Annotated in this window: 51 protein-coding genes and 1 tRNA gene (1 of these 52 running past the window's edge); 29 read left to right on the top strand and 23 right to left on the bottom strand. The window is 31.5% G+C overall.

All coding sequences use genetic code 11. The features are described from left to right. The 3 genes from BMY33_RS10930 to BMY33_RS10920 form a co-directional block, all read left to right on the top strand. Positions 1–95: the end of a hypothetical protein gene (locus BMY33_RS10930; RefSeq protein ID WP_091408273.1), read on the top strand. 136 nt of this gene lie to the left of the window's left edge; the window shows 95 of its 231 coding nt (coding positions 137–231); its start codon lies off the left edge, out of view; the stop codon is at positions 93–95. Between the two features lie 363 nt (positions 96–458). After that, positions 459–1,664: a hypothetical protein gene (locus BMY33_RS10925; protein ID WP_091408271.1), complete on the top strand. Its 1,206-nt coding sequence runs from the start codon at positions 459–461 to the stop codon at positions 1,662–1,664. Between the two features lie 169 nt (positions 1,665–1,833). Continuing rightward, positions 1,834–2,013 (top strand): hypothetical protein, encoded by a 180-nt coding sequence (locus BMY33_RS10920; protein ID WP_091408270.1) that lies wholly within the window; start codon positions 1,834–1,836, stop codon positions 2,011–2,013. 63 nt (positions 2,014–2,076) lie between these two features. Here the strand turns inward: BMY33_RS10920 and BMY33_RS10915 are convergent, their stop codons facing one another. Continuing rightward, positions 2,077–4,284 (bottom strand): RecQ family ATP-dependent DNA helicase, encoded by a 2,208-nt coding sequence (locus BMY33_RS10915; protein WP_170837060.1) that lies wholly within the window; start codon positions 4,282–4,284, stop codon positions 2,077–2,079. Between the two features lie 231 nt (positions 4,285–4,515). Here BMY33_RS10915 and BMY33_RS10910 point away from each other — a divergent pair, with 231 nt between their 5' ends. Genes BMY33_RS10910 through lptB form a run of 4 tightly spaced genes read left to right on the top strand, consistent with a single transcriptional unit; the run spans position 4,516 to position 7,489 of the window. Further along, positions 4,516–5,481, top strand: coding sequence for a KpsF/GutQ family sugar-phosphate isomerase (locus BMY33_RS10910; protein WP_091408268.1), 966 nt, complete (start codon positions 4,516–4,518; stop codon positions 5,479–5,481). Next, the gene (tatC, locus tag BMY33_RS10905; protein WP_091408267.1) at positions 5,481–6,323 is read left to right on the top strand and encodes a twin-arginine translocase subunit TatC; all 843 of its coding nucleotides are present in this window, start codon (positions 5,481–5,483) and stop codon (positions 6,321–6,323) included. Before BMY33_RS10910 ends, tatC begins: the two co-directional genes overlap by 1 nt. Then, positions 6,320–6,691 carry a carboxymuconolactone decarboxylase family protein gene (locus BMY33_RS10900; RefSeq protein WP_091408265.1) on the top strand — a complete coding sequence of 124 codons (372 nt, stop codon included), beginning with the start codon at positions 6,320–6,322 and terminating at the stop codon, positions 6,689–6,691. Before tatC ends, BMY33_RS10900 begins: the two co-directional genes overlap by 4 nt. A gap of 57 nt (positions 6,692–6,748) precedes the next feature. Next, complete coding sequence (gene lptB / locus BMY33_RS10895) at positions 6,749–7,489, top strand: LPS export ABC transporter ATP-binding protein (RefSeq protein WP_091408263.1); 741 nt, start codon at positions 6,749–6,751, stop codon at positions 7,487–7,489. 19 nt (positions 7,490–7,508) lie between these two features. Here lptB and BMY33_RS10890 read toward each other — a convergent pair whose 3' ends face one another. From BMY33_RS10890 to BMY33_RS10875, 4 genes are read right to left on the bottom strand one after another with little or no spacing between them, the layout of a single operon-like run. Further along, positions 7,509–8,405 (bottom strand): CapA family protein, encoded by an 897-nt coding sequence (locus BMY33_RS10890; RefSeq protein ID WP_170837059.1) that lies wholly within the window; start codon positions 8,403–8,405, stop codon positions 7,509–7,511. A gap of 59 nt (positions 8,406–8,464) precedes the next feature. Then, complete coding sequence (locus tag BMY33_RS10885) at positions 8,465–10,936, bottom strand: DUF3160 domain-containing protein (RefSeq protein ID WP_091408260.1); 2,472 nt, start codon at positions 10,934–10,936, stop codon at positions 8,465–8,467. Positions 10,937–10,948: 12 nt separating this feature from the next. Further along, on the bottom strand, positions 10,949–11,497 hold the full coding sequence (locus BMY33_RS10880; protein ID WP_211482390.1) for a hypothetical protein: 549 nt from the start codon (positions 11,495–11,497) through the stop codon (positions 10,949–10,951). Between the two features lie 8 nt (positions 11,498–11,505). Then, a complete protein-coding gene (locus BMY33_RS10875; protein ID WP_091408258.1) occupies positions 11,506–12,285 on the bottom strand; it encodes a CDP-alcohol phosphatidyltransferase family protein in 780 nt (259 codons plus the stop codon). Positions 12,286–12,412: 127 nt separating this feature from the next. Here BMY33_RS10875 and BMY33_RS10870 point away from each other — a divergent pair, with 127 nt between their 5' ends. Together BMY33_RS10870 and lnt are read left to right on the top strand one after the other, a co-directional pair. Beyond that, on the top strand, positions 12,413–13,501 hold the full coding sequence (locus BMY33_RS10870) for a putative type IX sorting system protein PorV2 (protein ID WP_091409444.1): 1,089 nt from the start codon (positions 12,413–12,415) through the stop codon (positions 13,499–13,501). Positions 13,502–13,600: 99 nt separating this feature from the next. Then, positions 13,601–15,187, top strand: coding sequence for an apolipoprotein N-acyltransferase (gene lnt / locus BMY33_RS10865; RefSeq protein ID WP_091408256.1), 1,587 nt, complete (start codon positions 13,601–13,603; stop codon positions 15,185–15,187). Between the two features lie 61 nt (positions 15,188–15,248). Here lnt and BMY33_RS10860 read toward each other — a convergent pair whose 3' ends face one another. Further along, on the bottom strand, positions 15,249–16,700 hold the full coding sequence (locus BMY33_RS10860) for a C-type lectin-like domain-containing protein (protein WP_139195637.1): 1,452 nt from the start codon (positions 16,698–16,700) through the stop codon (positions 15,249–15,251). 152 nt (positions 16,701–16,852) lie between these two features. Between BMY33_RS10860 and BMY33_RS10855 the strand changes: the two genes are divergently transcribed. From BMY33_RS10855 to BMY33_RS10835, 5 genes are all read left to right on the top strand, one after another. Further along, on the top strand, positions 16,853–18,718 hold the full coding sequence (locus tag BMY33_RS10855) for an ABC-F family ATP-binding cassette domain-containing protein (protein WP_091408253.1): 1,866 nt from the start codon (positions 16,853–16,855) through the stop codon (positions 18,716–18,718). 68 nt (positions 18,719–18,786) lie between these two features. Next, a complete protein-coding gene (locus BMY33_RS23690) occupies positions 18,787–19,326 on the top strand; it encodes a hypothetical protein (protein ID WP_211482389.1) in 540 nt (179 codons plus the stop codon). A 65-nt stretch (positions 19,327–19,391) separates the two neighbouring features. Further along, entirely contained in the window at positions 19,392–20,078 is a 687-nt protein-coding gene (locus BMY33_RS10845; protein ID WP_091408249.1) for an ABC transporter ATP-binding protein, read from the top strand. Positions 20,079–20,330: 252 nt separating this feature from the next. Further along, positions 20,331–20,600, top strand: coding sequence for a hypothetical protein (locus tag BMY33_RS10840; RefSeq protein ID WP_091408248.1), 270 nt, complete (start codon positions 20,331–20,333; stop codon positions 20,598–20,600). A 90-nt stretch (positions 20,601–20,690) separates the two neighbouring features. Next, complete coding sequence (locus tag BMY33_RS10835; RefSeq protein ID WP_091408246.1) at positions 20,691–22,148, top strand: sodium:solute symporter; 1,458 nt, start codon at positions 20,691–20,693, stop codon at positions 22,146–22,148. Here the strand turns inward: BMY33_RS10835 and BMY33_RS10830 are convergent. Continuing rightward, positions 22,125–22,490 carry a CoA-binding protein gene (locus BMY33_RS10830; protein ID WP_091408245.1) on the bottom strand — a complete coding sequence of 122 codons (366 nt, stop codon included), beginning with the start codon at positions 22,488–22,490 and terminating at the stop codon, positions 22,125–22,127. The two genes, BMY33_RS10835 and BMY33_RS10830, sit on opposite strands and share 24 nt — an antisense overlap. Before the next feature lie 423 nt (positions 22,491–22,913). On the opposite strand from BMY33_RS10830, the gene BMY33_RS10825 reads away from it, so the two are divergent. Then, positions 22,914–25,340: a TonB-dependent receptor gene (locus BMY33_RS10825; protein WP_091408243.1), complete on the top strand. Its 2,427-nt coding sequence runs from the start codon at positions 22,914–22,916 to the stop codon at positions 25,338–25,340. Between the two features lie 264 nt (positions 25,341–25,604). Here BMY33_RS10825 and BMY33_RS10820 read toward each other — a convergent pair whose 3' ends face one another. From BMY33_RS10820 to BMY33_RS10805, 4 genes are all read right to left on the bottom strand, one after another. Next, positions 25,605–26,615 carry a 3-oxoacyl-ACP synthase III family protein gene (locus BMY33_RS10820; RefSeq protein ID WP_091408242.1) on the bottom strand — a complete coding sequence of 337 codons (1,011 nt, stop codon included), beginning with the start codon at positions 26,613–26,615 and terminating at the stop codon, positions 25,605–25,607. A 221-nt stretch (positions 26,616–26,836) separates the two neighbouring features. Further along, positions 26,837–27,118 (bottom strand): T9SS type A sorting domain-containing protein, encoded by a 282-nt coding sequence (locus BMY33_RS10815; RefSeq protein ID WP_091408240.1) that lies wholly within the window; start codon positions 27,116–27,118, stop codon positions 26,837–26,839. 1,334 nt (positions 27,119–28,452) lie between these two features. Next, positions 28,453–29,760 carry an ABC1 kinase family protein gene (locus BMY33_RS10810; RefSeq protein ID WP_091408239.1) on the bottom strand — a complete coding sequence of 436 codons (1,308 nt, stop codon included), beginning with the start codon at positions 29,758–29,760 and terminating at the stop codon, positions 28,453–28,455. A gap of 34 nt (positions 29,761–29,794) precedes the next feature. After that, complete coding sequence (locus BMY33_RS10805) at positions 29,795–30,460, bottom strand: TetR family transcriptional regulator C-terminal domain-containing protein (protein ID WP_091408237.1); 666 nt, start codon at positions 30,458–30,460, stop codon at positions 29,795–29,797. A 257-nt stretch (positions 30,461–30,717) separates the two neighbouring features. On the opposite strand from BMY33_RS10805, the gene htpG reads away from it, so the two are divergent. The 3 genes from htpG (at position 30,718) to BMY33_RS10790 (ending at position 37,143) form a co-directional block, all read left to right on the top strand. After that, a complete protein-coding gene (gene htpG / locus BMY33_RS10800; RefSeq protein ID WP_091408235.1) occupies positions 30,718–32,604 on the top strand; it encodes a molecular chaperone HtpG in 1,887 nt (628 codons plus the stop codon). A gap of 183 nt (positions 32,605–32,787) precedes the next feature. After that, positions 32,788–33,768: a response regulator transcription factor gene (locus BMY33_RS23910; RefSeq protein ID WP_091408234.1), complete on the top strand. Its 981-nt coding sequence runs from the start codon at positions 32,788–32,790 to the stop codon at positions 33,766–33,768. A 99-nt stretch (positions 33,769–33,867) separates the two neighbouring features. Then, positions 33,868–37,143, top strand: a complete 3,276-nt coding sequence (locus tag BMY33_RS10790; RefSeq protein ID WP_091408232.1) for a protein O-mannosyl-transferase family — start codon at positions 33,868–33,870, stop codon at positions 37,141–37,143. A 67-nt stretch (positions 37,144–37,210) separates the two neighbouring features. Here BMY33_RS10790 and BMY33_RS10785 read toward each other — a convergent pair whose 3' ends face one another. Further along, on the bottom strand, positions 37,211–39,499 hold the full coding sequence (locus BMY33_RS10785; protein ID WP_244543019.1) for a S9 family peptidase: 2,289 nt from the start codon (positions 39,497–39,499) through the stop codon (positions 37,211–37,213). Positions 39,500–39,733: 234 nt separating this feature from the next. On the opposite strand from BMY33_RS10785, the gene BMY33_RS10780 reads away from it, so the two are divergent. Continuing rightward, entirely contained in the window at positions 39,734–40,582 is an 849-nt protein-coding gene (locus tag BMY33_RS10780) for a DUF6503 family protein (RefSeq protein ID WP_091408229.1), read from the top strand. A 76-nt stretch (positions 40,583–40,658) separates the two neighbouring features. On the opposite strand, the gene BMY33_RS23455 is transcribed toward BMY33_RS10780, so the two are convergent. Then, positions 40,659–41,879: a M12 family metallopeptidase gene (locus BMY33_RS23455; RefSeq protein WP_170837058.1), complete on the bottom strand. Its 1,221-nt coding sequence runs from the start codon at positions 41,877–41,879 to the stop codon at positions 40,659–40,661. A gap of 291 nt (positions 41,880–42,170) precedes the next feature. On the opposite strand from BMY33_RS23455, the gene BMY33_RS10770 reads away from it, so the two are divergent. Genes BMY33_RS10770 through BMY33_RS10760 form a run of 3 tightly spaced genes read left to right on the top strand, consistent with a single transcriptional unit; the run spans position 42,171 to position 43,594 of the window. Beyond that, positions 42,171–42,632 (top strand): hypothetical protein, encoded by a 462-nt coding sequence (locus BMY33_RS10770; RefSeq protein WP_211482388.1) that lies wholly within the window; start codon positions 42,171–42,173, stop codon positions 42,630–42,632. Next, positions 42,632–42,979 (top strand): DoxX family protein, encoded by a 348-nt coding sequence (locus tag BMY33_RS10765; RefSeq protein ID WP_091408227.1) that lies wholly within the window; start codon positions 42,632–42,634, stop codon positions 42,977–42,979. The genes BMY33_RS10770 and BMY33_RS10765 overlap by 1 nt, the downstream gene beginning before the upstream one ends. A gap of 12 nt (positions 42,980–42,991) precedes the next feature. Beyond that, positions 42,992–43,594: an alpha-ketoglutarate-dependent dioxygenase AlkB family protein gene (locus BMY33_RS10760; RefSeq protein WP_244543006.1), complete on the top strand. Its 603-nt coding sequence runs from the start codon at positions 42,992–42,994 to the stop codon at positions 43,592–43,594. 31 nt (positions 43,595–43,625) lie between these two features. On the opposite strand, the gene BMY33_RS10755 is transcribed toward BMY33_RS10760, so the two are convergent. After that, positions 43,626–44,039 (bottom strand): hypothetical protein, encoded by a 414-nt coding sequence (locus BMY33_RS10755; protein ID WP_091408226.1) that lies wholly within the window; start codon positions 44,037–44,039, stop codon positions 43,626–43,628. A gap of 208 nt (positions 44,040–44,247) precedes the next feature. On the opposite strand from BMY33_RS10755, the gene BMY33_RS10750 reads away from it, so the two are divergent. Further along, on the top strand, positions 44,248–45,108 hold the full coding sequence (locus BMY33_RS10750) for a helix-turn-helix domain-containing protein (RefSeq protein WP_139195635.1): 861 nt from the start codon (positions 44,248–44,250) through the stop codon (positions 45,106–45,108). 15 nt (positions 45,109–45,123) lie between these two features. On the opposite strand, the gene BMY33_RS10745 is transcribed toward BMY33_RS10750, so the two are convergent. Beyond that, positions 45,124–45,906 carry a S1/P1 nuclease gene (locus tag BMY33_RS10745; protein ID WP_091408223.1) on the bottom strand — a complete coding sequence of 261 codons (783 nt, stop codon included), beginning with the start codon at positions 45,904–45,906 and terminating at the stop codon, positions 45,124–45,126. Positions 45,907–46,061: 155 nt separating this feature from the next. Here BMY33_RS10745 and BMY33_RS10740 point away from each other — a divergent pair, with 155 nt between their 5' ends. From BMY33_RS10740 to BMY33_RS10715, 6 genes are all read left to right on the top strand, one after another. Then, positions 46,062–46,997, top strand: coding sequence for an alpha/beta hydrolase (locus BMY33_RS10740; protein WP_091408221.1), 936 nt, complete (start codon positions 46,062–46,064; stop codon positions 46,995–46,997). A 36-nt stretch (positions 46,998–47,033) separates the two neighbouring features. Beyond that, entirely contained in the window at positions 47,034–47,840 is an 807-nt protein-coding gene (locus tag BMY33_RS10735; RefSeq protein WP_091408219.1) for a Cof-type HAD-IIB family hydrolase, read from the top strand. Positions 47,841–47,845: 5 nt separating this feature from the next. Further along, positions 47,846–49,741, top strand: coding sequence for a M61 family metallopeptidase (locus BMY33_RS10730; protein ID WP_091408217.1), 1,896 nt, complete (start codon positions 47,846–47,848; stop codon positions 49,739–49,741). Positions 49,742–49,818: 77 nt separating this feature from the next. Then, entirely contained in the window at positions 49,819–51,123 is a 1,305-nt protein-coding gene (locus tag BMY33_RS10725; protein ID WP_091408215.1) for a DUF819 family protein, read from the top strand. A 60-nt stretch (positions 51,124–51,183) separates the two neighbouring features. Beyond that, entirely contained in the window at positions 51,184–51,918 is a 735-nt protein-coding gene (locus tag BMY33_RS10720; RefSeq protein ID WP_091408214.1) for a DUF4369 domain-containing protein, read from the top strand. Positions 51,919–52,044: 126 nt separating this feature from the next. Continuing rightward, positions 52,045–52,290: a hypothetical protein gene (locus tag BMY33_RS10715; protein ID WP_091408212.1), complete on the top strand. Its 246-nt coding sequence runs from the start codon at positions 52,045–52,047 to the stop codon at positions 52,288–52,290. 111 nt (positions 52,291–52,401) lie between these two features. Here BMY33_RS10715 and BMY33_RS10710 read toward each other — a convergent pair. From BMY33_RS10710 to BMY33_RS10675, 8 genes are all read right to left on the bottom strand, one after another. Then, positions 52,402–52,475: transfer RNA gene (locus BMY33_RS10710), tRNA-Thr, on the bottom strand. A gap of 57 nt (positions 52,476–52,532) precedes the next feature. Continuing rightward, complete coding sequence (locus BMY33_RS10705) at positions 52,533–52,799, bottom strand: hypothetical protein (protein WP_091408211.1); 267 nt, start codon at positions 52,797–52,799, stop codon at positions 52,533–52,535. Positions 52,800–52,858: 59 nt separating this feature from the next. Further along, a complete protein-coding gene (locus tag BMY33_RS10700) occupies positions 52,859–53,836 on the bottom strand; it encodes a type I phosphomannose isomerase catalytic subunit (protein ID WP_091408209.1) in 978 nt (325 codons plus the stop codon). Beyond that, on the bottom strand, positions 53,829–54,290 hold the full coding sequence (locus BMY33_RS10695) for a peroxiredoxin (RefSeq protein WP_091408207.1): 462 nt from the start codon (positions 54,288–54,290) through the stop codon (positions 53,829–53,831). Before BMY33_RS10695 ends, BMY33_RS10700 begins: the two co-directional genes overlap by 8 nt. Positions 54,291–54,298: 8 nt before the next feature. Then, on the bottom strand, positions 54,299–54,709 hold the full coding sequence (locus BMY33_RS10690; protein WP_091408206.1) for a 6-pyruvoyl trahydropterin synthase family protein: 411 nt from the start codon (positions 54,707–54,709) through the stop codon (positions 54,299–54,301). Then, a complete protein-coding gene (gene idi, locus BMY33_RS10685) occupies positions 54,706–55,224 on the bottom strand; it encodes an isopentenyl-diphosphate Delta-isomerase (RefSeq protein WP_091409436.1) in 519 nt (172 codons plus the stop codon). The genes BMY33_RS10690 and idi overlap by 4 nt, the downstream gene beginning before the upstream one ends. A gap of 169 nt (positions 55,225–55,393) precedes the next feature. Then, positions 55,394–57,352: an OmpA family protein gene (locus tag BMY33_RS10680; protein ID WP_091408204.1), complete on the bottom strand. Its 1,959-nt coding sequence runs from the start codon at positions 57,350–57,352 to the stop codon at positions 55,394–55,396. Positions 57,353–57,432: 80 nt separating this feature from the next. Next, a partial coding sequence (locus BMY33_RS10675) for a type IX secretion system membrane protein PorP/SprF (RefSeq protein ID WP_139195634.1) occupies positions 57,433–57,671 on the bottom strand: 239 nt, incomplete at its 5' end.

Here is a 57,671-nt window from a genome sequence, read left to right as displayed (position 1 = left end):
ATGATGGACTTATATCAGAGGGATGTGCTATCCTAACCATTGATTGCGGACCTACCGAAGTTAACTGTCATTCGATTCATATTAATTGTGAATAACAGTTAACAAAAAGAAAGAATAGCATTTTCAACGTTATTCTTTCTTTTTGTTAGAATGCAGAGAACATAAAGTTTTATTAACAGTAAAAAACTTTATAAAAATAATCAAGCATTACAAATACACAAAAACTTATCTACAGATAGAAGCTATCTGGGTTCATAACCTTTCTTCATAAATTATTTATCTAATTTTGAAAACGATTGGGATGAGTATATGATAATTAGATAACCATAATGAAGTAGTAAACATTATGATATTTTTTAAACGCAATCTTCCTTTTTAAGGATAAATCAAAAGTAAACGATCTGATTTTTAACAAAAAAGCTATATTTGCTCCTTCACACACTCAGATCGTCATATACATGAAATCTTTACTTTATTTTGCAGTAGGCCTATTTTGTATAGCCACTTGCAGCGCACAAAGCCTTTATGAAGCTGGTTATTTTATCGATAACGATGGAAACCGAAAAGAATGCTTAATCAAAAAACTGTCCTGGAAAAGTAATCCAACAGAATTCGAATGGAAACGAACCATCTCCTCTAGCCCTAAAACTGAAACTATTGAAAACGTTAAAGAGTTTGCAGTAGGAGAAGATTATAGGTTTAAAAGGTATATCCTACAATTTGATCTTAATGGAGATACCGTTGGCAAATCAACCAAATCAAAAGACCCAAATCTTAGGTATCAAAAAATATTTCTAAGAACTATTTTAAAAAGTAAAACTACTTTATATCAATATTCAGAAAATGGTGTAAATCGTTTCTTTTATACGGATCCTAATACAGTATATCCCGAATTGCTATTATACAAGGTGTTTTATACTCCTGATGAAAGTAAAAAACCAGGAAAGAAAATTATCCCACAGCAAAACAACACTTACCAACAACAATTACAGGATAAAGTGAATTGCGATAATCAAGATGTATCTAAACTGACATATACGCAAAGAGACTTAAAAAGATACTTCAAAAAATATAACGAATGCAAGGGCTATGAAATAGAATATAGTATTCGAAAAAAAATCAATCAAACCAGAATAGGTATTGTTGCTGCTGTAGATGTAAGTGGTTTTACTCATAATTCTATTATAGGGGGTGCTGGGAATGTAAGTTACGATGATGTTTTTGTACCTAGATACGGGATATTCATAGAAACTTTTATACCTTTCTCTAAAGTCGATTTAAGTTTCTTTCTAGAATCCACCTATAAAGCTTTTACTATGGACGGTAGGGATTTTGCAATTTCTAACAGCGAATTCGAATTAGATTATAAAAGTATCAATGTAGCTGTAGGACCAAGATTTCATATTTACCTAAGTTCTAAGTTTGAATTATTTCTAGAAGGAGGTCTTACCGTTGATTTTAATGTTGGTACAGAATCTAATGTTTTTGCAGATAATGAAATAGAAAACACCACTACTGATTATTTTTATGGTGGAGGTCTGGGATCAGGTCGTTTTAAAATTGGTTTTAGACAATATACAGCTAAAAACATATCAAAGAGTACTTCCATACCGGATTCTGAATTAACTACATCTAGTTTGTATATATCGATGAATCTATTTTAAATCTTAAAATTATAATAGTTCCAATAAAAAAACTGAATTTTCCCTGTTTATTTAACATCTCTTTAAGCAACAATTATATTATTAATCGTTCTTAATATATTAAATAGACATATACCTTGAGTGTCTATAAATGTTCAGGGCATTATAAATTATTCTTAAAACTAATAACATGTTAAAGAACATTTTAAAAGAAAACGGAGTTCAGGAAATTAAAAAAAATCAACAAAAATCCATTAACGGTGGTAACGGAAATCCTGCTTGTGCTCAAGCAATTTCTATCGATGGAACTCAATGCCTATGCTTAGGTTGGTATCCTCAAAATGGGGTATGCGTAAACGGAAATCAATAAAAAATACTCCAAAAAAAAGAGGATGTAAAAACATCCTCTTTTTTTATTTCTATAACACCTATTTTAATTAGCTACATCACTAATAAACTTAATACGATACAATCGTAATTCTTCATCATCATAATCACCATCAAACTCTTCAATTGCTGTATCTATTTTATCGTTTTCAGCTTCTATAAAATATTCATGAATTTCTTCTTGTTGATCTTCATCTAATATTTCATCTATCCAATATGTAATATTAAGTTTAGTACCACTATACACAATAGCTTCCATTTCTTTAATAAACTCTCGCATATCCATACCTTTCGCTGCAGCAATATCATCCAACGGAAGTTTTCTATCTACATTCTGAATAATATATAATTTAAGCCCACTATTAGCTCCTGTGCTCTTAACCACAAAATCATCTGGACGCATAATATCATTTTCTTCAACATATTTATATATTAATGCTACAAACTCTTTTCCATATTTTTTGGCTTTACCTTCTCCAACTCCGTGCACATTACCCAACTCCTCAATATTAACCGGATATTTAAGAGCCATATCTTCTAGAGATGGATCCTGAAACACCACAAATGGCGGAACTCCCAATTTCTTAGCAACGCTTTTTCTTAGATCTTTTAGCATACCAACTAATCGATCATCTGTACCACCTGCTTTTCCTCCAGATTTAGCAGCGGTAATAATAGAATCATCCTTAGCCTGATTATACACGTGATCTTCGGTCATCATAAAGCTTACGGGTGACTCAATAAACTCTCTTCCTTCTGGAGTTATTCTGATGACACCGTATGTTTCTATATCTTTCTTTAAATATCCAGAAACAAGTACTTGTCGTATCAACGCCATCCAGTATTTATCCTCTCTAGATTTACCAGTACCGAAAAACGGTTGCTCATGAGTTTTATGAGATATAATAAGTGCATTACTCTTTCCGATCAATGTATTTACTAAGTCTTTGGACTTATAGATCTCTCCTGTTCTGTTTACAACCTTTAATAAGAGTTGCACTTCTTCTTGAGCTTCATGTTTCTTTTTTGGATTACGAACATTATCATCCATATCCGCACCATCACCCGTTACATCATCGAACTCTTCTCCAAAATAATGAAGTATAAATTTACGTCTAGATATTGAAGTTTCTGCAAAAGCTACTACTTCTTGTAATAAAGCATGTCCTATCTCCTGCTCTGCAACAGGCTTACCGCTCATAAATTTTTCTAACTTCTCAATATCCTTGTAAGCGTAATACGCCAAACAGTGTCCTTCTCCACCATCTCTACCTGCACGACCTGTTTCTTGGTAATAACTTTCTATACTTTTAGGAATATCGTGATGAATTACAAAACGTACATCCGGTTTATCGATACCCATTCCAAAAGCAATTGTAGCAACTACTACATCAGCATCTTCCATTAAGAACATATCTTGATGCTTTGCTCTGGTTTTAGCATCTAGACCTGCATGATAAGGAACAGCTTTTACACCATTTACCTCTAAGGTCTGAGCAAGTTCTTCTACTCGTTTTCTACTTAAGCAATAAACAATTCCGCTTTTACCACTATTTTGTTTTACAAAACGAATAATATCAGCATCTACATTTTTTGTCTTCGGGCGTATTTCATAAAACAAATTAGGACGATTAAAAGACGCCTTAAATGTATTAGCTCCACTCATCGCCAAATTCTTAAGAATATCTTCTTGGACTTTTGGCGTTGCAGTAGCTGTTAATCCTATTATAGGAATATCTTCTCCTATTCGTTTTATAATATTTCTGAGATTTCTATACTCTGGCCTAAAATCATGTCCCCATTCACTTATACAATGGGCTTCATCTACTGCCAGAAAAGAAATTTTTTGTTCTTTTAAAAAATCTACATATTCTTCTTTTGTCAAGGACTCTGGCGCTACATAAAGTAATTTAGTTACTCCACTAACAATATCGCCTTTAACTCTTTTGACCTCGGATTTGTTAAGGGAAGAATTTAAAACATGCGCTATTCCTTCTTCAGAAGAAATACTTCGAATAGCATCTACTTGATTTTTCATTAGTGCGATTAGCGGAGAAACTACAATAGCTGTTCCTTCACACATTAAGGCAGGAAGCTGGTAGCAAAGGGATTTTCCACCACCTGTAGGCATAATAACGAAAGTATTTTGTTTACCTAAAATACTTTCTATAACCTTCTCCTGCAATCCTCTAAATTGACTAAAACCAAAGTACTTTTTTAAAGCTCCTTGTAAGTCGGTTTCGTTCAAACTCATTAAATCGTTTAACTTTTATATACCAATTAAATTAAAATCGCTATCACTAAAACCTTTTTCCCCAGTAAAGATTTAGTGGATTGTTCTTTTTTTTAAAAGTCACCAAAGATAAGCAAAACTAAAAATAGTAAGCTTTTTTCTGGCACTATTTAAAATTCATAAGGTATTACATACCTTTGCATAATTAAAGATAATAAAATCTTTATTTATAACACGCAAATTTTATAAATTTTGAACACCCTCGATACGATTATTTCTTTTGCCCAAAAAACAATTAGTGAAGAAGCCAAAGCAATTGCAAATCTGGAACAGCTTATAGATCAAGAATTTGCAGAAGCGGTGAATACGATTCATAATTCTAACGGTCGTGTAATTATTACAGGAATCGGTAAAAGTGCTATTATAGCTTCAAAAATAGTAGCAACTATGAATTCCACTGGTACTCCAGCAGTATTTATGCACGCAGCAGATGCAATTCATGGTGATTTGGGTAATATTCTCGAAGATGATGTAGTAATTTGTATTTCAAAAAGCGGAAACACCCCTGAAATTAAAGTGCTGGTACCCTTAATTAAAAACTTTAACAATACTTTAATTGGTATTACCTCTAATAAAGAATCATTTTTAGGGCAAGAAGCTGATTTTGTTTTAAATGCTTTTGTGGAAAAAGAAGCGTGCCCAAACAATTTGGCACCCACGACAAGTACTACAGCTCAACTAGTAATTGGTGATGCTGTAGCAGTATCCCTACTAAACCTAAAAGGGTTTTCTAGTAGAGATTTTGCTAAATATCATCCTGGTGGAGCATTAGGAAAGAAATTATATCTTCGTGTACATGATATTATATCTAAAAACGAAAAACCTCAAGTAAGTCCAGATTCTGATATTAGCACCGTGATTGTAGAAATGACCGAAAAAAGATTAGGAGCTACAGCTGTTACTGATAATGATAAAATTATTGGAATTATTACCGATGGAGATTTACGAAGAATGCTAACTACTAATACTTCTTTCACGGGATTAACGGCTAAAGATATTATGTCTCCTAATCCGAAACGTATTGATGCTGGTGCAATGGCGATAGATGCATTAGATAGACTTGAAGAGTATGGAATCTCACAGTTATTAGCAGAAGAAAAAGGGAATTACGCTGGTCTTTTACATATTCATGATCTAATGAGAGAAGGTATTTTATAATGGCAAAAAAACAAACGAAAAATCCACAATCCATGTCGTTTCTTGATCACCTTGAAGAGTTACGATGGCACTTAATACGAGCAACATTAGCGATAGTTTTAGTAGCTATTTTTGCCTTTGTTTTTATAAAAAGTATTTTTACCAACATCATCTTTGCCTTAAGAGATCCGAATTTTATTTCTTACCGAGTTTTATGCGGTATTTCGGAAACCTTTGGTATGGAGAAAGGTTGTCTTGAAGAAATGCCTTTTAATTTTATAAGTACCGAAATGGCTGGACAATTCAGTGCCGCTATATGGACATCTATTACTACTGGATTTGTAGTAGCTTTCCCTTATATATTGCATGAATTTTGGAAATTTATCTCACCTGCACTTTATGAAAAGGAGCGTAAGCATTCTAGAGGTTTCATTATCGTATCCTCAATTTTGTTTTTTATTGGTGTCCTTTTCGGGTATTACATTATTGCTCCGCTTTCTGTAAATTTCTTAGCCACTTTCTCTGTTGCTGAAGTTGTAGAAAATCAAATTAAAATAGGATCTTATATATCATTAGTCCGAGCTTCTGTAATTGCTTCTGGATTCATTTTTGAATTACCTATAATTATATATTTCTTAAGTAAAGTAGGATTAGTTACACCAGAATTTATGAGACGTAATCGAAAATACGCATTGGTTATTGTTCTCATATTAGCAGCTGTAATCACTCCTCCAGACATCTCTACCCAGGTGATCGTTGCAATACCAATACTGATATTATACGAAATAAGTATTTTCATCTCCAAAATGGTTGTCAGAAGAGAAAACAAAAAAAATAAAAAGTTAACAACACAAACTAGATGAGTAATATAGTTGAAGAATTTAATGAATATAGAGAGCGAATGAACTCTCGTATTCTAGAGGATAATAATAAAATTATCAAAAGAATTTTTAACCTAGACACTAATGCTTTTATGAAAGGTGCATTGGATGTAAAAACTAAAGAGCTACTAGGTCTTGTAGCTTCGGCAGTTTTAAGATGTGATGATTGTGTGCGATACCATTTAGAAACATGTCACAAAGAAGGTTTAACTAAGGAAGAAGTGGCAGAAACTTTAAGTATCGCTACTTTAATTGGTGGAACTATCGTAATTCCTCATCTTCGTAGAGCGTATGAATATTGGGATGCATTAGATGCAAACACATCTGAAATTTCAGGTTTAAAAGAATAACGTAAATTTACCAGCTCATTTTAGCAACACTTAAAATCTAAAGAAGTCATTCTGATTATGAAGTTAAAAGCGGACAATTTAATTAAGTCATACAAAGGCCGAAAAGTAGTAAAAGGAATTTCTCTGGAAGTAAATCAAGGAGAAATTGTAGGATTATTGGGGCCTAATGGTGCTGGTAAAACCACTTCTTTTTATATGATCGTTGGTTTAGTAAAACCTAATGGTGGAAAAATCTCTTTGGATAGCGCTGACATTACTAAATTCCCAATGTACAAACGTGCACAGAATGGTATTGGCTACTTGGCTCAAGAAGCTTCTGTTTTTAGAAAATTAAGCATAGAAGATAATATATTAAGTGTTTTACAATTGACGAAACTTTCTAAAAAAGAGCAACTTCATAAAATGGAATCTCTTATAGAGGAATTTGGTTTAGGTCATATTAGAAAAAATCGAGGGGATCTTCTCAGCGGTGGTGAGAGAAGACGTACTGAAATAGCTAGAGCATTAGCTACCGATCCTAATTTTATTCTATTGGATGAACCTTTTGCCGGAGTAGATCCTGTGGCAGTAGAAGATATCCAACGAATTGTAGCACAATTAAAAAACAAAAACATCGGTATTCTTATAACCGATCATAACGTACAAGAAACACTTGCGATTACCGACAGAACTTATTTAATGTTCGAAGGAAGTATTCTTAAAGCAGGGATTCCAGAAGAATTAGCAGAAGATGAAATGGTACGTAAGGTTTATCTTGGTCAGAATTTTGAACTTAGAAAAAAGAAATTAGATTTTTAAATCCAATCTTATTTTAACGTTACAAAATCTTTGGTGTACATTTTTCAATCGTAAATTCTGAGTGATCAAAAACAACATCTGTTTTATTAACTTTTAATTTTACCAATAACCCTTTAGAGTTTATAGGTTTATTTTGATCAAAAATAAAATTACCTATGCTATAATAAATCGGTTTTTGTTTATATAATTCAACTGTCTGAATTGTATGAGGATGATGCCCTATAATACCATCAGCTCCAGAATCAATTAACTGATATGCTTGTTGCTTTTGATATGTTAGTGGAACCATAGTATGTTCTGCTCCCCAATGTAACTGAATTATAACAACCGAATTAGGTTCTTCGATCTTCAATTTCTTGATTTTATCAGAAATAGTCTCAAAAGAATCTTCGCATACACAAGGTTTGTTTTCTAAAAAAGTCCAATTCTCAGATGGAACCTGAAGCGAAGAGAACACATAAATATTCCTAGGAGCAGTAGCAATTAATTGTGGCTGACAAGCTTTTTCTGTATTCACACCATATCCCAAAGAAATCAAACCACTATTTACTATATTCTTATTCGTATCTACAAGACCATTTCTGCCTTGATCCATCGAATGATTATTAGCCATATTAAGATGGGTAATCCCTTGATCTTTTAAGGACATTAACCAAGATGGCTCTGCTCTAAAAATAAATTTTTTATTGATTGGTTCTTTTATTGCTGTAGCAGGGCATTCTAAGTTCGCTATAACTATATCACTACTTTCAAAAACTGAGTTTATCGATGAATGAAACAAGCTATTCATTCCCAGATGCTCAATACGATTTCGAACACCTCTATCTAATAACAAATCGCCAACAAAAACAACGCTAGTTTCATTAGTTCTGCTACCAAAAGTATCACATGAAAATACAACCAATAACACTGTCATTATTGGAAAAAACAATATTCTCAATTTGGTTCGAAATAAAAAAAAACATCTTAACACTTTTAGCATCCCGAACTATAAAATATTTTTTCATTGGTTTCGGGAACAGGTATCGGCACAATAATATCTTTCATCCAAGTCGGTATTCCTGTTGCTTCATTATTTTCTATCATTTCCTGCCATTCCTCATCTGTTAATCGATTCCCCATTGGCAAATGAAATTCATGATACCCAAACACTGCTCCTTTAGTTATATATAAATAACCTTCAATTTCTACAACTGCATATATATCATTAACATTACCCGTTGCTACGTGTAAAATACCTTTATCAGGATTGTTTTCACCGTTAGCAGTATAAATATCGGCCACCACAGCTACCGATTTATCAGCTCCTTTTACGTTATGCCATCCATCCAAATATTGATCCTTTTGTTTTACTAAATCTAATGTTAGCCATTCGAATGTACTTCCAATTATTTCTATCTGACCATATTCTTGTACAGACAACTTCTTACCAGCTAGTTCTTTTTCACTAGCCGATAATAAAAATTCTGCATTTTCTCTTAACCCTGTTGTAATTCTAGAAATATTAGAATTCAATAGTTTATTTCTTTCTAAAACAGATTTTGTAAGATCTATTAATTCGATTACAGTATTCCAATAACCAATATTAGGTTCTACATAACCAACTGTATATGGACTTGGCACCTCTTCTCCGGATCCACACTCAGCTGCCATCGGTTGTTCTGCATAAAGAATAGAATCATGTTTAAGTTCTGCCCAAGATGCTAATGATGCATTTAAGTTTTTCTTGTCCCATTCTTTCGTCTGCATAAAATATGGATAACTATCATTCGGTTTCTGCAACTCCAATAAACTTTGTATCCATTTGGTATACAGAGTCTCATCCCAATTCAGGCCATTCATTTCTTCCTGCATACCGGAAAGCAATGTGGGATATTCACTCCATTTCTCTCCCTCCTTCAGTTCATTCAATAATAAATTCTCTGCAGATGCACTTCCAAAAGCAGCCATTACATCCAAACCTTGTGGATAAGGTCGTTTAGAAACTTTACTTTTTAGGTCTACTAAATTCTGAAGAACATCATTATCTGATAAATATCGTTGTGGAATAAAATTGATTTTAATTTTACAACTTCCACCACCTGATCTTATTTTATCTTTGATATCTGCCATTTTTTTCACTTCCTCCTTCATTCTTTCAATAGCAGTTGTATTCTGTAAAAGCTCCTCTATCGATAATTCTTCCTTATCAATCAAACCTACCAAATCTAAAAAGGAAACGTTATCTGGTTGCCCTATTATAAAATTAATAGGCTCCATAATTGCCTTATACTTCTGTAATGTCTCTTTTCTAAAATTCGGACTATTTCCTAAAACAGAGGCGTTAACCAAAGCTCTTTTAAACTGTAAATCATTATTAAGACAGAAAGGTGCAGATTGTAACCACATCATTGCACTAAAATATCGTTTTAATGTTTCCGTACGTGTATAATGACCTCTTGGTTTAAATAAACTATATGGAAAATTAACTTCTTGAAACTCTAAAAACTTAGAAGTACTATCTTCAGCACTCTTAATAGACAAGAGTTCAGTTTTATAATGTTGTTCATAACCTGATGGGACTTCTATTTTTTTATCAGTTAAAACTGTATAAGCTATTGCATAATAAGTATGATTAAATTTTGCTATCTCTTTAACAGATTCATCAGAAGCCGAATTTACTATCTCTTCCATATCCTTTATCATGGACTCACATATTTGAGATAGTATTGGGATAAATTGTTCTTCTTCTATCTGCCTAAGTATATAACCAAAATACATATGAAACAATTGCATATACATATCGGTTGTTACAAAATTTGGGAATTCAGCATAATCATTTTGCTCATAGAGATGAAATAACTGAATATTATTATTAGGAACTATAGCAAACCCATTCTTACCTAACATACTCATTAATTCAGGTGCTGGCTCATTTAATTGAAAAAGATTTACAACATTACCTACATTAGCTAATCGTCTATCTCCTTTCTTTATTAAATTTTGTGCTTTTAATTCTTCTTCTCTCTTTTTCAATTTCTCAATAAAAATTGTTTCTTCATTAGAATATGAAATAGGCTCTATATCCTTCCCTCCTTCTTCTGCCCAATATCGATCTTCCATTCTTTCGTTGTACCAGCTGGTAGCTCCAAAAGTATATCTAAGATCTCCTTTCATAAAACAATACCCTTGTTTAGCAGCAAAACTGTTACGTAAAATTCGAATTTCATAAAGACTAAGCGAAGAAATATTCATTTTTAGATCAACATCTTCTCCTAACTGCTCAATATCCAATTTGCCATCGATCAAAATAGGATTTTCTACATCCTCAATAACCTCATCATTGCTCTCTATTACTTCAACAACGTCTGGAGAAGAAACAGGTTGGTCTTTTTCCTCGGTTTTTTTATCTCCTCCACAAGCTATTAGAAACAAAAAGAAACTAGCAAATAGTATTTGTCTTTTCATAATTCTTTTAATTTATATGTTTTCGTTTTTAAGTACTCGTATCGCAGTTATACTATCTATTTCTCGACGAATATATCTTTTAAACTCTAACCCAAATCTACGCCATTTATATTCTGCAACTAATACCTTACCACTCTTTTCTTTTTCAATACTTCTAATAAGACTCCCATCTTTATTTTTCACTAAATTAAAATCTACTAATGGTTTACCCAACCTAGACCCTAACCATAGAGGACGAACATACCCCTTATAATTTTTAAAAATGAAAAGTCGTTTTCTTCTTATAGAATCAAATCGAGTTGTTTTAATAACTCCTACTAATATATCTTTCTTTCCATTTGCATCAACATCTCCTAACATATACTGATATACAGGATATTTTAGTTCCCAGAAATCTATCAAAGAGTCTGATTTAATCTGTATATGATATAGTGAATCGTGTTTTTTGATTAGAGAAATACCATTACTCTGTTCTTCCGTTTTATTTCTGACTTCGCCAGAACAGTTAGACATAAAAGATATGCCGATTATAAAATATAGTAATCTGAAAATATTTTTCATTTACTTAATTAATTATTCTGGCTAATATCTTTTTCTTTAAAAATTACAGACATCAAAACATACAACAAGATTACACAAGGTATTGCCATAAACTGAAGTAATACAAATAACAAGATTGAGAACAATAAGAAAATGTACCTAACTTTATTTTCGGCAAATCCCCAAGTTTTAAATTTAAGAGCAAACAGTCGAATTTCGGCATTTAGTAAATAACAACTCACCAAAGTTAAGCCGATCAAAAACCATTGATTCAAAATAATATCCGACATCCAATGATGCGTCTGATACTTGATGATTAATGGTAAACTTAAAATCAATAGCGCATTTGCAGGAGTTGGCAAACCAATAAATGAGGTAGTTTGACGTGTATCTATATTAAATTTAGCCAATCTATATGCAGAAGCTAATGTTATAAGCAAACCTATTAGCGGCAAATAATTCAAGCCAAAATCACTAAGTATAAAATCATAAGAAATTACTTGACCAGAACCTTCAGAAACGCCCCGATAGGGGTATCCAAAAATCTTAGCAAGCATCTGGAACATCACTATTCCTGGCACTAATCCGCTGGTCACCATATCTGCTAAAGAATCTAATTGCAATCCTAATTCACTTTGAACATTAAGAATTCTAGCAGCAAAGCCATCAAAAAAATCAAAACCAATACCAAACGCCACAAAAAGTGCTGCTAATTCCAAAGCTCCCTGAACCGCAAAGATGGTTGCAATACATCCACAAAGTAGATTAAGTAATGTAATAATATTAGGGATTTGCTTTTTAAGCCACATATGATTGATTTTTTGTGTAAAAATAACAAACTATTTTCGTCTATTAACATAGACTACACAATATGAAATCGCAAATAAAGTTTATCATGTTGAAAAATAGTGAGATATTTGTCAAAAATTGCTTGGATTGAAAAAAATTATAATTGCATTGCTATTTTTAGTTGTTTCGTTTTCTTCGGCACAAACTAGAAAATATTCTAATGAATTTCTAAATATCGGTGTAGATGCTGGTGCTTTAGGGATGGCTAATGCTGTAGTTGCAACATCGGGCGATGTTAATTCGGGATACTGGAATCCTGCAGGATTGATCCATTTAGAAGACAACCAAGTATCATTCATGCACGCGGCGTATTTTGCAAATATTGCTAACTATGACTACTTAGCTTTTGCAATGCCTTTAGATGAAAAAAGCGCTATTGCCCTTTCTTTAATTCGTTTTGGAGTTGATGATATTTTAGACACTACTAGTCTTGTAGATGCTGATGGAAATATTGATTACACCAGGATAAATTTATTCTCTGCAGCAGATTATGCTTTTACATTTTCGTACTCTAGAAAATTACCTATCGAAGGATTAAGTTATGGCGCAAATGCTAAAGTAATACGAAGAGTCATTGGAGATTTTGCTTCTTCATGGGGATTTGGTTTTGATGCAGCATTACAATACCAAAAGAACAAATGGCAATTTGGAATTATGGTACGTGATATCACTACTACTTTTAACGCGTGGAACGTAGAGGATTTTGCTATTGGTGATCTTAATGGAGATGGTATCCCTGATGAAGATCAAATACCTCAGATTAGAGATCAAGAATTACCAGAAACTACTGAAATAACTATTCCCAAATTACAATTCGGGGCTGCAAGAAAATTCGACTTAGGTAAAAAGTTTGGTTTAAATACTGAATTAGATATGAATGTTCGTTTTGCAGAAACTAATGATATTATTTCTTCTTCTGCAATTAGTATTACTCCTGCTTTTGGTTTTGAATTAGATTATGCTAAAATAGTATACTTGCGCGGAGGCGTTGGTAACTTCCAAAACATCGAACAATTTGACGGTTCGGACAATGTTGGTTTTCAGCCAAATTTTGGTATTGGTTTTCAATATAGAGGGATACAAGTAGATTATGCGTTGACAGACATAGGGGATCAAAGTGCTGCTATTTATTCTAATGTATTTTCAATTAAAGTTGACTGGAGTATTTTTAGATAACATTATCGAGCAGCTTTCAATCATAACATTTTTTTAGCTTTAGCTTCAAGTTTTGTAACGAAATAAGATTAATTTCGTTACTAAGACAGAACACTCCTTATGAAAAATATTTTACTTGCTATTTTATCTGGTTTATTACTTTCTATTGGATGGCCTACTTATGGTTTTCCATTATTTTTGTTTTTTGGATTTGTCCCTTTACTAATAATAGAATATAGAATACGCAACAGCAAACGTCATAAAACTCAGGTATTAGGTTTAGCTTTTCTGAGCTTCTTTATTTGGAATATGATTACTACCTGGTGGATTTACAACTCTACGCCTTTTGGCATGTGGTTTGCAGAAATTGTAAATACGTTATTAATGGCATTGGTTTTTCTAACCTATCATATTATTGCCAGAAGATCATCCTTTACAATTTCATCTGTTTTCCTAATATGTATTTGGATGAGTTTTGAATACCTTCATCTTCAATGGCAATTTTCATGGCCTTGGCTTAACTTAGGGAACGGATTTGCTAATTTCACATCCTGGATACAATGGTATGAATATACTGGTACATTCGGAGGTTCTTTATGGATATGGATTGTAAATATCGGGATATATAAAAGCGTATTACTTTTTATTGAACATAAGGATAAATCTATTTTATATCGATCAGCAATAAAAAATGGACTTGTTATAATCATTCCAATAATAATTTCATTTATAATTCTAAAGACTTATACAGAAGAAGGTAAAGATGTAGAAGTTATTATTCTACAGCCCAATATAAATCCTTACACCGAAAAATATAACACTTCTGATGATCGTGTTGGAGCTTTATTAAGCTCCCTTACAACTAAAGAGATATCCCAAACAACAGACTTTATCATTGCTCCTGAAACTGTTTTTGCGGATAATAACAGATTAAAGAATTTCAATAACTCTATTGCAAAAAAAACAGCTACCTCTATTATTGGTAATTATCCTAACGCAAATTTTCTTTCAGGAATTTCTCTATTAGATGTATTTAGAAATCCAACTAAAGTTCGTCCTCAAACAAATGAACATAAAAGTGGTGTATTCTATGATGACTATAATTCTGCATTTCTAGTAAGACCGGATGGAACAACTGAACTTTATAACAAAAGTAAGTTAGTTGTTGGGGTAGAAAATTTTCCTTATCAAAGTGTTTTCAAACCATTAGTTGGTGACGCTATGATAGATTTAGGAGGTACAGTGGCAAAAAAAACAACGCAGCCAGATCGAGAAGTTTTTTTTACAAAAGAAGGACTTGGTGCTGGTCCAATTATATGTTATGAGAGTGTTTATGGTGAATTTGTTACCGGATATGTAAGAAATGAAGCTGATTTTCTTGCTATCATTACTAACGATGCTTGGTGGGGAATCACACAAGGACACAAACAACATTTAGCATACGCAAAATTAAGAGCAATAGAAACCCGAAGAAGTATCGCTCGAAGTGCTAATACAGGAATATCTGCAATTATAAGTCAAACAGGAAACATAGTATCTTCTCTTGATTACAATGAACAAGGAACTCTAAAAGGAACTCTTAAGACTAATGACAAAATCACTTTTTACGTAAAAGCAGGTGATTATCTGGCGCGAGTTGCAATTTTTCTAATGATTTCTATTTTTTTGTTTTCAGTTACAAAACGAAGACAAAAAATTAATGCATAAGAGACTGTCTTGATATTTTAAAATAATAGAACAAAACTGCATTGTAATTTATCGAAAACATTTAGTAATTAACTCTATATGTTTTATTTCGATTCGTAATGACCGTACAACTTATTCTCAATCTCGTTACTCCTGATATTTGAAGTACTGGATCACCAGGCAGTCCACCATACTCTACAATATACCCTTGAGCTTGATAAGCTCCACCACCACCAGTAATAGGTAAATCATTCCAAGAATTCTGAATACCAATAGTATCATCTGTTATATGCGCATAATTTTCTTGCCCTGGTATTGCATCATCAGGATAATCATTAGGTTCATTATTATTCCAAAACGCAAATTCACCAGGTGCTACAGTTCCCGTTTCATCTCCATTCCAGAATATAGTTCCAGCCTCTGGTCCCGTTTCCCATCTCCACTCACCTTCTCCCGAACCAAAATTATCGCTTGCACCAATCCAACCAGTACCCGTTATTTGATCTCCAGCAAAAGTTGCTTCAATAGCACTTGTCAGGGTAGCCATATACCCTTGAAGTCCAAAAAAAGTTCTTAATTCTGCTTCATCTCTCGCATCATCCCAGCGTATTCCTAAAGACGGAATAAACTCATAATAATGACCTGTTTCTGGTAAATACAGAGGAGATCCCAAAACAACAGAAAACTCTCTCAAAACGGCAACAACCGGAGGCGTAGATGAAAAAACCGTAGCCAAAACAGCAGCTTCAAACTCTGCAAAAGTAGCCGGCCCAGTTAGTGTTAATCTTCCTTCGGTAACATCCCAACTATCCGTAATATTAGGATGTATACCTGTCAATGTTAATAAATCTGACCCATTTTGATATCCTGTAGAGACCTGAATCGTAAGTTGTTCTAAATTAATATCATCAGGATCTGTAATAGAAATTGTTTCTACTACTGGAGTAGAATTTGATGCGGTAGGACAAAAATGTTTATCTCCTGTAACAATAACCACAGGAGGATCATCAGGAAACAAAGCCTCAATTTGCACATTATCTATAATCACAATGTCACCGGAATCTGTCCAATTAGCATTAGTATTTACAAATCTTATCGTGGTATTAGCTGAAATGTAAAGAGATATATTCTGACTAAAAGATCCCGTTTGTGTACCTCCAAAACTTGCTAGTGTGGTAAATGTAGTTCCATCATCAGACACCTGAATTGATAACTCTTCATTTGCATCTAAAGTTCTAGTCTCCCAATTAAAAGACAAGGTTGCTAATGTGGCTCCAGCAATATTAACACTTCTTGTAATAGTTTCTGACCATATCCAATTGAAGTCTAATTGGTTTCCTAAAACAGCAATAAAGCCTCCAGCGGGATTATCATTAACATCAAAAGGCTCAACCTCTACCCAATTTCCAGCCCAGTTAGAAGTTCCATCATTATTGGCGTATGAAACAACACCAAATTCATCACGATAAGTTTCTTGAGCAGATAAAATATTCGTATTTAGGAGCACAATTATTATAAGTAGTTTTCTCTTCATAGGCTAGTTATAGTTGACTTGGGAAAATAAAAATACACAAAAAAAACAAGAAAGAATATTTAGTTATTTCTAAAAGAAATATTATAGCCCTAGTAAAACCTTTTATAGAATCTATTTCTATTTATCTTTGCGTCAATTCTTAAAATTAATAAGTGAATTACGTATCAGTAGAAAATATTGCTAAATCATTTGGAGAACGAATACTATTTCAGAATATCTCTTTTGGAATTAATGAAGGTCAAAAAATTGGTTTTGTTGCAAAAAACGGAACAGGTAAAACATCTTTACTTAATATTGTCGCTGGTGATGAGGATCCGGATAATGGACAAGTAGTATACCGAAAAAATCTAAAAGTAGCTTTTTTACCTCAGGAACCAAATCTGGATCCTAATCTTACGATCGAACAGACAATTTTTGCAGCTGAAAATGAAACACTAAGGGTAATAAACACTTACGAAAAAGCATTGCAAAATCCAGACGATACTGAAGCTTATCAAAAAGCTTTTGAGCAGATGGATGCTCTTAATGCTTGGGATTTCGAAACGCAATACAAGCAAATTCTTTTTAAACTAAAATTAGAAAACCTTGATCAAAAAGTAAGTTTACTTTCGGGTGGACAGAAAAAAAGGTTAGCACTTGCTAATATTTTATTAAGCAAACCTGAACTATTGTATCTAGATGAGCCTACAAATCATCTAGATTTAGAAATGATTGAATGGCTTGAAGAATATTTTGCAAAAGAGAATTTCACCCTCTTTATGGTAACTCACGATCGTTATTTTCTAGAAAACGTATGTAATGAAATCGTAGAACTTGAAAACGGCAAATTATACAGTTACAAAGGTAATTACGCATATTATCTTCAGAATAAAGATGCTAGAATAGCTAATGAAGAAATCGAAACCAACAAAGCAAAACAACTCTATAAAAAAGAGTTGGATTGGATGCGAAGACAACCTAAAGCTAGAACTACGAAATCAAAATCAAGAATTGATGATTTTTACGAAATAAAAGAACGAGCACATCAAAGAAGGAATGATCACGAAGTACAATTAGAAATAAATATGGAACGCCTAGGTAGTAAAATCCTAGAAATCTATAAAGTTTCTAAAAGCTATGAAAATCTTATTCTTTTAGACAAGTATGAGTATGTTTTCCGAAAAGGAGAACGTGTTGGGATTATTGGCAAAAATGGAACTGGAAAATCAACATTTTTAAATATGATTACCGGAGCTACTCAGCCCGATCAAGGTAAAATTGTAATTGGTGATACGGTAAAATTTGGATACTACACCCAAAGAGGTATCACTATTAAAGAAGGACAAAAAGTAATAGAAGTTATTAGGGAGTTTGGTGATTATATACCTTTGAAAAAAGGAAGACAAATTTCTGCTCAACAACTATTAGAACGTTTCTTATTTGATCGCAAAAAACAATATGACTTTGTAGAAAAATTAAGTGGTGGAGAACGAAAACGATTATACCTATGTACTGTCTTAATTCAAAATCCAAATTTCTTGATCCTGGATGAACCTACAAATGATCTAGATATTGTAACTCTAAATGTATTAGAAAACTTCTTATTAGATTTTCCTGGTTGCCTAATCGTTGTATCACATGATCGTTATTTTATGGATAAAATAGTGGATCATCTATTTGTATTTAGAGGTAATGGAGTTATTGAAGATTTTCCTGGTAATTATTCTGATTATCGTATATATGAAAACAGTAGATCTCCTGAAAAAACGAAACCAATCGATACGGAACCAAAAACAAAAACTTCTTGGAAAAAAGATAACAAGATCGCTTTGTCTTATAATGAACAGAAGGAATATAGTCGTATCGAACGTGACTTAAAGAAATTAGAAATTAAGAAAAAAGAAATCGAAAAACTTTTTACTAGTGGTTCTTTAGAAGGAGATAAGATTAATGAAGAATCAGCAAAACTAAAAGATATTATTGACACCATTGAAGAAAAAGAGATGCGCTGGTTAGAGCTCTCAGAAAAAATGGAATAGATAAATAATTGCACACTATACTTATTGCCTAATTCATGTTTTTTAAAATCAAGTCTTATTTTCGTTTTTTGATTAAGTCTACAAACCAGCATGGAGTACATTCTCCTTTTATTTATAGTCTAATCACAAAGTGTTTTTATGATTCTAAAAAAAAAGATTCATACCCAAAAATCAAATCAATTATCAAAAAAAATATAATTGATATAAATTTAAAAAACGCTAAACTCTTAAACCGATTAATACCGTATCTAGATTATAAATCCGTTTTAATCCCAGAAAAATCATCAAATACTATTGGAGAAATTTTAGCTATTGATAATTCCATTTCAATCTCTTGTTCTAAAACTGACAAAAAGAAATATGACCTCATATACCTAAATATCAGTTTTCTGGAAAAAAACCCAGCGTATTTAGAAACACTATTCTCTAAAGTCCATAATGATTCTCTTTTACTCTTACAGGCCATACAATCATCTAAAGAGCACCAGTCTATTTGGAATAAACTGCAGGATAATAACAATGTTAAAGTTACCATCAACACATTCGATTTAGGGTTTGTTTTTTTTAGAAAAGAACAGGAAAAAGAACATTTTACAATTAGAGTGTAACAACTTCTTCATTGATGCGTCATATAAGCTAAAATCGTATCTTACGGCTATAATTAATTCATCGCATGGAAAACGTTATCGATATTAAAGGTATCATTAGAAATTTTCAATTAGGTCAGGAAACAGTTTATGTACTTAAAGGCATTGATCTAGAAATAAAAACAGGAGATTATATTGCTATAATGGGACCCTCTGGATCTGGAAAATCTACTCTTATGAATCTTTTAGGTTGTTTAGATACCCCTACAGATGGCACTTATAATCTTAATGGAAATGATGTAAGTAAAATGAGCGATGATGAATTAGCTGACATTAGAAATAAAGAAATTGGTTTTGTTTTTCAGACTTTTAACCTTTTACCTAGAACTACAGCTTTAGACAATGTAGCATTACCTATGGTCTATGCGGGAACGTCTAAAAAAGACAGAAATGCAAGAGCCGAAGAAGTATTAACCGATGTAGGATTGGCAGATCGTATGGATCACAAACCAAATCAACTTTCTGGTGGGCAAAGACAACGAGTTGCTGTTGGTCGTGCTTTGGTTAACAAACCTTCTATCATTTTAGCTGATGAACCTACTGGAAATTTAGATTCTAAAACTTCATTAGAAATAATGCAACTGTTTGATGATATTCATGGTGCTGGTAATACTGTTATTTTAGTAACACACGAAGAAGAAGTAGCAGCTCACGCGCATCGTGTAATACGATTACGTGATGGTGTCATTGAGAGTGATACTAGAAACAGATAGTGGCAAAGTATTCCATTTCTAATATTTAAACAGTTTTATTTACTTTATTTAATAAAATTAATATTATTATTACTTTTCATAACATACTTAATTTCAGGAATTAATGAATTAAAATTAGATTATAATTTTAACGGAACTACAATACTTGACTATTTTGATCCAATATTAGATAGATCATATTTTCGCCCTACAATTATTTTATTAATTCCATTTTTAGGTGTCTTTATAAACGATAAAGTTGGTTGGATATTAATGATATCGTATTTCTACTTTTCCTTTTTTAATAGTACTTTTTCTGTAATTCATGAAATTTCAAATAGCGCAATAGAATTAGATACTATGCTATTTTTAATAATTCCTTTACTACCTCTTTTGTTTGTGTTTTTAATGAATACTACCAGAATTAGTAGTTATGCATATAAAATTCCTAAGTCACAATTAGGAAGTATAAATACCCTAGCCATATTAATAGGAATATCTTTAACAATTCTATTAGCAATGGACATAGCTGAAATAATATGAATCTAAAACTTAGATTATAAGATATGTTATAAAAATATTCATCAATAAAATTAATTCGTATTTTGGTGTTTTACTAATTCGTATTTTTATATGCAACCCATACATATTCTGTTTTTAATCGCCGGTTACTTCGGTATACTTCTTTTAATATCATATCTCACCGGAAAAAACTCAGGAAACGAAGCTTTTTTTAAAGCTAATAAACAATCTCCTTGGTACATAGTTGCCTTTGGTATGATTGGAGCTTCCCTAAGTGGAGTTACTTTTATTTCTGTTCCAGGATGGGTTGAAGGGGCACAGTTTAGTTATATGCAGATCGTTTTTGGATATCTGGTTGGTAATTTTGTCATTGCTTATATCTTAATGCCTATTTACTATAAGTTAAACGTCACCTCTATTTATCAATATCTAGAAGAAAGATTTGGAATAGTTAGTTATAAAACAGGAGCATTCTTTTTCTTTATATCTAGAGTTTTAGGTGCTTCTTTCAGGCTCTATCTTGTGGCAATTGTATTACAACAATATATTTTTGATGAATGGAACGTACCTTTCGAAATTACCGTTATATTTTCTATACTATTAATCTGGATATACACCTTTAGAGGAGGTATAAAAACAATAGTTTGGACCGATACGTTACAGACATTATTTATGTTAATCGCTTTAGGAACAGCAATCTATTATATTAACGATCAAATAGGGTGGTCTTTTTCAGAATTCCTCTCTTCAGAAGAATTAAAAAATTATGATAAAATATTTTTCTTCGATAGCTTTTTAGAAAAGAATCATTTTTTCAAGTCATTTATCGGAGGTATGTTTATTGCCATCTGTATGACTGGACTAGATCAAGACATGATGCAAAAAAATCTAACCTGTCGTAACTTAAAAGAAGCACAGAAAAACATGGTTTCTTTTAGTTTTGTATTGATCGTGGTCAACTTTATTTTTCTTTTACTAGGCGCTTTGTTATTCATATATGCTGATCAATTTAATATCACAACTCCAGTTGTAGATGGAAATGTAAAAACTGATTTACTATTTCCAGAAATAGCAATTAATGGTGGGTTAGGCTTCGTATTAGCCATTGCATTTATACTTGGATTAGTTGCTGCGGCATATAGTAGTGCAGATAGCGCACTGACGTCGCTAACAACTTCTTTTTGTATAGACTTTTTAGGCATTGAGAAAAAAGAAGAACAAGATCAAGTAGCGATCCGAAAAAAAACTCATATTGCTATGAGTATCTTGTTGATCATTGTGATTATAGTTTTTAAACATGTATTAACGGAAAATGTAATCAGTAATTTGCTAACCGTAGCTACTTTTACTTATGGCCCACTTCTAGGTTTATTCGCATTCGGAATTTTTACTAATTATAAAATCAAAGATAAATACACCTGGATTGTAGCGTTAATATCTGTTCTAATTATTATTGGAGTATGGAAAATCCCTTCTGAATTCCTTGGTGGTTATAAAATTGGTTATGAATTACTTCCACTCAATGGATTACTAACATTTTTGGGCTTAATACTGATTCGTAGAAAGTAACACCAATGTACAAGCTACTTCCATATCTATATTCGCTTGTCTTAAAATTTTGTAAAATTCCGGATTCTCTGTTCCAGGATTAAAAATGACTCTTCTTGGATTGAGATTTACTATATATTTATAATATTGCTCTTGACGAGTTGGATTGAGATATAAAGTAACAGTATCGATATATTCAAAATCTATTACATCTGTTTCAATCTTAACTCCTGAAACAACACCTTCTCGAAGTCCAATGGCTACAACATCGTGATTAAAACTTACCAATTTATTTATTGCCAGATTAGAATATCGATTCGATTTTAATGAAGCTCCCAATACCAATGTTTTTTTAGATGCCATATCTTATAATTTGATTGCAAAATAAAGTTAATACCTCTATTAAAAGTTAAAAATAAAGGCTAAAATGTTAAAAACAAAAAACAGGTGTAACATAAGTCTTACCACTCACGTCTTATAGGTAAAGAAATATGATTTTTCATAAATTTAGTTAGTTAGTTACTTAATAATCAAATTTTATTCATAGTTGATGGTTAGTGTTACTATTTGATTATTATAAGAAGACCGCCCCTAATTTAGGGGCGGTCTTTAATTATATAATTTATTGTTAAAAGAAACTATTGATGTAACAGATTTTAGATTGAATCGTCATATATCAAACACACGATTAATCAACGTGTACAAAACGGGAAAAATTTATGTCTTTGTATTATGCAATACAAAGTACAATGCTTAACATAATTATCAATCAAATAATCGTTCAAAATGAAAAAAATCAATCTACCCAGTAGTCGTCAACAGGCTGGTCAAAAATTAATCTTATTCTTTTTACTATTTTCCTTTTCTATGATCATAGCTCAACCTAGTAACAATGTTATACTAGGAACAATCGAAGGAAAAGTAATTGACAAAAATCTCGATCAACCAATTCCATACGCAACTATTATAGTAAATGATTGGGCTGATAAATTAATTAGCGGAGGAATTACTAAAGAAGATGGTACATTTTCTATTACAGATATTCCCAAAGGAAGTTATATCCTAAAAATACAGTTCATAGGATACAAAAGCCATAGTCAACCTCTTGAAATTTCTAAGAAAAGTAAAAACATTAATGTCGGTACTATTTCATTAGAGGAAGAAGCACAAGCATTAGATGATGTAACTATTATTGCCGAACGTACAACGATTGAACAAAAAATAGACCGAAAAGTAATTAATATCGGAAAAGATCTAACCACGACAGGAGGTACCGCAGCAGAAATAATGCAAAACATCCCTTCTGTTAATGTAGATCAAGATGGTAATATTGCTTTACGTGGTAATCCAAATGTACAAGTCCTAATTGATGGCAAACCAACAAATATTTCACCTACTCAATTATTAAAACAAATCCCTTCGACATCAATTAAATCAGTTGAACTTATAACGAATCCATCAGCCAAATATAATCCCGAAGGTATGAGTGGAATCATCAATATCGTACTGCGTAAAAATGCAAATATTGGATTTAACGGAAATATAAACCTTGGAGTAAACTGGGACAAGAATGCAAGATTCAATAGTTCTATTGATCTAAACTACAGAAGCGGTAAAATAAATGTATACGGAAATTATGGCGCTAACATTACAAAAAACCTAAATCAAGGTTTTGTTTTTAGAGGTGATCAGAATTACAGAACGGATTTCCGTTTTCGGGATAATAATAAATCTCACTTATTTAAAGTAGGTTTTGATTATTACATAAATGATAAAAACACCATATCATTATATACCAATCAGAATTTATTTGATGGAAAAACTATAGGGACAACAGATATTTTATTTTTCGATACTCCAGGAAATGATATTTTTCAGGATTTAATTAATAAGAGTGATAATCTAGGATCTACATATAACTTTGACTACAAGCATGATTTTAAAAAAGAAGGTCATAATATAGAATTAGAATTAGATTATAATGTTTTTGAAGGTGACAGTAACGATGACTTTAATTTTGTTGGAGGGTTAACTCCTAATTATGATGATATATTAGATAACGAAAGAACAAATACAACAATCAACCTAGATTATGTAAACCCCTTATCAGAAAAAGCTAAGTTAGAACTGGGATATGAAGGAAGATTAAGACGTACGGATAATGAATATCAATCCACATTATTTGATGATTCTAAATATCGCTATGATAGAGATATTCACGCATTATATGCTACTTATGGTAAAAACTATGAAAAATGGTCATATCAATTGGGAGCTAGGTTGGAAAGCTATCAAGTAGAAGCTATTTTCAATAATCAAAAAGTGTTTGAAGATGATATTTTTACGATATATCCTTCTGCGTATTTAACCTATACACCTGGAGAAAAAAACAGTTATCAATTAAGCTATAGTAGACGAGTAGATCGACCAGGTCTTAATCAAGTAAACCCAATTAGAGAATGGAGTACACCAAGAATTACTTCTAGAGGTAATCCTGAATTAGATCCACAGTTCACTAATTCGATCGAATTAAATTACACACGTAAGTTGACTGGAGGATCTATTACAGCTGGTACATTTTATCGTTTAATTAATGACGAGATTAATCAAACCTTACTAGCAGATCCGACAGTAGAAGAAGGTCAAATACTCACATTTGAAAATTTTGATAACAATTCCGCTTACGGAGTAGAAATCTCAAGTAATTACCGTCCAACTAAATGGTGGAATTTTAATGCTAGTTTTGATTTATACGCTCAAACTCAAAAAGGTATTGTAGAGGACATTGTTGAAGTTAACGGAATGGATGAAATAGTTCAAGTTTCCAGTGAAGTAGATGCTGTTGTTTATAACTTTAGAATGAACAACAACTTCAAAGCTACTAAAAATCTAACTTTTCAAATATTCGGATTTTATCGAGGAGAACAGGAAGGAATCCAATTTAAAACAAAACCTTTTTATTTTATTAATACTGGAGCTAGATATAATTTCTTACAAGGTAAAGGAACGGCAAGTATAAATTTTAACGATATTTTTAATACTATGCGTTTTAGATTCTCTGGTGATTTCCCTTTCGAACAAAACGGACAATTTCAAGGTGAGACACAGACTGTATTTCTTGGATTATCATATCGTTTTGGTAGTGGAAAAAACAGAAAAGTTTCACGAAAAAGAAGAGATAAAAATGAAAAGTCCGGCGGAGGAATACTCTAATAAAAACAGTTAATGTGTTAATTTAATAAAATATACTTATATTATTTGTTAAATTTAAGTATTATTCAAACAAAATAGCCTTAAGTTAAATATTCGTAAAAAACACAATGTTTTTGTAACACTATCTGATTTATTACGTCTATTATAATACCAGATTGGTTATAATTTATTTGAATTAGCCTTTAAAAAAAAATAACCCCGGTACATATATAAAAAATCGCGAAACTAAGGTTTCGCGATTTCTATTTTATCTCTATTTTCTTATTACCATTTAATAATAGCACTTCCCCAAGTAAAACCACTTCCAAAAGCTGCTAATACTATAAGATCACCGTCTTTAATTTTTCCTTCTTCCCAAGCCTCTGTTAAAGCAATCGGAATTGAAGCCGCTGTAGTATTTCCATATCGTTGGATATTATTATAAACTTGATCATCAGACAATCTAAATTGTTTTTGAACAAATTGAGAGATTCTGAGATTTGCCTGATGCGGTATTAACATATTAATATCTACAGGAGTAAGATTATTTTTCTGTAATCCTTCATTAATAACTTCCGAAAAACGTACTACAGCATTTTTAAATACAAACTGCCCATTCATATAAGGGTAGTAAGGAATATTCTCTTGATCGTTCTTCGCTATAATTTCCGGAACCCAATGATCTGTGCTAGGACCTTCTAATGAAAGTTCCTTAGCATGAGCTCCTTCACTATGCAAATGAGTAGATAACACTCCACTACCATCTTCTTTTTCATTTCTTGATAAAACCATTGCTCCTGCTCCATCTCCAAATATCACAGAAACTCCTCTACCTCTAGTCGTCATATCAAGTCCTCCACTATGATTCTCACTTCCTATGATTAAAACATTCTTATACATTCCTGTTTTAATAAACTGATCAGCAACAGATAGCGCATATACAAACCCGCTACACTGATTACGAACATCTAGTGCAGGCACTGTTCCCATATCCATCATATCCTGCACTCTTACACCACCTCCAGGAAAATACATATCTGGACTAAGCGTAGCAAAAATGATAAGATCTATATCGTCTTTTGTTAATTTTGCCCTTTCTAAGGCAATTTTTGCTGCTTTCACTCCCATTACTGAAGTGCTATTTCCATCTCCTTTTTTAATATGGCGTCTTTCTTTTATTCCAGTTCGTTCCTGAATCCAGGCATCATTGGTATCCATTATCTTAGAAAGGTCGTCATTAGTTACAACATTCTCAGGAACGTAGCTCCCTAATCCTGTTACTTTTGAAGTATACATATATTTTAATATTGAGTGTGTATTGTGTACAACAATAGCTAATTACTATAATTGCTAAAAAACTGCAGAGCAAGATATGTATTCTTACGTTTTTGATAAAAGAAACCGCAATCTTATTGTATGCACGCATAACAAAATTACCGTATTATTCATTCTTTAATAAAACTAGCCTAAAAAATTAAAAATTGTTTTCTTACCAAGTTTGATGATAAAAACACAAGTTAAAACCTTAATACTTCTTTAGTAATTTTGTGTAGATCATCCATGACTTCTACTTTATATACTCCTGAAGGAAAAGAATTTAGTGACAGCTTATTTCTTCTAGACAAATTATGACAGGATTTAATGATTTGTCCCTTTTTATCATATATAGTATAAGAAACTTCAGTATCTTCTGTTTCTAAATCAATATAAATAGCATTTAAAGATTGGTTTAGATATACAGAAAACGTATAGGCTAAAGTTTCTTTCAAATCATCTTGAAGTATTGTTTGTATATCCATATCAAATTATTTCCTATTTCTTTGTTTTAAAATCACGGTGATGACTTTATGGCAAAACAGATATTACTTATTATTAAAATTAAAACTAAGGATTTCAAATATTTGAGTAAAGAGAAAATTTTCTGAAAAATTTACTTTTTTCGATTAATGGCTAATAAAATCTACAAACGAATTTTCTGAAACTCACTAATTAAGTATTTTCCAAAAAAAAGAAAAGAAGTCAATTAATTATATCTTCTAAAGATCAAATCATTATCATATCCATTATAAATCCTTCTAATGAACTACAAAATGATATCTATACTCATCAAATAACACAAAAACTACTCCCTTCCAAATAGTACGATTTGCCGACAAAAGAGTTTACAAAATGTTAAAATACCAGTTTTGACACTTAATATTTTTTGTTAATTTAAACATAAATTACCGTTAATTTAACATGTTAAATTATTTATTTAAAGCAACTTAAATTTTTAAAAAAACACAACACTAAGCTAAAAACATACTTTAAATATGGTTTAACCATATTTATATTAGAAGTGTAATTCCTACATTTGACCCGAGGCTGTTATCATAGTAAAAATTTAAAAGAGCAACCAACTCTAATACATAAACTATGAAAACTATATTAAAGTTTTACCATCTTTATCTAAACAAGTTCCATTTCCTTTTACTCAAGAGTCAACGGGTTAAATGTCACAGAATGTATCATGAATAGATTTGATAAATTCCACCGCATATTAACTAAAACCTCTTTATTCCTAATTACATTAATAATCGTTCTACTAATTCTTTACATCATTCTTCAAATATTTAAGTAAAAATAATTCGAAGAGGATTAAAAACATATGAAATGATTTATTAAAATATCATATAGACAGCAAAACCAATCTTGAAAACCATGAAAATCTGTTAGTTAAGATAGCAGCCTCCATTTTCACTATTTCACAGAATTGGTTCCGGGAACTATTATTTAGTTCCCGGTTTTACAAAACCACAAACGCAATACTCTATTTTGGTGTTTTAAAGTGCACAGCGGGTTATTTAGTATTGTCGTTTTTCCGGAGGTTTCTTATGTAATTATAATTACCCTCCGGATATAAATTTGTCCCTAACCAAAAAAAGATCTTTGAATTAAACTTAACACACGATCATCAATTTAATTTTTTAAGATGTTTTCCGGGAGCTAACCCCATAGCTTCCGGTTTTTTTTATTAGAATTTTATTAAATGCTACTCTTAACCTAATAAAAAAACGAAAGGCACGCCAACCACAGCATGCCTTTCAACAACCTAACCAATAAATAAACAAACCATAGTCAGTCAATTGACCGACTAAAGGTAATTTTCAAAGTTTTTAACACGAATCTTTGATTTTAAATCGTGTAATAAATTGTACAAACCAAAAAACGTTCTATTGATATATAAGAAATGTTTACTTCCTCTATTACCATTCATTTTTCTTAGCTCTGTATCTTTAGAATATTTTTCACTTAACTCTGTAATTTTATTCCAAAAACTTTCGTCAGCAAAATCAAAAAATTCTTCATTAAATGGTTTCGTAAACAGGCTAAGCATTTCATAGAACAACTCCGAGAAAAATGTTTTTTCTTCAGAAGAATCATCTTCTCGGAGTATTTCCAGCTCGAACATCTTTAGAGCAAAAAAATCAGGGTTCTCGATATTTTCTTTATCAGCTAACTCAAAATATGGAGTATAAAACTCCAAAGGAATTTTTTTGACGCAACCAAAATCGATTGCTATTAAATTATCATCTTTATCTACAAGAAAATTCCCAGGGTGAGGATCTGCATGTACTGCTTTCAAAACGTGCATCTGATACATATAAAAATCCCAAAGTGCCTGCCCTATTTTGTCAGCTTTTTCTTGATCTGTATTTCCTTTTGCAAATTCACTTAAATGAACTCCATCCATCCAATCCATGGTTATGATTCGTTTACTCGATAGATTTTCATAATAAGTAGGGAATCTTAAATTCGGGATTTGCGAACAAGATCCAGTGATATCTTTACTTTGTTGTACTTCTAAAACATAATCTGTTTCTTCTAATAACTTACCTTCTAACTCCTTAAAATACTTATCAGAATCCTTTCCTTTTAAATTAAACATTCTGATGGCGATGGGCTTTACCATCGCCAAATCAGAACTTATGCTGTCTGCAACTCCAGGATATTGAATTTTCACAGCAAGTTTTTTCCCGTCTTTAGATGCCTTATGTACCTGTCCGATACTGGCAGCATTAACAGATTGAGTTGCAAACGTGTCATATAAATCTTCCGGATATTTTCCGTGATATTTTTTAAATGTCTTTCTTACTAATGGAGCAGATAACGGAGGTACACTAAATTGCGCTAACGAAAACTTCTCCACATATGCGCTAGGCAAAATATTTTTCTCCATCGAGAGCATTTGTGCAACTTTTAATGCACTACCCTTCAAATTTTTTAATCCATCATAAATGTCAGCAGCATTACTCTCATTTAATTGATCCCTAGTAATTTTAGGGTTCACAGCTTTTTTACTGTAATATTTTAGATAATTACCACCCACTTTTACCCCAGTTTTCACAAGCTCAGTAGTGCGTCCAATTTTACTAGTAGGTATTTTATCTATTGTCTTCATATTCCTTTCCTATAATTTAATTTTCTTCAAAACTCTAATTCCACATTGATTTTTCTTTCCACAAAAATTTTCCAAAATCCAATACACTACTTAACGGTGTATTATCAAATAAATCAAAAATTGTATGCACTGATTTCTCTATCGCAACATCTGTCTTTTCAAATCCTGGTGATTCATCTTCCATCCAAAATTTTAAAAGAAACAAGAATTGAAACCATGCTCCTTCAGCATATATAGTTACAGGGTTTTTCGCAATTCTAAACAATTTATCTTCATTATCAATTTCAATTAACTCCTTTGCAAAACTTTTAATATGGTTTCGTAAACTTTTTAATTGCCCCAAATTTTTGAGGGGCATATCATGATAGTTTAGGGTTAAAAGAACATAACTTCTATTTAACGTGAGTAACTCAAAAAATGTAAAGAAAAAAGTTAGCATTTTATCTTTACTTGATAAAGTGTCATATTCTTCATTACTATTCATAGCATCAATAGTTGTACTAAAAAAGGTGTTCCAAATTCCTTTATTTACACTATCCAAACCGGCAAAAAGTTCATAGAAGTCCTCTTCCTTAATCTTTGATTCCTTGCAGAACTTATATACCGATTTAGGGTATTCATCATGCTCAAGAACATAGTTCATATACTTCGTAATAATATATTGACTGTCTACAATTTGTTTTTTATTAGATGCTGCCATAATTCTCGTTTTACAGAGTAAAGATAATCATTGTTTAACTTTTATTAAAAAAACTTAAACAAAAAAATTGTTAAAGTTGTTTCATAAAAAATGAAACTTAACTTCTCTTGTTTTTAATAGACGAAATCGTCTTAGTATACTTACGTTTTTTAATTCATAATTATATTTCAATGTCAGTTTGTCAGCAAAATATAATTGGTATTTTTTTTGACTATAGAGAATCACAACAGTGATAATTAAAACTAAAACATAAAAAAATGGCAACAGGAAGTATTAATGTATCAGTAGAAAACATTTTTCCTTTGATTAAAAAATTCTTGTATTCAGATCACGAGATCTTTTTAAGAGAATTAATATCTAATGCAACAGATGCTACACTAAAACTAAAGCACTTAACAAATATTGGAGAAGCTAAAGTAGAATATGGTAATCCAAGAATTGAAGTTAAAGTAGATAAAGAGAATAAACGCTTACATATTATCGATCAGGGAATCGGTATGACTGCAGAAGAAGTTGAAAAATACATCAACCAGGTTGCTTTTTCTGGTGCTGAAGAGTTTTTAGAGAAATATAAAGATAGTGCCAAAGATTCTGGAATTATTGGACATTTTGGACTTGGTTTCTATTCTGCATTTATGGTTGCAGAAAAAGTAGAAATCATTACTAAATCTTTTAAAGATGAACCAGCAGCACACTGGACTTGTGATGGGTCTCCAACTTATACGATAGAAGCTCACGATAAAACTGAAAGAGGTACCGAGATCATACTTCATATTGGAGAAGAGGATACTGAGTTTCTTGAAGAAAACAGAATAAGTGAGCTATTAGTAAAGTATAACAAGTTTATGCCTGTTCCAATTAAATTTGGAACTAAGACAGAAACATTACCAAAACCTGAAGGAGCAAAAGAAGAAGATCCTGCACCTACTGAAGAGGTTGATAATATTATCAACAACCCTAGCCCAGCGTGGACAAAACAACCTTCTGAATTGCAAGATGAAGATTATAAAGGATTTTATAGAGAATTGTATCCAATGCAATTCGAAGAACCTTTATTTAACATCCATCTTAATGTTGATTATCCGTTCAATCTTACCGGAATTCTATACTTCCCAAAGCTTGGTCAGGACATGAGCATGCAAAAGGATAGAATTCAATTATACCAAAATCAAGTATTTGTAACTGATAATGTAGAAGGTATTGTACCAGAATTTCTTACTATGCTTCGTGGTGTGATTGATTCTCCGGATATTCCACTAAACGTTTCTAGGTCTTATTTACAAGCTGATGGTGCGGTAAAAAAGATTTCTAGTTATATCACTCGTAAGGTAGCGGATAAATTAAATTCTTTATTTAAAAACGACAGAGAAGATTTTGAAAAGAAATGGAATGATATAAAAGTAGTTATTGAATATGGAATGCTTTCTGAAGATAAGTTTTTTGAAAAGGCAGATAAATTCGCATTATATCCTACCGTTGATGACACCTTTTTTACTTTTGAAGAATTACAAGAGAAGATAAAAGAAAATCAAACAGATAAAGACAATAAATTAGTAATCTTATACGCCTCTGATAAAGATGAGCAACATGCCTATATATCAGCTGCAAAAGACAAAGGATATGAAGTGTTATTGTTAGATTCTCCTATCGTTTCCCATCTAATACAGAAATTAGAAACTAGTAAAGAGAATATCACCTTTGTGCGTGTAGATGGTGATCATATTGATAATTTAATCAAAAAAGATGAAGAAACTATCTCTAAGTTATCTGATGAAGAAAAAGATGCTCTAAAAGTTGATTTAGAGAAAGTAATTCCTGCAGATAAATATACAGTTCAATTAGAAGCTATGGACAGTAACGCTTCTCCATTTATGATCACACAACCAGAATTTATGCGTCGTATGAAAGAGATGCAACAAACTGGAGGTGGCGGAATGAACATGTTTGGTAATATGCCAGAAATGTACAACCTTATCGTAAACACAAATCATGAGTTGATTGGTGAGATAAAAGATACCAAAACAGATAAAAAGAAAGAACGATTGATCAAACAATCACTTGACCTGGCAAGGTTATCCCAAAATTTATTAAAAGGTGAAGAGTTAACCGAATTCATCAAACGTAGTTTTGATATGATCAAATAATCAAGGAAATGCTCATGCTTCTTCCTTTAGATCTTAAAATTAAAGGAATCAATAAGCTAAGCTTTTAGAATATAAAACCGCTTCACTGTATAACAGTAGAAGCGGTTTTTATTTCTGATCTATGTATTACATATTTTATTATTTTTACAACATCACTTCTTTCTATTAAGATAATAAGACAAAATGAGAACTAAAATTTATCTTTTCATATTAATACTTTGTATTGGTTTTAATACGAATGGACAAGAAATCGTGTCAGGCTATTTACATTTAGAAAACCCAAAAGATTGGGAACAAAAAGTACATCTAAGTGAGGTACAATTAAATGAAAGTAATAACAGCTATACATATACTCCAATAGCATCATCAGATATTTCTGAAAAAGGATATTTCGCCTTTGATCAAAAATGGTTTAATACTAATGATCATATATACAAAATCCACCTCAACCCTATAAAAAAATCAAAAAATCAAAAATTAGTTAAAAATTCCAAGTTATTTATTTTATCAAAAAATGATTCTATTCATTTTGAAAAAGGAAACTCGTTATTTGCTAATTATTCAACCAATAACTCAGCTAATAAAGAATGGCAACAGTTAAAAAAGTTCGAGTCCAAATTTGAAAGTTTACACGATAATTTTGATACTGAAGAATACCTACTAAGGACAAAAGGATATATTAAAGACTCTTTGCAAATACTATTGGTAAAATTAATCAGTATTAAAAAACTTGATGACAAAAAATTATTAGAAAAAGATATAAAAGAAAATACTGCTTATTATAATAGTTTATTAAAAGAACTAAAATCTAGTGAAATCGATCCTTCTTTATTTATATATCTCGAGAACAAGCTTTCTTTAATTGACAAAAGAATTACTGAAAAAAAATATTCCTTAAGCATGCTTCTAAATGGAATAGCAGGGTTCATTATAATAGCTCTTGTCTTATTAATTGTTAGAAAACAAAAAAGAAGAAAAAACACTATCCATAACTCATTAAGTAATCAAGAAAACACTATCAAGGAGTTAATTATTTCTGGAAAGAGTAACAAAGAAATTGCTAATGAATTATTTATAAGCATTAACACAGTAAAAACTCATATTTCCAACATTTACAGCAAGTTAAATATTACTAGCAGAAAAGAATTATTGGTTAAAAAGTAAAATCATACCCGTACTAGTACTTTATTACAACTTTTAAAATCATACTTTTTTCAAGATATACACTTCTTTTGATTCCTAAAACAAAGGCAATCAAAACGAATGAATATTTCTCTTTTTAAAAAATGGAATTTATTACTTGGCTGGACCGTATTTACTATTTCATTGGTAGTATATATAAAAACAGCTGAACCTACAAATAGTTTTTGGGATGTAGGAGAATATATTTCTGCTTCTTCTAAATTACAAATTGGACATCCACCAGGCGCTCCCTTATTTCAGATGATCGGCGCATTTGCTTCGGTTTTCGCTACAGCCCCAGAGCAAATAGCATATACCCTTAATATTACTTCTGGAATCGCAAGTGCATTTACTATATTATTCATGTTTTGGTCGATTACCATGCTTCTAAAAAAACTAGCCATTAGCAAATCAGGTTTTACAAAAAGTACTGGCATAGCAATATTAGGAAGCGGAGTTACCGGATCATTAGCCTTTGCCTTCACTGATAGTTTTTGGTTCAACGCCGTAGAGGCTGAAGTTTATGCTACAGCAACTCTTATTCTTTCTGTTATGTTCTATTTAGGGATATTATGGCAAAGAGACATGAACCTTCCTAAAGGAAACAAATGGATTATTTTAATTTCATTTATCATTGGATTATCATTTGGTGTTCACTTTATGGGGCTACTATCTATTCCTGCTATAGGATTACTGTATTATTTCAAAAATTATCAAACAATAACATTCAAGAATTTCATTATTGCCAATATTATTGTGGTTGCTACTTTACTATTTATTTTTAAACTACTACTACCCTATACGTTAGCGTATTTTGGAGCTTCTGAAATATTCTTTGTTAATTCATTGAGCTTGCCTTTTCATTCAGGAACAATTATAGCTGGTCTAAGTTTAATTATTTGCTTTTATATTGGACTAAAATATACCCAAAAAAAAGCATATCCATTGATCAACACTTCTCTACTCTGTATACTTTTTATCTTAATAGGGTTTTCTAGCTGGTTAATGATTCCGGTTAGAGCAAATGCAGGAACAGTTATTAATGAAAATAATCCAAATAATGCTAGAGAGTTATTAGCATATTACAATCTAGAACAATACCCCAAAACTCATCTGTTTTACGGACCTCAATTCTCCGAAATCTATGGTAATCTCGATGAACAAGAGCCTTATCTAGATGATAAACCTAAATATGAAAAAGACTTAAATACAAAAAAATATGTTATTGTCAATGATTGGAAAAACGCCCGACAAAACTTAGATAATGCACATAAAACTTTATTACCAAGAATGTGGAGCACAGAGCACATTAGTAATTATATGTTATTTAGTGGACCTCTAGAATTCTCCGTTAAACCCAAATATCAGGATCAAGAAGAACTCATAGACACAGTAATTGATTTTAGAAAAAAGTATGCCTCTGGCAAATTAGATTATGATGACTATCATAAATTTCTGGAGTCATTCGGCCAATTTTTAGACATAAAACCACCCTCCTTCTTTGATAATGTATCTTATTTATTTCAATACCAAATCAACTATATGTACTGGAGGTATTTTATGTGGAATTTTGTTGGAAGACAAGACGATGTGCAGGGTAAATTATCTTCCTTACATGGAAATTGGCTTAGCGGAATATCATTTATTGACAAGTACCATTTAGGTTCGCAAGACAATTTACCGTCAGATGCTAAAAAAAATAAAGCAAGAAATACATATTACTTCTTTCCATTAATTTTAGGATTAATTGGGTTAGTTTTTCAATTCAAAAAAGATAAAAAGAACTTCTGGGTATTATTGGTATTCTTCCTATTTACCGGATTATCATTAAAAATTTATCTCAATGAAAGACCTTTTGAACCTAGAGAACGAGATTATGCGTTGGTAGGATCTTTTTACGTATTTGCTATATGGATTGCATTTGGTGTGTACGCCCTTTTTGATCTGTTAAGACAACAAATTAATCCTAAGAAAGCTGTTTTTATAATCTTAATGATTTCATTACTTGCAGCACCTTCTTTATTAATTTCTCAAAACTGGGATGATCATGATCGATCTAATCGATATACCGCTCAATCTTCCGCAAAAACATACTTATCATCTTGTCAAAAAGATGCAATTTTATTTTCTATCGGTGACAATGATAGCTTTCCACTCTGGTATACACAAGAAATAGAAGGTTATCGAACAGATATACGCATTCTGATTACTAATTTACTGGCTACAGATTGGTATGTTGATCAGATGAAAAAAGCCGCTTACGATGGTAAACCTGTGCCCTCGCAATTAGATCATAAATTTTATGCCTATGGTAATAATGATGCGATTTTCTATAAAGAGGTTACCAAAGATACGATGCTTATCAAAAACTGGATGCGATGGATTGAATCAGATGACGATAGAACCAAAGGAGAGCTTATGAACGGAAAAATAGTATCCACCTTTCCTACTAAAAATATACGAATACCCGTAGATAAAGAAACTGTATTAAGAAACGGAATTGTTTCTAAAAAAGATGCTGATCAAATTGTACCATATATCGATATTCATCTAAAAGGCAATTACATCCCTAAACATAGATTGATGATGTTAGATATTATAGCCAATAACAATTGGGAACGCCCCATATATTTTACCGGAGGTAGTTTTGGTGATGATGATTACATCTGGATGAAAGATTATTTACAACTAGATGGAATGACTTATAAACTTGTTCCTATTAAAACGAAAGTTAATCCAAGTAATCCTTATCAGTTAGGAAGAGTGAATACAGATTCTATGTATCAAAACGTGAAAGCGTGGGATTGGGGAAATGGAGACAGTACAGAAATCTATCACGATATTGAGACTAGAAGAAACGGAATATCCTATAGAACCAATATTAGCAGATTAGCAAATCAATTAATTAAAGAAAAGCAGCTAACTAAGGCAGAGGAAATTTTAGATTTAGGAATAGAGAAAATGCCTTTAGACATTTATGAATACTATACTCCATTACATCCATTTATAAATAGTTATTATCAAATAAATAAAGATGAAAAAGCTAGAGCTCTATGGACACAATTAGCAGAAAAATACCAGGAACAGCTATTGTATTTTGCAAACCTATCTTATGAACGGCAGCAAGAACATTTTGAAAGCATCATGGATAATGTGACTTATTATAGAGATCTTGTCGATACCTTAGTTGAAAATCAGGATACTACCCTTATGGATGTAGAAATAGATACATTTAATAGATATATCAACTTATTCCCTAGATTTTTTGCTAGACAAGAAAGATCTAATCCTAGTACTTCGCCAAAAGATGAGGAGAATTTATTGAAAGAATTGAGATCAGAAAAAGAAGTTCAATAGTTTATGAAGTAAAAAAACCTCCTGACCCAAGTTTTCAGGAGGTTTCTACTACATAATCTAATTAAAATTATCCTTTAACAGGTTTTGTAGTTTTCTTTTTCCCAATGTGTTTTGCATAGAACCCCATCATTGCTTTATACATTGCTACAGAGTTTTCTTCCTTAGCAAAACCATGACCCTCATCATATTTTACCATATAGGGAACATCAAACCCTTTTTCTCTTAGCGCTTTTACAATTTGATCAGACTCATCAATATTAACACGAGGATCATTTGCTCCTTGTACTACAAATAATGGTTTCTTAATCTTATCTATTTGATATACCGGCGAAACTTCTTCCATAATAGCCTTTTCTTCTGCTACATCTTCGTCATACCATATCTCTTTTATAATTTTTAAATAAGGCTTCCAATATGGAGGAATTGTTTTCATAAAAGTAAATAGATTAGATACTCCTACATAATCAACTCCACAAGCATAAAGATCAGGTGTTTTAGTTAATCCTCTCAGTACAGCATATCCACCGTGACTACCACCATAGATTGCTACTTTATCTTTATCTACCCAACCTTGATCAATTACATATTGTAATCCATCTTCTACATCATCCATTGCTTTTCTTCCAATTTGTTTGAATCCAGTTTCTAAGAATTCTCGACCGTATCCTCCAGAAATTCTAAAGTTTACTTGAAGCGTAGCATATCCTCTACTAGCAAACAGTTGTGATTCCGGATTGAATCCCCAAGAATCTCTTATTCCCTGTGGTCCACCATGTGGGTTTACAATCAATGGTACTTTCTCACCTTTTTTAACTTCTTTAGGCAAAGTAATGTATCCATGTATCGTTAATCCATCTCTACTTTTGAAGGTAATTGGGCGCATCTCTGCCATATCATTCTCCTTAAGTTGCGGCATTAAATTATACAGTAACTTAAATTCATCTTTTTTAGCATCATAAGAGTAATACACTCCGTATAATTTATCACTCTGAAAAAAGATCAAATACTTATCCTCTTCATCCGTTTTTCCAGCTATTGAATATTGATGATCAGGAAATTCTTTAGAAATTCTTTCATGCAGTTTCTTATAATAATCACTTACTGGAATTATCACCCTTTTTTCTCCTTGATATGAAAAGTAATCTAATTCATATCCTCTTTTTCTTGATAATGATAAATTAGAAACATCGTACTTATCATTAGAGAATAATTTTTTGATTACTTTATCAGCTTTTAAATCATATAAGTAAATCTGTGATTTATCAGAATCCAAATTAGATACAACATATGCATCATGAGGGTTTTCTGTTGAGTAATCATAATTTAAAATTGAGAAAGTGTCTTTCCAATTCATTTTTTTGATTACTTCATATTTACCTTCTTCTTTCGCATAATAAAAGTCAATATTCACTCCATCTCTAATTTTACCATATCCTCTAAGGTTACCATCTTTATCGAAGTTATAACCTGAGATAGGGTTAGCGGCATCCTCATTTTTAAACAATTGCTTAATTTCTCCAGTAATAATATTAATCTTATATGGCTCAAAAATCTGTTTATTGTTTTTGTTCATAGAGATGATCATATGATTCTCATCTTCTTTTAAACCTTCCAAGATATTTACTTGCACTCCATCATAAGGAGTCAGTTCTTTCTGATCTGTCCCGTCTATATTTGCGGCAAAAAGATGGTAATCTTCATTCCCTCCTTTATCCATTACATATACCAGTCGTTCATTATTAGCCCAACCATATCCACGAATTAGTTCTTCTTTTTCTTCTATTACTCGAGTTACCTTATCTGTTGCTATTTCCTTAACATATACGTGGTTTTTACTATTCTCATCTTTCTCTCTATAAGAAAGATATTTTCCGTTTGGAGAAAATTGAAAACTTCTTGCTTTTGGTCTTGCAAAATAATCTTCTACAGAATATTTATAATCACCTTGATCCAAACTTGCTATTTTCTCTAATTCTGTATCAGAAGAAACCAGTGCTGGATTCCCTGGTATTGTTTTTTCTGATTTTTCCATTTCTAATGGTAGTTCCATTCCGCCTTGATAAAAAGTTCCTGTTAATTTATTATTTTCTAGAGATGCCACATACTTGATCCCTGCTTGTTTAAATTTCAAAGTTAATTGATTGTTTTCAAAAACTGTAACATCCATAGAAATTCCAGTTGCGCCTTGAGTTGGACTATCCATTTTAGAAGATAAATCCCCTTCATTTCCCTCTATATGAAATATTAGAGGCATTTCTGTACCTTGTACAGATAATTTCCCTTTCCACGTACCTATTACTTCTTGTCCATAAATTTGGGTAAATGACGAACATAGTAATACTATGAATGCCCCCATAAATGATTTTAATAAATGTTTCATCTGATTTTATTTAGATTGATGTAAATTATGTAGATATCTATGGAATTAGTAATCGATATTCAATTTTTGTTACAATATTTCTCGCATTTAACAAATAAGATTTCACAATTGTAGCTTAATTAAATCTTCCATCTGTTACAATTTTCATAAAGATTATATCACTAATTATCCTTTTAGTATTTTAGTTCATTAACACAAATAACCCTCATTATGAAAAGAATTTTAGTAGTATTATTAACTATCTCTATATTAAGTTGTAATCAAAATAAAAAAGATGAAAATGTAAAACCTGAAATTACTGAGAACAAAGATGCAATTCCTGTAGAACCAAATGGCGGAATTGGAGATGGAGCTTTATCAATCTCTGATCATTTTATTAAGAGTATAGAAAAAGCACATAAAAAAGAAGAGTTCTTACGGCACAAAGCTGTTAGTTTTTACATAAAAATTATTTTTAATGGACAAGAACATTTAGAAGGTAAAGTCACCATGCTTACTAATTCTTCGAAAATAAGAATTGATAAAAAAGATGAAAGTAAACTTATCTATGATGGAGAAAATGTATATCTCTGTCCAGCTGATGCCAATGATAAAGGGGCACGTTTTGATATGTTCACTTGGACTTATTTCTTTGGGTTACCATATAAATTGAGTGACCCAGGTACTAAGTGGGAAATGCAAGATGATAGAACTCTTAATAATGTTCTGCATAGCACTGCCAAGCTTACTTTTGAAGAAGGAACAGGAGATGCTCCTGATGATTGGTATGTAATTTATGCTGATCCTGTTGCTAAATCACTACAAGCTGCTGCTTATATAGTCACTTATGGAAGTGAAGGGAATACTTCTAAAGCAGAATCAGATCCTCACGCCATTCATTATAAAGAGTTTACTGCCGTAGATTCTATTCCTTTTGCAACGAAATGGGAGTTTTATGGCTGGACTTCAGAAAAAGGAATGACTGATAAATTAGGTGAAGCCACTATTAGTGATATTACATTTTTAGAAAATGAAGGAGCGTTATTTGATGATCCTGAAAACTCTAAAATTATTGACTAAAAAAATTCAGTAATTAAGTAAAAAATAAAAGACCGCTATAATAGCGGTCTTTTTTAATTCACAACTTCAGTAAAGTTTACAATCCCGAAATTACGAATTCCTCCCAGTTCCCTATTGATGCCCTATTGCACGTCATTGGTTTAGCACCATTTTCTGAGCTAACATATTTATTATTATTACCTTTTAAGGCGTATTTATTTCCTCCTCTACTCACAAGTGTAAATTGTTCCCAAGAGCCAATTTGAGCTCTACTACAAGTAATAGAACTAGTACCATTCTCACTACTTACATATTTACCATTGTTTCCTTTAAGTGCTACTTTTCCACCACTTAATGTTATTACTTCAAACTTTTCCCACCCTTGTGCAGTTGTTCGATTACAGTTCATTGGTTTACCTCCGTTTTCACTACTGACATATTTATCATTATTTCCTTTCAGCTCAATTATGTTATCGGAAACAACTGGAGGATACATTTTATTTATACCTAATACATCGCTATCAGACAAGCCATTACGTTGCGCATTATAGGTATTTCCATTAACACGAGTTATTGTAGGTTGTCCATTTTTAGAAAAAGCATATGATCCGTACATCATAATACTTCCTAGATCCAGACTAGAAGTATATTCATTTCCATCTTGACCTTGTTCTATATAAGTTTTAAAATTAAAATCTTTACCATTTTGAATATTTTCGAATAATACTTTTATGTACTGATCTCTATCTTTTCTACTTTGTTCATGCCACAAACCAATTGCATGACCAATTTCATGAATTGTATTCCCTGTTGAACATCCATTTGCTAAAGTAATATCTTGACGACCACCAATACGGCCCACATATGAAGAACAACCAGATCCATTCTTGAAATACACATAACTAGATTGATTGGTACGTGGTTCAAATCTAAGCGCTGTTTTAGACTCCCAATGAGCTATAGCATTTGTAATTCTTGATTGGTTAGGCATTCCATTTTCAATAGAATAATGCACAATGTTATTTGGCCATCTCCCTCCTGTTCTTCCCACTCCCTTATTCGTATCAGATAGTTCTATTTTAATATCTCCTTCTAAGATGTAATATTTATTGATACTTTCTACATCTATTTCCTCTCCATTTAGAGTTATTCTGAATAATTCTCCAGTCTCATCTGGATATGCCTGTTCCAATACAAAATCATCATATGTTTCTTGTTGATTATTGGACTCTAACTCCTGCGATTCACAGGATATTAATAGCACACTTATCATTAGCCCAAACAAAAAAGGCTTGAGAATTTTAAAATTATTCTTCATAATACAGGTTTGTGTAAGTTTTAAAAGCAATACTATATTAATCATTACTTTCCTTTTTACTTTACAGAAAATACTAAGTGCCATAAAACTGTAAAAAAACGAGTGGTATAAAAAAGTATTCGTTTTACACGGGTCTAACGAAGACTTGATAAAATCAGTATTTATAATACTTTATTATAGGATCTTATGATTAAATCATCTTACCCTAAGGATTACATTAAAATATAATATACTTGCTCATTTTTTTGTATCTTGTAGTAAACACAGAGTATCCAACTAAAATCCTAACTCATGACTTCTTTATTTAAAAAATTACAACTTCCGCCATCACTTGATGAAATACTAATATTAAATGAGCCTGAAGGATTTTGTAAAGAATTAAATTGTTTAAAAGATATTCTTGTAAAAGAATCTTTAATACAAGTATCTGAGGTCGATTTTGCAATAGTTTTTGTTAAGGAAAAGAAACAAATCGAAAACCGAATAGAAACTATCTATCCCAAATTGGTTGGTGACGCTGTTCTATGGTTTGCATACCCTAAAAAAAGTTCTAAAAAGTATAACTCTGAAATCACGAGAGATAATGGATGGGGAGTTTTAGGTGATTACAATTTAGAACCTGTTAGACAAGTAGCTATTGATGAAGATTGGAGTGCATTACGTTTTAGAAAAGTAAGTTTTATTAAAAAAATGACCCGAAGTAAAGGGTTTGCTCTTAGCACTGCTGGTAAAGAAAAAACTACAGGAATTTAATGAATTGGCATTTATATATTTTATCCGGTGTTTTTATAATTGCCGGTGTTTTTCATCTTATCAAACCAAAGGCATTTATCAGAATCATGCCTTTGTATATTCCATATCACAAACAGCTAGTATACCTAAGTGGTATTGCTGAAATCATGGCTGGTATAGGTATTTTGTTTGTACAGACAAGGTTTTTTTCAATTTGGGCTATTATAGGTATGTTGGTTGTCTTTTTTCCTGTTCATATACATATGCTTATTAATAAAAAAGCGAGTTTAAATCTCCCTAAATCAGTTCTTATTTTTAGAATATTACTCCAATTCGGTTTGATATATTGGGCACAATTATACTTTTAAACAACAACACTATTGGATCTATTTACTTCTCAAAACCAGAATATTCAATTAAAAATGCCAGATGCTGATGTATCTTATTTTCCCTTTTTTTTTGAAAAAACTGAGGCCGATCAATTGTTTGATATACTAAAAAAGTCTATTCAGTGGCAACAAGATGATATAAAAGTATTTGGAAAAGTTCATAAGCAACCTCGTCTAACAGCGCTCTACTCCAGTAATAAAAACACTTATACTTACTCTAACATTACAATGCAGCCTCATGTATTTACGGATGAATTATCGAAGATTAAAAAAAAAGTAGATCATATAAGTTCCGAGATATTTACTACCTGTTTACTAAATCTGTATCGAGACGGTCAAGACAGCAATGGCTGGCATTCTGATAATGAAAAAGAACTTGGTCCTGAACCTATAATAGCTTCTGTAAGCTTTGGAGAAGAAAGATGGTTTCATTTTAAACATAAAACTAAAGAACTAAAGCAAAAACTTTTATTACAGCATGGTAGTTTGCTTATAATGCGCGGAAAAACACAAGAGAACTGGCTACATCAATTGCCCAAATCAAAAAAAATCAAAAATCCACGTGTTAATCTTACCTTTCGGATAATTAATTAAAATCTCCTGTAAAAGAACAAAAGATAGATACTTATATGATCAAGTCTACATGTCTAGCATAATCTACAGATTTTAGATTATAATTATCTTTTTTCCATAATATTAAAGTGAGTATAAAAAAACTAAGATGTATCATCGATAACTCTGTAGAATTAGCATCCAATAAAAACAACGATAAAAATAAGAACAAAATAGATCCACTTATCAATACCTCTTTCGTGTAATAACCAAGAATTAAGAACATTCCTATAATAAACTCTTCAAAAGGAACTAACGGAGCTAATGCTTCGATCAAATCATATTTGAATACAGTTGATTTCAAAAAGTACGTATCAATTTCTTTCAGAAACTCTGAATAAATAATTACATTATAGGTACTATGTAATACTAAAAAAGCCCCAAACAGTATTCTTACTGCTGTGTATAAGTAAACCCTAAATTTCATTGCTGATTTGTGTTAAAAATTCGCGGGGCAAAACTATAAAATGTTGTCCACTATTTACTTGTAGAATTACAGGAACAACTTGTACTTTTAAAACATAACTAACTAAATATCAAGCGAATCAATCAAAAAAACCGAAAAACACTTGTACAAAACAGTTATTGCGTTTGATTTTATTTTTGTAACTTTAAAACAAAAGAAAAAATTGATTATGAATCGTTATACCTTACACGAGACCTTTGTTGTACATCAATATTCATTTGATAAATGGGAAGCGGAACCTCATAATCACAATTATTTCGAGATTATTTTTGTAGAAAAAGGAAGTGGTTATCACACGATTAATGGCATTCGTTTTCGCTATAGAAAAAACGATATTTTTCTACTTGCTCCTGAAGACACACATCATTTTGAAATAGAAAAACATTCTGGTTTTACCCACTTTAAATTCACAGAACTTTTATTTTCTAGTAAAGTCAACTTACCCGATAGGAAATATTGGTTACAAAGAATTGAACAATTACTACATCACCCTAATATTATTCCAGGTGATGTGATTTCACACGAAGATGACCGAAGTATTATTTGGGATATCCATAACGTTGTTATGGAGGAGTTTAAAAATGAAAAGATATATTATCAAGAAATTATTTCTAATGCAATTAGTACTATACTAAGCATCATTGTTCGTAATATTTCTGACAAATATAGTTCTCATAATAGAAATGTCTCCATAAATGATTCTAGAATAGATCAGATACTTGGCCATATACGACAGAATGTATATGACAATGATCTTACCAAGATTAGTTATATGGCCAATAAGTTCAATATGTCTCAAAGTTCAATAAGTAGTTATTTCAAAAAAGCAACTGGAGAATCTATACATCAATATGTAACTAAATACAAAATGAAATTAGTAGAATATAGATTACAAAATACAGAATTTACGATCGCAGAAATTGCTTATCAATTAGGGTATACCGATGAGAGTCATCTTACTAAGACATTTAAAAAGTATTTCTCAATGTCTCCTAAACAGTATCGAAAGGATCTTGCCGTGAATAAGTAAATTCTAAATTCAATTTTACCCAAAAATATCATTTAATATTTTAGCTAAACGTATTCCTCCCTTTTGTAATTGAGCTCTTACAGTTGGAAAATAGTTATACATATATTTATAGCCTAATTTCTCTCCTACATTAGCAGAAGCGTATACTTTTTTTGCCAAGTTTTGTGATTCGTAAATCCAATCCAATACTTCTCCTTTTTCTATTGCTTCTATTTCTGACAAAGATAATTCGTCTGCATTATTAGCTAATTCGGTATAACTCATTCCATAATAATCAAGCATCTCACTATCCCAAACTCTGTGTAAGTTAGATCCTTCTCTAAACCAACGCACCTGAATATCATTCCCTCCTTTATCTTCTCCTCTTCCTACATGTAATGGTTGATGTAGATCTCCAATAAAATGGACTAACATTTTAAGATGAAACTCTTTATCTTCCTGGGATGAATCATCACTTTTCAAAATTTCTATACATTTTTGAATCCCTTGAACTAAATCTCCTCGTTCACTAGGAGTTTCTTCTCCATATTTTTTATCAAAAGAAAAATTCACATAATGCCAAGGACTATATCCTCTATAACGATCATCACTTTTTATTTCATCAGCATAAATTGAAACAAAAGCCAACCCTTTACCTTTTAGAAGATTTGTAATATTCCTTTTAGCTTTTTCCGTAAGAAAATTATCAGCTATCTCTCCTGTAACTCTATGACCTGTTTTGCCCCAGTCGTCATTGAAAGAAAATCCATTAAAAGAAATAACAAGTAATAAGAAAAATGTAATGTATCGAGTAATCATTAGTATAAATTTTGAAGCAAAGATAAAAAAGGGTATGTTAGTGAATCATTAAATGTTATTTTTAACAATGTTATTTTACTAAAAGATTTTAGATTAAAAATATGGCAGCATATTTATCGTTTGATTAAAGACATACCCTATAAACCCCATTATATATGAAGATACGATTTTCAATTTTTCTAATTGCTTTTACAACATTGTGTTTAGCTCAAGAAAAAGAAGAAAAGGAATATAATTCTGCAACTGTTAGAGTTAATCGCCTTATAGAAGGTACATTAACTACCCCATACTCTGATGACAGTGTTCCTCTTATTATTTTTATCATGGATTCTGGAGCTATCAATAGAGAGGGTAATGACAGAATGTCTAAAAATGATGCTTTCAAATTATTAGCGATAGAATTAGCAAAAAAAGGTGTAGCTTCTTATCGTTACGATAAAAGGCTCTTCAAAATTGATGCTGTTGGAATTAGAGAACACGAAATTTTATTAGAACATTTTATTCAAGATGCAAAATCAATAGTTACGTATTTTAAGGAAAACGGAAACTACACAAAAGTTGTTTTAGCAGGTCATGGGCAAGGTTCTTTAATAGGAATTATGGCTGCCAAGGGAAATGTTGACGGGTTTATATCAATAGCTGGAAATGCGCAATCAGTGGATCAAATTGTAATCCAACAATTAGAAAAACAAGCTCCTGGATTAGATAAAAGTGCTGCAGTAGCTTTTGCTGATTTAAAAGAAAAAGGAAGAGCAATGAATTATGATCCTGCGTTAGAATCTATTTTTGGTTATAAACTACAACCTTTTATGAAATCTTGGATTAAGTACACACCATCTGAAGAAATAAAAGACTTAAATATCCCTATTTTAGTATTACAAGGTGATAAAGATTTGCAAGTAGAAGTTTCTGAAGCAGAAAAATTAAAAGAAGCTGTCCCGAATGCCGAGTATGTAATCATAGAAAACATGAATCATATACTTAGAGAGATAAAAGGCAGCAGATTAGAAAATCATAAATCCTACAACGAATACTGGCTTAAAATTATGCCAGAAGTTACCACTAGTATTGTTAACTTCGTAAAAAAGTAACTAATTAAAAGAAGTACTAACCCTAACCTTATTTAATTGAATTCACATCGTATTGTATTTTCTGATATAGATGGAACGCTACTTAATTCGGAAAGAGAGCTTTCTGATTTCACTATTTCAGAAATAAAACGAATAAAAGATACTGTTCCTGTTATATTAATCTCTTCGCGTATGCCTAGCGCGATGGTTCATCTTCAAGAAGAATTGGGTATTACACATCTCCCATTAATCTGTTATAATGGAGGTCTAATATTAGTCGATAAAAAACCAATCCATTCTACTTTCATACATCCAGATATTATACAAGAACTTAGTAACTTTAATACTAACAATTCATTTCATATAAGCTTATATCATAATGATGATTGGTTTGTTCCAGAAATGGATTTTTGGGCAAATAGAGAATCTCAAAACACTAAAGTTACTCCTGTAGTAAAATCAGCTAAAATAGTTATTGAAGAATGGAAAGCAGAAAATAAAGGAGCTCATAAGATCATGTGCATGGGAGATGAAAAACATATTGATGAAGCTTTTAATTTTTTAGAAACACATTTTAGCGAAAAACTACATTTATATAGATCAAAGCCTACGTATATCGAAATTGCTCATAAAAGTATTTCGAAATTAACTGCTATAGAATTACTACTTAATAGCCATTATAACATTTCTCTATCAGAAGCAGTAGCTTTTGGCGATAATTATAACGATATTGCTATGATAAATGCGGTTGGTACCGGAGTAGCTGTTGCCAATGCTAAGCCTGAAACCTTAAAAATTGCTGATGTAGTAACCCTCCCAGGAAAAGAAGATGGTGTCGCTACATATATTAAAAACAATATCTAATACTTGTGCTAAGAAAAATTAATCTGATTAGAACCCTAATCCTTTACATTTTTATATCTAATTCTTTAATAGGCTGTAAGTCTACTGAATCTGCAGTAAAAGTAGATACTACTCCCATTATTGCATCTTTAGATTTAGTAAACATTATAGATGATAAAATAAAAGTAGAATTACGTTTCAATAATGTAACTACAGATACTATCAGTTATTTTCTGCCAAAAATAGTTCCTGGTACATATCAGAACAACAATTATGGAAAATACATAGAAAAGTTTAAAGCTTTTGACACTGAAGGAAATGAGTTAAGTGTACAAAAACACGGTGATAATCGCTGGAAAATAAATAATGCAAGAAAATTAAGTTCACTAACCTATTTAGTTAACGACACTTTTGACACCGAGGAGAGTCATCAAGTTTTTTCTCCAACAGGAACAAATATTTTACAAAACAAAAACTTTGTTCTTAATTTATATGCTTTCGTAGGGTATTTTGATAACATGAAGGAAAAAAAATATAATCTATTTATTAAACACCCTATAGATATGGAAGCCTCGACTTCTTTATCCGAGTATTTACCAAAAGAACCTGAAATTGGAGCTTTATATGATACGGATGTCTTCATTTTTAACAGATATGCAGATTTAGCAGATTCTCCAATAATGTACTCCATTCCTGATAAAGTAACTTTTAACATTAATGAAATTGAAGTTTTGCTTAGCGTTTATTCTCCTAGTAAACTTCATCGTGCAGCGCAATTAATGCCCCAAATGGAGCGAATGATTAGAGCGCAAAAAAACTTTTTAGGATACATTAACACCACCAAAAAATATAGTGTTTTATTATACCTTTCTTCTTCTAAAAGTGATGATGCAAAAGGTTTTGGAGCCTTAGAACATAACACTTCTACGGTTGTTGTGCTTCCTGAATCAATTCCTTTACAAAAACTAAATGAATCATTGATAGATGTAGTTTCGCATGAATTTTTTCATATCGTAACTCCATTAAGCATACATTCTGAAGAAATTCATGATTTTGACTACAACAATCCAAAAATGTCAAAGCATTTATGGTTATATGAAGGTACTACAGAGTATTTTTCTTTATTATTTCAGATTAATCAAGCTCTTATTGGAAAAGAAGATTTTTTTGAAAGAATTTTAGAAAAAATAGATCATTCCAAAAGTTTCGATCAGAGTTTTTCTTTTACAGAAATGAGCAAAAATATACTACAAGAACCATATTTAGAAAATTATGGTAATGTATATGAAAAAGGAGCTCTTATTTCCATGTGCATTGATATTATTATGCACGAAAAAAGCAGTGGAGCTTATGGTATTGTTGATCTTATAAAAGGATTGTCTGGTAGATTTGGGAGTGAAAATCCTTTTAAGGATGAGGAGTTGATAAATGTAATAAAAGAAGTCTCATATCCGGAAGTGGCGGATTTTCTAAAGTCTCATGTAATAAATAATACTCCTATTGACTATGGATATTATTTGGAAAAGGCCGGTTTGATATACAATACTATAGAAATCCCTTCTGAATATTTTATATATGAACAAGAACCTTTCATCAAAGGCTCTGAAACTACTAAAAAGGTTGTCTTTACAGCTGGTGCAGAGCGTAATAATTTTCTAAAAGAAGTAGGTATAAAAAGAGGAGATATTTTACTAAGTATAAATAGTAAGACATATACAATTAAAAATATTTATGATCTTTTTAGTGATTCTAATAAATGGAACATTGGTGATGATATCGTTTTTATTATTGAACGTGATCAAAATATATTAAAACTCGCATCTAAAGTAATTGCTCCCGCAGTGGAAAAAGTAGTACTTAAGCAAAACCCCAATGCAACAGAAAAACAAATAGCAATACTAAAGAGTTGGATTAATGACTAACTCATTAAGAAGTTAATTTTGTTTTAATCCAAAAATTGTATTTTGCAGGGCATCTCATAATATAATGAACTCACACTATGGAAAATGCTCCTTTTTTTACCAATGACACTATTGTTTTTGGAATTCTAATGCTATGCTTAGGTCTTGTTTTTTACACATCATCAATCAAAACAAGTTTTTGGCAGGGGTTCTATAAATTCGTTCCCGCGTTATTACTTTGTTATTTACTACCTGCAATATTTAATTCCTTAGGAATTATATCACCAGAATGGAAAGAATTAGATACCAACGGAGAGATTATAGAAAAATCTTCTAGCGTATATTATATAGCCAGCAGATACTTATTACCCGCTTCTTTGGTATTAATGACACTTAGCATTGATTTAAAAGCAATATTTAATTTAGGGCCAAAAGCATTAATTATGTTCGCTACTGGAACTATTGGTATCATAATCGGAGGACCAATAGCTATTTTATTAATCTCTTTAATTTCTCCTGAAACTGTTGGAGGTGCAGGATTTGATGCTGTTTGGAGAGGATTATCTACACTAGCAGGAAGTTGGATTGGTGGTGGAGCCAATCAAGCAGCCATGTTAGAAATTTATGAATACAATCCAGATAAATATGGAGGTATGGTTTTAGTTGATATTGTTGTGGCAAACCTTTGGATGGCTATCTTGTTAATTGGTATTGGAAAAAGCGCTAAAATTGACAAATGGTTAAAAGCTGATAGTAGTGCGATTGAATCTCTTAAAGAAAAAGTATCTGCTTATGCAGAAAGTGTAAACAGAAATCCGACCTTAACCGATTATATCATCATGCTTTCCATTGCTTTTACCACAGTAGGCTTGGCACATTGGGGAGCAAATGGAATGTCGAGTTTTTTATCTAACAATTTTGAAGTATTTAATGACAAAAGTTCTGCCTTATCTTCATTTACCTCTCAATTTTTCTGGATGATCACCATAGCTACTTTTATTGGAATTTTATTATCCTATACTAAAGCTAAAAAATATGAAGGAGCGGGTGCTAGTAAAATTGGTAGCATTTTTATTTATATTCTAGTCGCAACCATTGGAATGAAGATGGATTTAAAGATGATCTTAGAAAACCCTGGATTAATTGCAATTGGACTTGTATGGATGACTATACATGCAATTCTTCTAATTGGTGTTGCTAAACTAATTAAGGCTCCTTACTTTTTCCTTGCTGTAGGTAGTCAAGCTAATGTAGGTGGAGCAGCATCGGCACCTGTCGTTGCAGCAGCATTTCATCCATCCTTAGCTACCGTTGGAGTACTCTTAGCTGTGTTTGGTTATGTAGTAGGAACCTATGGCGCAATTCTATGTACAATATTAATGCAAATTGCCTCGGGAAGTTAGTTTTTCAATCTAAATTATAGCATCTTTGTACTCCATTTTTTCAAAATTAAAAAACCATCAATGCAACGATTTTTCACCATATTATTTTTATCTATTCTAATACTAAGTTGTAGTACTCCAAAGAAAGAAGGAAATGTTTCTATAAATGGAACTGTAAAAGGGCTTAAAAAAGGAACTTTGTACCTTCAAAAGATACAAGACACTGTTTTAATAAATTTAGATTCATTGGTTATCGATGGAGATCCATTATTTTCATTTCAAACTACTGTTCAAGAACCTGAAATTCACTATTTATTTCTAGATAAACACGATGGAACTCAATTTAATGATCGTATTGATTTTTTTGCGGAGCCAGGAGAAATTACGATCAATACTTCGTTAAATGGTTTTGAGAAAGATGCAATAATTGCTGGAGGTAAAAACCAAACTAAGTTGATTGAGTATAACAAAATGAACAAAAGATTCAAGGAGAGAAATCTGAGAATTATAAAGGAAGATTATGAAGCTAAAAAGCAAAATGACGAAGAAAAATTAGCTGAAAATGATATCGCCTATAAAAACCTATTGAGACAAAAGTATTTGTACACTATTAATTTTGCTATTAATAATAGAAAACTTGAAGTAGCTCCATACATAACTCTTAACGAAGTTTTTGACGCTAATATTAAATATTTAGATACTGTGGTAAAATCATTATCTCCAAGAGTTAAAAAATCCATTTATGGAAAACAACTTACAGATTACCTACTAGAACGAAAAACTAAAGAAGCAGATAGAATAAAAAAAGATAATTAGATTTAATCTTAGAAAAGCAATTACTACTACAGTTTATCAGTATAATATTAATAGTAATCCCATATTCGACTTAAAACAATTTTCATTAACTTAATTGACTCACAATTAACTCTTTAAACTTCAATTATGTTAAAAAAAATTTTAAATTTAAAAGGGGCTCAACAACTTAATAGAAAAGAACAAAAAGGTATTTCTGGAGGAGGACGTCCTGGTTCTGGAGGTGGTGGATGCTGTAATCCAGCATTATCTTGTTGTACAACCACTGATTTAGTTAATAACCCTGAATGTGGTGCAACTTATATCCCTGGATGTTACTTCCATCCTGCTAATCCAAATACTCCAAGTTACCCATATTACAATTGTTGTATTTAACGTATTTATATTTTAAAAATTGATGAAGAGACATATTCAAGTCATCATTTCATGAATTTATATCAAAAAAAATCCTGATTTCTTTCGAAATCAGGATTTTACACTTTTAAGAGCCGATGGAGGGACTCGAACCCACGACCTGCTGATTACAAATCAGCTGCTCTAGCCAGCTGAGCTACATCGGCAAAGCGGTTGCAAATATAATTTCTGTAATGATATTTGCAAATACTTTTTTAAAAAAATTATAATGAATTTACTTTTTCAGCTAAAGACTTTGCTGTTTTTTCTAAATCTTCTTTGATAGACTTAAAATGTTTTGCTGCATTTTCTACATTACGATCACTAACTCTTACCATAAAAGCGTCAAAAGAGTTGATAGCCTCATCAATAATTACTTCTCCTGCCTTTTTATCTTTATCTGGGTTATTTTCCTCCCAGATGTATACTTCCTCGATGATATCGCCTAATACGTAGTTAATATCTTTCTTAAGATTTCTTTTATTTGCCATTTTCTAAAATATTTTATGCAAAATTAGTCTTTTAAACCATTTATCAAACGGTTTTACTTTTAAATATATACTTGTAAAAGTTTTGCACCTGCTGAAATCGCCTTCACGCCTTGTATAGAAGCTGGAACCAAAATTGTTTCTCCATAAGTAACATTAACCTTTTGCTCTCCGTGTATTATTTCTGCTTTTCCTTCTACACACATATATATTACAAAAGAATCTAATTTTTTATGTGACAAAGAAACTTCTTCATCGACCGCTACTAAATTGGTAATAAAGTGCGGACACTCCACTAAGTTTGTTACTTGATTTCTTTCTAAGTTATACTGAACTTTATAATCGGAATTGTCACTAAAATCTATAGCCTCTAGAGCGTCTTGTTGATGTAACTCTCTATAATTACCCTCTGAATCTTTACGATCCCAATCATAAACTCTGTAAGTGATATCAGAAGTTTGTTGAATTTCTGCCAAAAGAACTCCTTTTCCTATAGCATGTATCAATCCAGAATACACAAAAAATGTATCTCCTTCTGCAACTGATTCATAATGTAAAATATCTTTGATTGTCTTATTAGCAACATGTTTTTCATATAACTCAGGGCCTACTTCTTGATTAAAGCCTATAATGATATTTGCATCTTTATCTGCCTGAGTAATATACCACATTTCGGTCTTACCTAATGAATTATGTTTTTTCCTTGCTATTTCATCACCAGGATGTAATTGTACAGATAAATCCTGTTTAGCATCAATAAACTTAATTAATAAAGGAAATTTAGCACCAAATCTATCGAAGTTCTTTTTCCCTATTAATTTGTGCTGATAACTAGTCAAAAGTTCTTTTAATGTCTTTCCTTCAAACTCTCCATTAACTACAATCGAACAATCACCTTCTACATCACTTATTTCCCAACTTTCTCCTATGAAAGAACCTTTTGGTTTTTTTCCAAGAAGATTATTTAATTTAGAGCCTCCCCATATTTTTTCTTTCAAGATAGGTTGAAACTTTAGTATGTAAAGTGAATCACTACTCATTCATTATTTCTTTGACCGTTTTAATGGCTTGTTTTAAATGTTTGGATGCATTAACACTATTAAATTTTAGCCTAATTACACCTTCTTTATCTATAACGTATGTTTCTCTTCCAGGTAATACACCAAATAAACCAGATTTAACACCAAAAAGCTTTCTTAAGCTACCATTACTATCTGATAAAAAAATGAAAGGCAAACTGTACTTGTTTTTAAATCTTTCGTGAGATTTAACATTATCTGAACTTATACCTATAACTTCTACTCCTTCTTTTTTAAAATCTTCGTAACTATCTCTAAAGTCACAAGCTTCTTTTATACAACCTGGAGTAAAATTTTTGGGATAAAAATAAATTACCAATGGGATTTTACCAACATAATCAACGCTGTGAAAATCATTACCATCATCTTTAATTGCTGTGAATTGGGGAATTTTACCGCCTATTTCTAAAGCCATAAATGATTCTATTTACCATCATATATTACATAGTTCCGTGGAGTTTCGAATAATGTAACTTCGATATCATACCTTAAATCTAGCTTTTTACGGAGTCTATTCCAAATTACAATAGCGATATTTTCCGCTGTTGGATTTAATTTTTTGAATTCTTCAACCTCTTCATTAAGGTTTTTATGATCCATATAATCTTCAACTTCAGACTTAATATAATCTTTCAAAATCTTTAAGTCTATCAAAAAACCTGTTTCTGGATCTACATCACCTATAACCGCTACATCCAACTCATAGTTATGCCCGTGATATCTTGGATTACTACATTTTCCAAAAATTTGAGTATTTTTTTCGTCACTCCAATCTTTTCTATACAACCTATGCGCAGCATTAAAATGCGCTTTTCTACAAGCTTTTATTCTCATATTGCGATGTGTTCATAAAATTTATCAAAAATAATCTTAAACCAGGCTGTATAAAGATCGGGGTTATTCATTATATCCTTTCTTACATCCTCAATAGGCATCCATTTCCAATCCGAAACTTCTTCAGGATTAATAACAGGTTTCTCTTCATACTGACCAACTAATACATGATCCAATTCATGTTCTGTTAGCCCATTATCAAAAGGTGCCTTATATATGAATGATATTGTTTCTTTAAGAGGCGTAGTAAATCCCATTTCTTCCTCTAATCTTCTCGTTCCAGCTTCTATATTACTTTCTCCTTCTCGTTGATGACTACAACAAGTATTTGTCCATAAACCTGGTGAATGATACTTATGATGAGCTCTTTGTTGCAACATTAATTCTTTTTGATCATTAAGAATAAATACGGAAAATGCTCTATGTAATATTGCTTTTTCGTGTGCTTCAAGCTTAGGCATTAACCCGATTTGCTCATCATTTTCGTTTACTAAAATGACTTTTTCTTCTTTCATTGCTTTGTATTGCTTCAAAGCTACGAAATCGTAATAGCAATTCATAATCTATGCTTTTTTTGACATAAAATAAAGAATTGTTTATCCATTCAATAAAAAACACCTTAGCAAGAGTAAGGTGTTTTTTTCTTAAATAATAACGGTTTATTATTAATCTATATGATATATATTACTTAACGATTATAAATTCGCTTCGTCTATTTAACTGATATTCTGATTTTTTACAATTAGAATCATTTCCACATTCATTCACTGGTTGTGTTTCTCCGTATCCTTTACTAGTCAATCTATCAGCAGAAATACCCTTAGCAACCATATATTTTACTGTAGATTTTGCTCTCTCATCAGATAACCAGAGGTTATAATCATCATTTCCATGACTATCTGTATGGGATCTTACATCAATTTTCATATCAGGATACTGATTCATTACTTCGATTACTTTTGCTAACTCAATAGCAGCATCAGGACGAATGTAATGTTGATCAAAATCAAAGTAAATAGGATTTAGAGATAATACTTTTGCTAAGTCATCTCCAACATTAGCTGTTTTGATCTTCTTCTCTAACAATAATGGTACATCTAAAGTTTCGGTCTTCCCTGGAGTACTCACTAGCTTTTCTAAGGTTAGATACTCTTCTTTTTCTGCACGTACGAAGTATTTAGAGCTACATTTAACTATATGGGTATATGATGCATCATCCCCAACCGTAAAACTCTCTAATAAATTATTACTGCTATCATATATTGAAACTTTTGCTCCTGCTAATAATTCTTGAGTATCCTTATCTTTCACGACACCTGTGATAGTGATCTCACAAAAGCTTTTAAGGTCTTCTAACTGCAAGAAGCTATAAATATCATCTTTCCCTCTTCCTCCTTCTCTGTTTGAAGAAAAATACCCTCTTTTAGATTCGTCATCTACAATAAAGGCAAAGTCATCATCTGGACTATTTACGGGCTTTCCGATATTAACAATTAACTTTTCTTCATCTGTTTGTGGGTTTAATCGAGTTACATAAACATCTAAACCACCTAGTCCAATATGACCATCAGAAGCAAAGTATAAATCATTGTTAATGCTAACAAAAGGGAAAGTTTCTTTTCCTTCTGTGTTAATTCTATTTCCTAAATTCTTTGGCTCCCCAAAACTTCCATCAGAATTAATTGCTATTTCATAAATATCTGACTGACCTTCTCCTCCTGGCATATCGGATGAAAAATATAAGGTTTTCTCATCTAAACTTAATGTTGGATGTGCTGTAGAATACTGATCACTATTAAAAGGTAAATTTTGTGGAGTTGTCCAACCACCTTGAGTATTCTTATAAGAACGATAAATCTTTAATCGATTAGTTCCTTTCTTATCACTACCATACTTTCTACCATCATAGTTATTTCTAGTAAAGTAAACTGTATTTCCATCTTTTGAAAAAATAGGTGTCGACTCATGAAACTTGCTATTTATCTTACTATCAAATTTTTCAATTTCGGAAAGTTCTCCATTAGTAGGATTATATTCTGCTCTATATAGATCTAAAAATGGCTCTTCATTCCATTGATGCACACTTTTCTTAAATAAAAGAGTATCCCTAGAAGAACTAAAAACAATAAACCTACCGAAAAAAGCGGAACCGAAATCAGTGTATGAAGAATTAATAGAAGAATTCTCTATTTCGAACCTTCCTGACTGGAAATCTATTCTTTTAAGATAATTAGGCTCTTCTTCAAATAATTGTGCTCTTTGATCATCTGAACTAGCTTCTACAAACTTATTCATATACACATCAGCATCATCATATCTTCCTACAGACTTTAAAGTCTGAGCATATCTAAAATAATATTCAGGCTCTACCTCACTTGGATAAGAATTCACCAATTCTTCATACCATTTAGAAGCTTCTTCAAATTGACTATTAAAATAATAGCTATTTCCTAGGTTCTTATAAAGATCAGCGCTTTTGTATCCTTTCTTAACTACTTTTAGATACGTTTCTTGCGCATTAATATATTCATATTTGTCATATTGGTTCTGAGCAGTTTTCAGTTTTCTATCTTGAGAGAATACCGTACTTACAAAGAAAAACCCAATAAAAACAAATAATAAATTGTGTAATAATCTCTTCATTTTATTTTGGCTATAATTTTATTATATAAAAATAACTTATTTAAATTCTAGCAGCTAACTAGAAAAACCACATATATTTTCTAAAAGAAACGTGGTGTTAACATTCTGTTGTACTTTCTGAATAACTCAAAACGCAACATAACTTCGTAACTTCCATCATTGAACTGAGTTCTACCTAATTCTGTAGATTCTTTGTCATATGCAAATCCTATCATTAAAGAATCAGACACTTGGAATCCAGCCATAGCACTAAACGCTGCACTCCATCTATATCCTACTCCTAATGTTAACTTATCATATAAAAGAAAGTTTGCTGACA

The sequence above is a fragment of the Aquimarina amphilecti genome (genome assembly GCF_900109375.1).
In the GTDB taxonomy this organism is placed as follows: domain Bacteria; phylum Bacteroidota; class Bacteroidia; order Flavobacteriales; family Flavobacteriaceae; genus Aquimarina; species Aquimarina amphilecti.
Note: the sequence above shows the minus strand (reverse complement) of the source record. Positions and strands in the feature narration are given on the sequence as shown.

Excerpts from the sequence above, each read along its gene's own strand:
- BMY33_RS10925 (WP_091408271.1), top strand. The coding sequence starts at position 459 with ATGAAATCTTTACTTTATTTTGCAGTAGGCCTATTTTGTATAGCCACT.
- BMY33_RS10920 (WP_091408270.1), top strand. The coding sequence starts at position 1,834 with ATGTTAAAGAACATTTTAAAAGAAAACGGAGTTCAGGAAATTAAAAAA.
- BMY33_RS10915 (WP_170837060.1), bottom strand. The coding sequence starts at position 4,284 with ATGAGTTTGAACGAAACCGACTTACAAGGAGCTTTAAAAAAGTACTTT.
- tatC (WP_091408267.1), top strand. The coding sequence starts at position 5,481 with ATGGCAAAAAAACAAACGAAAAATCCACAATCCATGTCGTTTCTTGAT.
- BMY33_RS10900 (WP_091408265.1), top strand. The coding sequence starts at position 6,320 with ATGAGTAATATAGTTGAAGAATTTAATGAATATAGAGAGCGAATGAAC.
- lptB (WP_091408263.1), top strand. The coding sequence starts at position 6,749 with ATGAAGTTAAAAGCGGACAATTTAATTAAGTCATACAAAGGCCGAAAA.
- BMY33_RS10890 (WP_170837059.1), bottom strand. The coding sequence starts at position 8,405 with ATGACAGTGTTATTGGTTGTATTTTCATGTGATACTTTTGGTAGCAGA.
- BMY33_RS10885 (WP_091408260.1), bottom strand. The coding sequence starts at position 10,936 with ATGAAAAGACAAATACTATTTGCTAGTTTCTTTTTGTTTCTAATAGCT.
- BMY33_RS10880 (WP_211482390.1), bottom strand. The coding sequence starts at position 11,497 with ATGAAAAATATTTTCAGATTACTATATTTTATAATCGGCATATCTTTT.
- BMY33_RS10875 (WP_091408258.1), bottom strand. The coding sequence starts at position 12,285 with ATGTGGCTTAAAAAGCAAATCCCTAATATTATTACATTACTTAATCTA.
- lnt (WP_091408256.1), top strand. The coding sequence starts at position 13,601 with ATGAAAAATATTTTACTTGCTATTTTATCTGGTTTATTACTTTCTATT.
- BMY33_RS10860 (WP_139195637.1), bottom strand. The coding sequence starts at position 16,700 with ATGAAGAGAAAACTACTTATAATAATTGTGCTCCTAAATACGAATATT.
- BMY33_RS10845 (WP_091408249.1), top strand. The coding sequence starts at position 19,392 with ATGGAAAACGTTATCGATATTAAAGGTATCATTAGAAATTTTCAATTA.
- BMY33_RS10840 (WP_091408248.1), top strand. The coding sequence starts at position 20,331 with ATGATATCGTATTTCTACTTTTCCTTTTTTAATAGTACTTTTTCTGTA.
- BMY33_RS10835 (WP_091408246.1), top strand. The coding sequence starts at position 20,691 with ATGCAACCCATACATATTCTGTTTTTAATCGCCGGTTACTTCGGTATA.
- BMY33_RS10830 (WP_091408245.1), bottom strand. The coding sequence starts at position 22,490 with ATGGCATCTAAAAAAACATTGGTATTGGGAGCTTCATTAAAATCGAAT.
- BMY33_RS10825 (WP_091408243.1), top strand. The coding sequence starts at position 22,914 with ATGAAAAAAATCAATCTACCCAGTAGTCGTCAACAGGCTGGTCAAAAA.
- BMY33_RS10820 (WP_091408242.1), bottom strand. The coding sequence starts at position 26,615 with ATGTATACTTCAAAAGTAACAGGATTAGGGAGCTACGTTCCTGAGAAT.
- BMY33_RS10815 (WP_091408240.1), bottom strand. The coding sequence starts at position 27,118 with ATGGATATACAAACAATACTTCAAGATGATTTGAAAGAAACTTTAGCC.
- BMY33_RS10810 (WP_091408239.1), bottom strand. The coding sequence starts at position 29,760 with ATGAAGACAATAGATAAAATACCTACTAGTAAAATTGGACGCACTACT.
- BMY33_RS10805 (WP_091408237.1), bottom strand. The coding sequence starts at position 30,460 with ATGGCAGCATCTAATAAAAAACAAATTGTAGACAGTCAATATATTATT.
- htpG (WP_091408235.1), top strand. The coding sequence starts at position 30,718 with ATGGCAACAGGAAGTATTAATGTATCAGTAGAAAACATTTTTCCTTTG.
- BMY33_RS23910 (WP_091408234.1), top strand. The coding sequence starts at position 32,788 with ATGAGAACTAAAATTTATCTTTTCATATTAATACTTTGTATTGGTTTT.
- BMY33_RS10790 (WP_091408232.1), top strand. The coding sequence starts at position 33,868 with ATGAATATTTCTCTTTTTAAAAAATGGAATTTATTACTTGGCTGGACC.
- BMY33_RS10785 (WP_244543019.1), bottom strand. The coding sequence starts at position 39,499 with ATGGGGGCATTCATAGTATTACTATGTTCGTCATTTACCCAAATTTAT.
- BMY33_RS10780 (WP_091408229.1), top strand. The coding sequence starts at position 39,734 with ATGAAAAGAATTTTAGTAGTATTATTAACTATCTCTATATTAAGTTGT.
- BMY33_RS23455 (WP_170837058.1), bottom strand. The coding sequence starts at position 41,879 with ATGAAGAATAATTTTAAAATTCTCAAGCCTTTTTTGTTTGGGCTAATG.
- BMY33_RS10770 (WP_211482388.1), top strand. The coding sequence starts at position 42,171 with ATGACTTCTTTATTTAAAAAATTACAACTTCCGCCATCACTTGATGAA.
- BMY33_RS10765 (WP_091408227.1), top strand. The coding sequence starts at position 42,632 with ATGAATTGGCATTTATATATTTTATCCGGTGTTTTTATAATTGCCGGT.
- BMY33_RS10755 (WP_091408226.1), bottom strand. The coding sequence starts at position 44,039 with ATGAAATTTAGGGTTTACTTATACACAGCAGTAAGAATACTGTTTGGG.
- BMY33_RS10750 (WP_139195635.1), top strand. The coding sequence starts at position 44,248 with ATGAATCGTTATACCTTACACGAGACCTTTGTTGTACATCAATATTCA.
- BMY33_RS10745 (WP_091408223.1), bottom strand. The coding sequence starts at position 45,906 with ATGATTACTCGATACATTACATTTTTCTTATTACTTGTTATTTCTTTT.
- BMY33_RS10740 (WP_091408221.1), top strand. The coding sequence starts at position 46,062 with ATGAAGATACGATTTTCAATTTTTCTAATTGCTTTTACAACATTGTGT.
- BMY33_RS10725 (WP_091408215.1), top strand. The coding sequence starts at position 49,819 with ATGGAAAATGCTCCTTTTTTTACCAATGACACTATTGTTTTTGGAATT.
- BMY33_RS10720 (WP_091408214.1), top strand. The coding sequence starts at position 51,184 with ATGCAACGATTTTTCACCATATTATTTTTATCTATTCTAATACTAAGT.
- BMY33_RS10715 (WP_091408212.1), top strand. The coding sequence starts at position 52,045 with ATGTTAAAAAAAATTTTAAATTTAAAAGGGGCTCAACAACTTAATAGA.
- BMY33_RS10705 (WP_091408211.1), bottom strand. The coding sequence starts at position 52,799 with ATGGCAAATAAAAGAAATCTTAAGAAAGATATTAACTACGTATTAGGC.
- BMY33_RS10700 (WP_091408209.1), bottom strand. The coding sequence starts at position 53,836 with ATGAGTAGTGATTCACTTTACATACTAAAGTTTCAACCTATCTTGAAA.
- BMY33_RS10695 (WP_091408207.1), bottom strand. The coding sequence starts at position 54,290 with ATGGCTTTAGAAATAGGCGGTAAAATTCCCCAATTCACAGCAATTAAA.
- BMY33_RS10690 (WP_091408206.1), bottom strand. The coding sequence starts at position 54,709 with ATGAGAATAAAAGCTTGTAGAAAAGCGCATTTTAATGCTGCGCATAGG.
- idi (WP_091409436.1), bottom strand. The coding sequence starts at position 55,224 with ATGAAAGAAGAAAAAGTCATTTTAGTAAACGAAAATGATGAGCAAATC.
- BMY33_RS10680 (WP_091408204.1), bottom strand. The coding sequence starts at position 57,352 with ATGAAGAGATTATTACACAATTTATTATTTGTTTTTATTGGGTTTTTC.